The sequence below is a fragment of the Kribbella sp. NPDC043289 genome, assembly GCF_056436705.1.
Map to the genome: position 1 here is coordinate 509,892 of NZ_JBWKCB010000004.1, position 57,671 is coordinate 567,562.

52 protein-coding genes and 2 tRNA genes (2 of these 54 cut by a window edge) are annotated in these 57,671 nt (G+C 68.1%); 20 read left to right on the forward strand and 34 right to left on the reverse strand.

The genetic code is table 11. The features are described 5' to 3' along the window. Positions 1-15 carry the 3' portion of an SDR family oxidoreductase gene (locus AC0662_RS26800; protein WP_478304015.1) on the forward strand. Its footprint begins 837 nt before the window's first position, so only the last 15 of its 852 coding nucleotides appear in the window; the start codon falls outside the window, past its left edge; it ends in the stop codon at positions 13-15. Here AC0662_RS26800 and AC0662_RS26805 read toward each other — a convergent pair. The 5 genes from AC0662_RS26805 to AC0662_RS26825 are packed head-to-tail and all read right to left on the reverse strand — an operon-like array spanning position 12 to position 4,853. Continuing rightward, positions 12-755, reverse strand: coding sequence for a sugar isomerase domain-containing protein (locus tag AC0662_RS26805; protein WP_478304017.1), 744 nt, complete (start codon positions 753-755; stop codon positions 12-14). The two genes, AC0662_RS26800 and AC0662_RS26805, sit on opposite strands and share 4 nt — an antisense overlap. Beyond that, complete coding sequence (locus AC0662_RS26810; RefSeq protein ID WP_478304019.1) at positions 755-1,576, reverse strand: fumarylacetoacetate hydrolase family protein; 822 nt, start codon at positions 1,574-1,576, stop codon at positions 755-757. The genes AC0662_RS26805 and AC0662_RS26810 overlap by 1 nt, the downstream gene beginning before the upstream one ends. Further along, positions 1,573-3,087, reverse strand: a complete 1,515-nt coding sequence (locus AC0662_RS26815; RefSeq protein ID WP_478304021.1) for a hypothetical protein — start codon at positions 3,085-3,087, stop codon at positions 1,573-1,575. Before AC0662_RS26815 ends, AC0662_RS26810 begins: the two co-directional genes overlap by 4 nt. A gap of 36 nt (positions 3,088-3,123) precedes the next feature. Continuing rightward, positions 3,124-3,972: a carbohydrate ABC transporter permease gene (locus AC0662_RS26820; protein ID WP_478304023.1), complete on the reverse strand. Its 849-nt coding sequence runs from the start codon at positions 3,970-3,972 to the stop codon at positions 3,124-3,126. Next, complete coding sequence (locus AC0662_RS26825) at positions 3,972-4,853, reverse strand: carbohydrate ABC transporter permease (RefSeq protein ID WP_452202445.1); 882 nt, start codon at positions 4,851-4,853, stop codon at positions 3,972-3,974. Before AC0662_RS26825 ends, AC0662_RS26820 begins: the two co-directional genes overlap by 1 nt. Before the next feature lie 191 nt (positions 4,854-5,044). Between AC0662_RS26825 and AC0662_RS26830 the strand changes: the two genes are divergently transcribed. The 7 genes from AC0662_RS26830 to AC0662_RS26860 are packed head-to-tail and all read left to right on the forward strand — an operon-like array spanning position 5,045 to position 13,794. Further along, positions 5,045-6,349 (forward strand): ABC transporter substrate-binding protein, encoded by a 1,305-nt coding sequence (locus AC0662_RS26830; protein ID WP_478304026.1) that lies wholly within the window; start codon positions 5,045-5,047, stop codon positions 6,347-6,349. A gap of 2 nt (positions 6,350-6,351) precedes the next feature. Continuing rightward, a complete protein-coding gene (locus AC0662_RS26835; protein ID WP_478304028.1) occupies positions 6,352-7,407 on the forward strand; it encodes a Gfo/Idh/MocA family protein in 1,056 nt (351 codons plus the stop codon). Continuing rightward, positions 7,404-9,521, forward strand: coding sequence for a heparinase II/III family protein (locus AC0662_RS26840; RefSeq protein ID WP_478304030.1), 2,118 nt, complete (start codon positions 7,404-7,406; stop codon positions 9,519-9,521). Before AC0662_RS26835 ends, AC0662_RS26840 begins: the two co-directional genes overlap by 4 nt. Continuing rightward, positions 9,514-10,287 (forward strand): amidohydrolase family protein, encoded by a 774-nt coding sequence (locus AC0662_RS26845; RefSeq protein WP_478304032.1) that lies wholly within the window; start codon positions 9,514-9,516, stop codon positions 10,285-10,287. The genes AC0662_RS26840 and AC0662_RS26845 overlap by 8 nt, the downstream gene beginning before the upstream one ends. Then, positions 10,284-11,084, forward strand: a complete 801-nt coding sequence (locus tag AC0662_RS26850; RefSeq protein WP_478304034.1) for an amidohydrolase family protein — start codon at positions 10,284-10,286, stop codon at positions 11,082-11,084. Before AC0662_RS26845 ends, AC0662_RS26850 begins: the two co-directional genes overlap by 4 nt. Continuing rightward, positions 11,077-12,444 (forward strand): hypothetical protein, encoded by a 1,368-nt coding sequence (locus AC0662_RS26855; protein ID WP_452202433.1) that lies wholly within the window; start codon positions 11,077-11,079, stop codon positions 12,442-12,444. Before AC0662_RS26850 ends, AC0662_RS26855 begins: the two co-directional genes overlap by 8 nt. A 48-nt stretch (positions 12,445-12,492) precedes the next feature. Beyond that, positions 12,493-13,794, forward strand: a complete 1,302-nt coding sequence (locus tag AC0662_RS26860) for an aspartate aminotransferase family protein (RefSeq protein ID WP_478304037.1) — start codon at positions 12,493-12,495, stop codon at positions 13,792-13,794. Here the strand turns inward: AC0662_RS26860 and AC0662_RS26865 are convergent. From AC0662_RS26865 to AC0662_RS26890, 6 genes are all read right to left on the reverse strand, one after another. Then, entirely contained in the window at positions 13,757-15,361 is a 1,605-nt protein-coding gene (locus tag AC0662_RS26865; RefSeq protein ID WP_478304039.1) for an alpha/beta hydrolase, read from the reverse strand. The two genes, AC0662_RS26860 and AC0662_RS26865, sit on opposite strands and share 38 nt — an antisense overlap. Before the next feature lie 102 nt (positions 15,362-15,463). Continuing rightward, positions 15,464-16,762: an ATP-dependent Clp protease ATP-binding subunit ClpX gene (gene clpX / locus AC0662_RS26870; protein WP_452202427.1), complete on the reverse strand. Its 1,299-nt coding sequence runs from the start codon at positions 16,760-16,762 to the stop codon at positions 15,464-15,466. 209 nt (positions 16,763-16,971) lie between these two features. Further along, complete coding sequence (locus tag AC0662_RS26875; protein WP_478304041.1) at positions 16,972-17,583, reverse strand: ATP-dependent Clp protease proteolytic subunit; 612 nt, start codon at positions 17,581-17,583, stop codon at positions 16,972-16,974. 29 nt (positions 17,584-17,612) lie between these two features. Further along, a complete protein-coding gene (locus AC0662_RS26880) occupies positions 17,613-18,236 on the reverse strand; it encodes a ClpP family protease (RefSeq protein WP_452202423.1) in 624 nt (207 codons plus the stop codon). A gap of 360 nt (positions 18,237-18,596) precedes the next feature. Then, on the reverse strand, positions 18,597-19,991 hold the full coding sequence (tig, locus tag AC0662_RS26885; protein ID WP_478304044.1) for a trigger factor: 1,395 nt from the start codon (positions 19,989-19,991) through the stop codon (positions 18,597-18,599). A 76-nt stretch (positions 19,992-20,067) separates the two neighbouring features. Then, positions 20,068-20,140: transfer RNA gene (locus tag AC0662_RS26890), tRNA-Pro, on the reverse strand. A 107-nt stretch (positions 20,141-20,247) separates the two neighbouring features. Between AC0662_RS26890 and AC0662_RS26895 the strand changes: the two genes are divergently transcribed. Beyond that, positions 20,248-20,318 (forward strand) — tRNA-Gly (locus tag AC0662_RS26895). Positions 20,319-21,062: 744 nt separating this feature from the next. Next, positions 21,063-21,404 carry a cupin domain-containing protein gene (locus tag AC0662_RS26900; RefSeq protein WP_478304046.1) on the forward strand — a complete coding sequence of 114 codons (342 nt, stop codon included), beginning with the start codon at positions 21,063-21,065 and terminating at the stop codon, positions 21,402-21,404. A gap of 37 nt (positions 21,405-21,441) precedes the next feature. Here the strand turns inward: AC0662_RS26900 and AC0662_RS26905 are convergent, their stop codons facing one another. Next, on the reverse strand, positions 21,442-21,825 hold the full coding sequence (locus AC0662_RS26905; RefSeq protein WP_478304048.1) for a VOC family protein: 384 nt from the start codon (positions 21,823-21,825) through the stop codon (positions 21,442-21,444). A gap of 87 nt (positions 21,826-21,912) precedes the next feature. Between AC0662_RS26905 and AC0662_RS26910 the strand changes: the two genes are divergently transcribed. Further along, positions 21,913-22,665, forward strand: coding sequence for a phosphotransferase family protein (locus AC0662_RS26910; protein ID WP_478304050.1), 753 nt, complete (start codon positions 21,913-21,915; stop codon positions 22,663-22,665). 109 nt (positions 22,666-22,774) lie between these two features. Here the strand turns inward: AC0662_RS26910 and AC0662_RS26915 are convergent, their stop codons facing one another. Then, on the reverse strand, positions 22,775-24,637 hold the full coding sequence (locus AC0662_RS26915; RefSeq protein ID WP_478304052.1) for a hypothetical protein: 1,863 nt from the start codon (positions 24,635-24,637) through the stop codon (positions 22,775-22,777). Between the two features lie 141 nt (positions 24,638-24,778). Here AC0662_RS26915 and AC0662_RS26920 point away from each other — a divergent pair, with 141 nt between their 5' ends. From AC0662_RS26920 to AC0662_RS26940, 5 genes are all read left to right on the forward strand, one after another. Next, the gene (locus tag AC0662_RS26920; protein ID WP_478304054.1) at positions 24,779-25,840 is read left to right on the forward strand and encodes an ATP-binding protein; all 1,062 of its coding nucleotides are present in this window, start codon (positions 24,779-24,781) and stop codon (positions 25,838-25,840) included. Then, complete coding sequence (locus tag AC0662_RS26925) at positions 25,833-27,611, forward strand: vWA domain-containing protein (protein WP_478304057.1); 1,779 nt, start codon at positions 25,833-25,835, stop codon at positions 27,609-27,611. The genes AC0662_RS26920 and AC0662_RS26925 overlap by 8 nt, the downstream gene beginning before the upstream one ends. 64 nt (positions 27,612-27,675) lie before the next feature. Next, positions 27,676-28,893 (forward strand): MFS transporter, encoded by a 1,218-nt coding sequence (locus AC0662_RS26930; protein WP_478304059.1) that lies wholly within the window; start codon positions 27,676-27,678, stop codon positions 28,891-28,893. A 335-nt stretch (positions 28,894-29,228) separates the two neighbouring features. Next, positions 29,229-30,893 carry an ABC transporter ATP-binding protein gene (locus AC0662_RS26935; RefSeq protein ID WP_478304061.1) on the forward strand — a complete coding sequence of 555 codons (1,665 nt, stop codon included), beginning with the start codon at positions 29,229-29,231 and terminating at the stop codon, positions 30,891-30,893. Positions 30,894-31,008: 115 nt separating this feature from the next. Beyond that, positions 31,009-32,901: an ABC transporter ATP-binding protein gene (locus tag AC0662_RS26940; protein ID WP_478304063.1), complete on the forward strand. Its 1,893-nt coding sequence runs from the start codon at positions 31,009-31,011 to the stop codon at positions 32,899-32,901. Positions 32,902-32,954: 53 nt separating this feature from the next. Here AC0662_RS26940 and AC0662_RS26945 read toward each other — a convergent pair whose 3' ends face one another. Both AC0662_RS26945 and AC0662_RS26950 read right to left on the reverse strand, forming a co-directional pair. Further along, positions 32,955-33,872: an RNA polymerase sigma-70 factor gene (locus tag AC0662_RS26945; RefSeq protein ID WP_478304221.1), complete on the reverse strand. Its 918-nt coding sequence runs from the start codon at positions 33,870-33,872 to the stop codon at positions 32,955-32,957. After that, positions 33,872-34,813, reverse strand: a complete 942-nt coding sequence (locus AC0662_RS26950) for an NAD-dependent epimerase/dehydratase family protein (protein ID WP_478304065.1) — start codon at positions 34,811-34,813, stop codon at positions 33,872-33,874. The genes AC0662_RS26945 and AC0662_RS26950 overlap by 1 nt, the downstream gene beginning before the upstream one ends. An 87-nt stretch (positions 34,814-34,900) precedes the next feature. On the opposite strand from AC0662_RS26950, the gene AC0662_RS26955 reads away from it, so the two are divergent. Further along, positions 34,901-36,052 carry an AAA family ATPase gene (locus AC0662_RS26955; RefSeq protein WP_478304067.1) on the forward strand — a complete coding sequence of 384 codons (1,152 nt, stop codon included), beginning with the start codon at positions 34,901-34,903 and terminating at the stop codon, positions 36,050-36,052. On the opposite strand, the gene AC0662_RS26960 is transcribed toward AC0662_RS26955, so the two are convergent. From AC0662_RS26960 to AC0662_RS27005, 10 genes are all read right to left on the reverse strand, one after another. Continuing rightward, positions 36,049-36,900: a DMT family protein gene (locus AC0662_RS26960; RefSeq protein WP_478304069.1), complete on the reverse strand. Its 852-nt coding sequence runs from the start codon at positions 36,898-36,900 to the stop codon at positions 36,049-36,051. The two genes, AC0662_RS26955 and AC0662_RS26960, sit on opposite strands and share 4 nt — an antisense overlap. Then, positions 36,900-37,631 carry a CDP-alcohol phosphatidyltransferase family protein gene (locus tag AC0662_RS26965; RefSeq protein WP_478304070.1) on the reverse strand — a complete coding sequence of 244 codons (732 nt, stop codon included), beginning with the start codon at positions 37,629-37,631 and terminating at the stop codon, positions 36,900-36,902. Before AC0662_RS26965 ends, AC0662_RS26960 begins: the two co-directional genes overlap by 1 nt. Positions 37,632-37,820: 189 nt before the next feature. Beyond that, complete coding sequence (locus AC0662_RS26970; protein ID WP_478304072.1) at positions 37,821-38,261, reverse strand: nitroreductase family deazaflavin-dependent oxidoreductase; 441 nt, start codon at positions 38,259-38,261, stop codon at positions 37,821-37,823. 84 nt (positions 38,262-38,345) lie between these two features. Beyond that, entirely contained in the window at positions 38,346-38,780 is a 435-nt protein-coding gene (locus tag AC0662_RS26975) for an SRPBCC domain-containing protein (protein ID WP_478304074.1), read from the reverse strand. A gap of 47 nt (positions 38,781-38,827) precedes the next feature. Beyond that, positions 38,828-39,289, reverse strand: coding sequence for a hypothetical protein (locus AC0662_RS26980; RefSeq protein WP_478304076.1), 462 nt, complete (start codon positions 39,287-39,289; stop codon positions 38,828-38,830). Positions 39,290-39,361: 72 nt separating this feature from the next. Then, positions 39,362-40,456, reverse strand: coding sequence for a PP2C family protein-serine/threonine phosphatase (locus AC0662_RS26985; RefSeq protein WP_478304078.1), 1,095 nt, complete (start codon positions 40,454-40,456; stop codon positions 39,362-39,364). Positions 40,457-40,519: 63 nt separating this feature from the next. Beyond that, positions 40,520-41,347 (reverse strand): Fpg/Nei family DNA glycosylase, encoded by an 828-nt coding sequence (locus AC0662_RS26990; protein ID WP_478304080.1) that lies wholly within the window; start codon positions 41,345-41,347, stop codon positions 40,520-40,522. 195 nt (positions 41,348-41,542) lie between these two features. Next, positions 41,543-42,010, reverse strand: a complete 468-nt coding sequence (locus AC0662_RS26995; RefSeq protein WP_452202384.1) for a ribose-5-phosphate isomerase — start codon at positions 42,008-42,010, stop codon at positions 41,543-41,545. A gap of 10 nt (positions 42,011-42,020) precedes the next feature. Beyond that, entirely contained in the window at positions 42,021-43,061 is a 1,041-nt protein-coding gene (locus tag AC0662_RS27000; protein ID WP_478304083.1) for a hypothetical protein, read from the reverse strand. Positions 43,062-43,142: 81 nt separating this feature from the next. Further along, positions 43,143-43,757, reverse strand: coding sequence for a mycothiol-dependent nitroreductase Rv2466c family protein (locus tag AC0662_RS27005; protein WP_452202381.1), 615 nt, complete (start codon positions 43,755-43,757; stop codon positions 43,143-43,145). Between the two features lie 111 nt (positions 43,758-43,868). Here AC0662_RS27005 and pepN point away from each other — a divergent pair, with 111 nt between their 5' ends. Together pepN and AC0662_RS27015 are read left to right on the forward strand one after the other, a co-directional pair. Further along, on the forward strand, positions 43,869-46,439 hold the full coding sequence (gene pepN, locus AC0662_RS27010) for an aminopeptidase N (protein ID WP_478304085.1): 2,571 nt from the start codon (positions 43,869-43,871) through the stop codon (positions 46,437-46,439). Between the two features lie 91 nt (positions 46,440-46,530). Next, positions 46,531-47,061, forward strand: a complete 531-nt coding sequence (locus AC0662_RS27015; protein ID WP_452202377.1) for a hypothetical protein — start codon at positions 46,531-46,533, stop codon at positions 47,059-47,061. Here AC0662_RS27015 and AC0662_RS27020 read toward each other — a convergent pair. After that, positions 47,058-48,005 (reverse strand): aldo/keto reductase, encoded by a 948-nt coding sequence (locus AC0662_RS27020; protein ID WP_478304087.1) that lies wholly within the window; start codon positions 48,003-48,005, stop codon positions 47,058-47,060. The genes AC0662_RS27015 and AC0662_RS27020 overlap by 4 nt on opposite strands. Positions 48,006-48,293: 288 nt before the next feature. Between AC0662_RS27020 and AC0662_RS27025 the strand changes: the two genes are divergently transcribed. Further along, positions 48,294-49,079: a hypothetical protein gene (locus AC0662_RS27025; protein ID WP_478304089.1), complete on the forward strand. Its 786-nt coding sequence runs from the start codon at positions 48,294-48,296 to the stop codon at positions 49,077-49,079. On the opposite strand, the gene AC0662_RS27030 is transcribed toward AC0662_RS27025, so the two are convergent. The 8 genes from AC0662_RS27030 to AC0662_RS27065 all read right to left on the reverse strand — a co-directional run. Beyond that, on the reverse strand, positions 49,080-49,970 hold the full coding sequence (locus AC0662_RS27030) for a hypothetical protein (protein WP_478304091.1): 891 nt from the start codon (positions 49,968-49,970) through the stop codon (positions 49,080-49,082). 95 nt (positions 49,971-50,065) lie between these two features. Beyond that, entirely contained in the window at positions 50,066-51,145 is a 1,080-nt protein-coding gene (locus AC0662_RS27035; protein WP_478304093.1) for an alginate lyase family protein, read from the reverse strand. Then, complete coding sequence (locus AC0662_RS27040; RefSeq protein ID WP_478304095.1) at positions 51,142-52,770, reverse strand: extracellular solute-binding protein; 1,629 nt, start codon at positions 52,768-52,770, stop codon at positions 51,142-51,144. Before AC0662_RS27040 ends, AC0662_RS27035 begins: the two co-directional genes overlap by 4 nt. 36 nt (positions 52,771-52,806) lie before the next feature. Further along, complete coding sequence (locus AC0662_RS27045) at positions 52,807-53,757, reverse strand: carbohydrate ABC transporter permease (protein WP_478304097.1); 951 nt, start codon at positions 53,755-53,757, stop codon at positions 52,807-52,809. After that, complete coding sequence (locus tag AC0662_RS27050) at positions 53,754-54,740, reverse strand: ABC transporter permease (RefSeq protein WP_478304100.1); 987 nt, start codon at positions 54,738-54,740, stop codon at positions 53,754-53,756. Before AC0662_RS27050 ends, AC0662_RS27045 begins: the two co-directional genes overlap by 4 nt. Next, entirely contained in the window at positions 54,740-55,984 is a 1,245-nt protein-coding gene (locus AC0662_RS27055; RefSeq protein WP_478304102.1) for a polysaccharide pyruvyl transferase family protein, read from the reverse strand. The genes AC0662_RS27050 and AC0662_RS27055 overlap by 1 nt, the downstream gene beginning before the upstream one ends. 138 nt (positions 55,985-56,122) lie before the next feature. After that, positions 56,123-57,136, reverse strand: a complete 1,014-nt coding sequence (locus AC0662_RS27060) for a LacI family DNA-binding transcriptional regulator (protein ID WP_452202357.1) — start codon at positions 57,134-57,136, stop codon at positions 56,123-56,125. Between the two features lie 59 nt (positions 57,137-57,195). Then, positions 57,196-57,671, reverse strand: the 3' end of a protein-coding gene (locus AC0662_RS27065; RefSeq protein WP_478304104.1) for an alginate lyase family protein. It continues 2,980 nt past the right edge of the window; 476 of the gene's 3,456 nt are visible here — the last part of the coding sequence; its start codon lies beyond the right edge, outside the window; its stop codon occupies positions 57,196-57,198.

Consider the following 57,671-nt stretch of genomic DNA (forward strand, 5'->3'; position numbering starts at 1 on the left):
GCTCTGAAGGGCTAGAGCCAGCGGACCCGCTGCCGGAAACGGTCGAGGAACTGGGCGTTCGCCTCGTCCCCACCGGGTGCGTTGCCACTGCGCCATACCGGCGGGGCGATGTTCCGGGACAGCAGCTCCTCCAGCGTCCGCAGCACGATCGTGTTCAGCGCGAACGCGTTCGCGAACGTCGAGACCGCACCGGCCCGCTCCGGCAGCCCGTCGAACTCCAGCACCGCGTCACCGATCGGCACCTTCGTGTCGACGGCGACGTCGACGATCTCGTGCAGGTTCGCCCGCGACGGATGGCGGGCCGGATGATCCGCCGCGGTCTGGTCGGCGTGCTGCCGGGAGCTGACCCCGATCGTCCGTACGCCGCGTTCTCGCGCGGTCAACGCGGCGTCGATCAGCGCCGCGTTGATCCCGTAGGCGTTGACGAGCAGCAGTACGTCGCCCGCGCCCACGCCAGCGGTGTCGATCACGATCCGCCCGTACCCCGGCGTACGTTCGACCGCCATCGAGCGGAGTGCACCGTTGGACAGCAGCGTGCCCTCGTCGAGGATCGCGGAGACGTGCATCAGGCCGCCGGCGCGGAAGAAGATCTCCTGGGCCGCGAGGTTCGAGTGACCGCCTGGACCGTACACGTGGACCAGGCGGTCAGCGGCGATCTGGTCCACGAGCAGGCCCGCGGCGGCCGCGATCGAGTCCTGTTCCTCGGCCTCGATGCGCCCGAGCAGCTCCGTGATCGCGGACAGATAGGCGCTCATCAGGTCGCCGCGACGAGCCGGTTGCGCTGCTCGCCCAGGCCGTCCGCCCAGACCCGCAGTACGTCGCCTTCGCGCAGGAACCGCGGCGGCTTCTGACCCGCGCCGACGCCGGCCGGCGTACCGGTGCTGATCACGTCGCCCGGGTAGAGCGTCATGAACTGCGAGATGTAGTGCACCAGGTGGGCGACGCCGAAGATCATCTCGGCGGTCGAACTGTCCTGGAACGCCTCGCCGTTCACGTCCAGTCCGAGCTTGAGCGCCTGCGGGTCGGGCACCTCGTCCGCGGTCAGGACCCACGGGCCGAGTGGGCAGAACGTCGCGGAGTTCTTGCCCTTGTCCCATTGACCGCCGCGCTCGAGCTGGAAGTGCCGCTCAGACACATCGTTCACCAGCACATAGCCGGCGACATGCGCCAGTGCCTCGGACTCGTCGGCAAGGTACGCCGCGGTGCGCCCGATCACCACGCCGAGCTCGACCTCCCAGTCGGTCTTGTCGCCGCCGCGCGGGATCACCACGTCGTCGTGCGCACCGACGACGGTGTCCGGCGCCTTCATGAACAAGATCGGCTCGGCCGGCGCCTGCTGCCCGCCTTCGGCCGCGTGATCGGCGTAGTTCAGCCCGACGCACACGATCTTCCCGGGATCGAGCGGCGGCGCCAGGCGTACGTCGGCCAAGTCCAGCGACTCGTCCGCCGGCGTTCTCGTGCGCCACCTGTCTACGTCGAACGGCTCGGCCGCGCCCGACAGCGGCCGCACCCGGCCGTCGTCGTCCAGTACGGCGTCCCGCAGTCCGTCCGGCGTGTGGATCCGGAGCAGTCTCACTTGTTCCTCCATCCAGCGTTCTTGGCCCAGTTCAGATACGCGATACCCAATGCGTGCGACCCTTGCACGGGCACGAGTTGCACGGCGTCGTACACCCGCAGGGACTGCTGGTACACGAGCTCGTCCTGCTCGGCGTACGCACCCCATCGTGCGCACTGCACCGCGTTGGCCGGCACCGCATCACCCGTCCCGTCGACGCGGTACCAGACCTCGGTCGCGGATCGGATCAGCTTCTGCGTAAAGGTTTTCGTGAACCGCTGTACGTCGGTCGCCGGCCCACCGTCGATCCCCGCGTCGTACGCCGCGTGCACGAACTCGGTGCTGATCGCGGCGTGACTCAGGTCCTCGATCTGCTTCGACGCCGGGTACGACGGCGTGTACTCCGAGATCCCGGCGGTCTTCGGATACCCGGCGTACAACTCGCTGTACGGCGGCCAATAGGTCCACACGTACGCGTCGCCGACGGGTCGCAGCGCGGGCTCGTACGCCTTCAGCATCTGCAGCACCCGTGTCCGGTACTGCGGTTTGCCGGTGACCCGGAACAGTTCGATCAGCACCTGGCCGATCGCCTGACTCTGGTTGTACGGCTGGATCGTCCCGTCGAACGGGATCGGCGCACCCTTCGGCCACACGAAGTCCCCGGTCCCGTCCGGCCGCGAGACCCACTCGCCGTCATGGAACGCGACCGCCTCGGTCGCCGCGTCGAGCACCTCCCGCGCGAACTGCTGCCGCGGCCCCTGTCGCAGCTTCGCCGACTGCAGCACCATCCGCGCGTACCGCGCCATCGGGAACGCGACCATCCCGGTGTGCACCGCGAACACGTAGTACTGCGACTGGAAGGCGATCGTGCCAGCCTTCACGGATACTGCTGTCGGCGCATCGCGGAGATCGACCGCGGTCCAACGCAGTCCCGCGGTGTAGGCGTTGTTGACCGCGGTCACGACGTACGCCGGGGACGCCGGATCGAGGGTCACGTTGTGCAGCGTCACGACCGTGGTGGTGGCCGGGTTCCGGAGGACGAGGTCAAAGGTGCTGTCGACAACGTTCGAGACCTCGGCCGTCGACTCGCCCGCGCGGCTGCCTGCCCAGCGCAGTTGCACCGCTGGTTTCCCGGCGCTGTCCGGCAGGACGCCATGACCCGCGGTGTAGTTGCCCGCGGTGCGCCACACCTTGCCGGAACGGCCCTTGTAGTCGGTGACCTTGCGCGCGTGGTCGGTGGTCTTCATCAGGTGGTGGGCGCGGTCCTCGAACGTCTTGAGGTAGCGCTCGTCCTGATAGGCCTCGTACATCCGCAACAGGCTGAGCAGGAAGTAGGACTCGCCCCAGGCGTAGAGCCCGGCTTCGTTGTCCTGCGCGTTCGAGGCGAGGTATCCCGCCTGCGCGGCGTCGAAGGCGGTGGGTGAGTCGTAGACGAGTGGGTCGGCGGCGGCGGAGAGGGCTGGGAGACCGGTCCAGGCGGCGATTCCGCCGGCGGTGGTTCCGAGCAGGAGCGTGCGACGGCTGAGCTGCATCGATGCCTCACAAAGGTAGGGGCGGGTTGGCGCGGGTCAGCCTTTGACGGCGCCACCCATGCTGTTGAGGATGCGTTTCTGCAGGAACAGGAAGACGGCGATGACCGGCACCAGCGAGATCACCGTGCCGGCGGCGAGGCCGCGGACGTCGGTGCCGGAGACCCCGCTGAGGTAGGCGATCCCGAGCGCGATCGGGAACTTCGACTGGCTGGTCAGCACCACCAACGGCCAGATGAAGCTGTTCCAGACCGAGACGAACCCGAGGATCGCCAGGACGGCCAGGGTCGGGGCGACGATCGGGACGCAGATCCGCCAGAAGATCGCGAACTCGTTCGCGCCGTCCACCCGCGCGGCCTCGATGATCTCGTCGGGGATCTGCGAGAACGCCTGGCGGAGCAGGAAGATCCCGAGCGAGGACAGGATCGCGGGCAGGATCACCGCCGCGAACGTGTCGGTCAGGCCGAGCTGGCTCATCACCAGGAACCGCGGGATCAGCATCAGCTCACCCGGAAGGAACATGATCGACAGGAACAGCATGAAGAACACGCCGCGCCCGCGGAACGCGATCCGCGCCAGCGGGTACGCCGTCAGCGCGGACACCACGAGGTACACCGGGATCGTGATGCCGACGTAGATGACCGAGTTCACCAGGAACCGCGCGTACGGGATCGTGGTCCACGCCTCGCGGAACCAGTCGGCGACCGGCGGCCGCGGGATCAGGTCCGGTGGGAACCCGAACACGTCCTGGCTGGCCGGCTTGGTCGCCGCACTGAGCAGGATCAGGAACGGCCCGACGAACAGCGCCGCGACCGCGATCAGGAGGACGTAGAGCCCGACGCGGCGCAGGCGGATCCGGCTGGGTCGGCGGTACAACCTGCGAGCCATCAGACATCCCTCCGCCGGGTCACCAGGAGGTTGAAGCCGGCCAGGACGATCATGATCGCCCAGAGCAGCAGACCGACCGCGCTCGCGTACCCCATGTCGTAGTCCTCGAAGGCTTTCGACCAGATGTAGTAGCCGAGCGTGAGAGTGGAGTCGAGCGGCCCACCCCGGGTCAGCACGTAGACCGACTCGAACGCGCGCATCGCCTCGAGCATGCTGAGCACCAGCGTGACCGCGAACGTCGGCCGCAGCGACGGTACGACGACGTGCATCAGCCGCTGCCACGCGTTGGCACCGTCGATCGTCGCCGCTTCGATCTGGTCCGACGGCACGGCCTGCAGCCCGGCGAGGTAGATCATCATGAACAGGCCGGCGTTCTTCCACGCCTCCAGCAGCACCACCGTGGGCAGCGCCCAGTGCCGGTCGAGCAGGAAGTCCGTCGGGCCGGCGCCGAAGAGGCCGAGCAGCCAGTTCACGACGCCCTCGCGGTTGAACACGTACCGCCAGGCGACCGCCACCGCGACCATCGACGTGATCACCGGCAGGTAGTAGAGCATCCGGAACGCCTGGATCGCGCGCAGCTTCAGGTTCACCAGCATCGCCAGGAACAGCGGCGCGACCACGGTCAGCGGCAGGAACATCAGCACGAACAGCAGCGAGTTCCGCAACGCGATCCAGACCCGCGGGTCGTGCGCCAGCCGGACGAAGTTGTCCAGCCCGGAGAAGCGCACCGGATGGACGATGTCGTAGTCGGAGAACGCCAGCTGGATCGCGATCACCGCCGGCCACGCGAACATCGCGGCATAGAACAGCAGTCCGGGCAGCATGAACACGTACGGCGTGTACCAATGCTGGCCGACCACACGGCCACGAAGACCCGGCATACCTCGCTCCTCGTGTCTGAAACCCTGATTTCAGATACCAAGCTGACGGGAACCGTAGCGCACAACTTCCTGCGCTGGAAGCGGTAACTGCAGAAAATTTCAGGCTTCTTCCGTTGACTCGCGCCGTTCGATGGCGAACACTCTGATGTCTGTAAGCCAGGTTTAGGACATTCCGTTTCGAGGAGCCAACGATGGCCCGACCCCTGCACAGACTCCGACTCACCGTGGTCGCCACACTCGTTCTCGCCCTTGCCGGCTGTGTGTCCGGCAGCCCCGCGGGCGGGGGTGACACGCAGCAGAAGTCCACCGACGCCTACTCCGGCGACGTCGAGTGGTGGACGATCAACCTGCAGAAGAACTACGGGCCGGACATCCAGAAGTGGATCGACGCCTACCAGAAGGAACACCCGAAGGTTCACATCAACTGGGTCGACGTCCCGGGTGCGGACATCACTACCAAGCTGCTGGCAGCGATCGCCAGCGGGAAGGTGCCGGACGTCGTCAACTTCACGTCCGCGACGAGTGGGCTGTTCGCCGGGTCGATGGCGGACCTGAACTCGTTGTTCAGCGAGCAGGACGTCGCCGCCTACCTGCCCAACCTGGCCGAGCCGATGGTTGTCGACGGCAAGCGCATCGCGATCCCGTGGTACAACGGCGGGACGTCGCTGTCGTTCTACAACAAGGACCTGCTGACCAAGGCCGGCTTCGACCCCGCCAAGCCACCGAAGACGTACGACGAAGTGCTCGCGCTCGCGACGAAGTACCACGACGCCACCGGGAAGTCGGCGACGAACTTCATGTCGTACTCGAGCGTCGTGCAGGCCGACGGCGTCGCGCTGTTGTCGGAGGACGGCAAGAAGGCCGCGTTCAACACCCCGCAGACGCTCGCGCTGCTGGAGAAGTTCAAACCGCTGTTCAGCTCGGGCGCGATCGCTCCCGGCGCGCTCAGCGAGAACCCGCGGGACCTGCCGCAGTCGCTGGAGAACAAGCTGATCGCGTTCAACCCGGCCGCCGTGTCCAGTTCGCTGCTGAACGTGGAGAAGAACGCGCCCGCGGTGTACTCGTCGATCGTGGTCGGTCCGCCGGCACTCGGCGCCGACGGCAAGTTCTACATGCCCGGCCAGCAGGTGATGGGCATCCCGGCGAAGTCCGACAACCAGGCCGCCGCGGCCGCCTGGCTCAAGTACGTCGCCGCGCCCGAGCAGCAGCTCGCGCTCTGCAAGCTGGTCCCGATCTACCCGTCGTCGGTGAAGGCCCTCGAGGACCCGTTCTTCACCCAGATCACCGGCACGACGCCGGCCGACCAGGCCCGCAAGATCCTGGTCGACACCTTCAAGCAGAGCGTGGACGCGTCGATGGGTTCCGGGAACGACGAGCAGCTCAGGCAGCTGTTCGACGACCAGGTCCGGGCGTACATGTCCGGCACGAAGTCGGCGAAGCAGGCACTGGACGACGCCGAGAAGGCGTGGAACGAGACTCTGGCGAAGGGTAAGTAGACGTGACGGACGTGCTGCGGATCGGGATTGTCGGGGCCGGGATCATGGGGCGTGGCAACGCATTGTCGTTGTCCGGCCGGGCCGACGCCGAGATCACCGCGGTGACCAGCAGGTCGGCGGAGTCGGCCGGGCAACTGGCCGACGAGATCGCCGGCCGCGGGGTACCGCGCCCCACGGTCCATCCCGATCTGGCGGCGCTGCTGTCCGACGACACGGTGGACGCCGTCGTGCTCACAACCCCGGACGACGTGCACGGCGAGATGATGGTGCGCGCCGCCGAGGCCGGGAAGCACATCCTGGTGGAGAAGCCGATGACGACCTCGGTCGCCGAGGCGGACGCGGCGGTGCAGGCGATTCGCGAGCACGGCGTCGTCGCGATGTGCCTGTTCAACCACCGCTGGGTGCCGGCGTACGCGCAGGCCCACCAACTGCTCGCGGACCTCGGTGACGCCGCGGTCGCATACGCCCGCAAGGACGACACGATCTTCGTGCCGACCGAGATGCTGTCCTGGGCCGACCGCACGACCTGCGCCTGGTTCCTGTCCAGCCACGACATCGACCTGGTCTCCTGGCTGCTCCGCGACCAGGTACGCCGGGTCTACGCGACCGCCCGCTGGGGAAAGCTCCGGTCGCTCGGCATCGACACCCCGGACGCGATCCAGATCCAGGCGGAGTACTCGCGCGGCGCGGTGGCGACGTTCGAGTCGGCGTGGATCTACCCGAACACGTTCCCGACCACCGTCGACTCCTACGTCTCGGTCGTCGCCGAGAACGGTGTCGTCCAGCTGGATCGCCAGAAGGAGAGCGTCGTCCTGGCGAAACCGGACGGGTACAGCTACCCACGGAACATGCTCCAGCGGGTCATGCACGGCATCCCGTCCGGTGCGTACGCCGACGCGATCGCGCACTGGGTGGACTGCAGCCGGACCGGGCGGCAACCGCTGATCACGATCGAGAGCAGCCGCAACGTCACCGCCGTATTGGAGGCTGCGCACCAGTCGATCGAGACCCGGCAGCCGGTCGACGTCTCGATGCTCGTTGATCCAGGGGCGGCATGAGTACGGGGCCTGAGAAGCCGCGGCATATCGACGGGCGGATCAACCGGATCGGGACGGACGATCTCCTCAAGGCGTTCGGATCGCCGGCCACCGATCTCGCCGGGCTCCGGGCCTTTGTCGCCGGTGAGCTCCGGCGTCCCGCGTGGCCGTTGCCCGAGTGGGCCGACGCGATCCGGTCCACGCCGGCCGCGGACGCCGTACTGACCGCTGCTGCTCCCCTGCTCGATGGCGTCGAGGTCACTGGGTTGGGGCGCGGCCGCTCGCAGCTGTACGGGTTCCACTACCTCGGGTGGCTGGCGCCCGGGGTCCACGCCTGGCTGTTGACCGGTGACGAACGGTATCTGCAGGCCTTCGAACGGCACCTGGACGACTGGGTCGAGCACCGTGATTCGGTGACCGGCGAATGGCCCGGGCTCGACGCCATCTGGTACTCGCTCGGTACCTGGGCGCGCTGCCGGAGCCTGCTGCCGACGCTCGAGGTGCTGACCACGTCGCCGCTGTCCGACTGTGTCTGGGGGCGACTGGTCGCGACCCTGGTCGGCGGTGCACGCTGGGCATACGACGAGCATGACGTCTTCCGGCACGGGAACTGGCAGCTCGTGTGCGCGACCGAACTGCTGCATCTCAGCGCCGTACTGCCGTCACTCGTGGAGTCGGCGGCGTGGGCCGAGCGGGCACGGCAGCGGATCGAGGAGCACCTGGTGCTGGACATCTACCCCGATGGTGGGCACTACGAGCGGTCGCCCGGTTACCACCGGATGGTGCTGACCGCGCTGCAGACCGCGGCGCGAATCGATCCGGCGGTGGCAGGACATCCACGGTTCGCGGCCATGCACCACTGGATGGTCGAGCTGGTGTCGTCGGGCGGGTGGCTGCCGCACCTACAGGACAGCGGGGTCGAGTGGCCGGCCGCGTCGCTGGTGCGCGGGAGCTACCTGCTGGACGATCCGGCGCTTGCACGGTTCGCCGCGCAGTGGTTGTCGGCAGAGGAGTTCGCCGTCGAGGCGGCGTCCTTCCACTCGCGGGAGATCACCGGCGCACCGAGTCTCAAGTTGCCCGCAGCAACTGTTCTGCCGGAATCCGGGTACACGATCCTGCGGAGCGACGAACTGCGCGCGGTGATCAATCACGGGCCGCACGTCGAGCACGAACTGGAGTCGCACTCACACCGCGCCGTACTGGATCTCGTGCTGGACGGATGGCAGCAGCCGTTGCTGTGGGAGGCGGGCGGTCCGCCGAGCTACGACGACCCGGAGTACCTGACCTGGTTCCAGTCGGGGCGGGGTCACAACACGGTGCTCGTCGACGGTCGCGAGTTGTCGACCGATCGTGGCGTGACGGTTGATCCGCTGGTCGACACAGGCGTGGTCGCCGTGTTCTCCGGTCGGCATCACGGGAACGGCGTACCGCAGGCGCGCACGATTGCGATGGTGCGCGAGGAGCCGGCGTACGTCGTGGTGACGGACGAGGCATCGGGGCCGCACACGTTCCGGGCGTGCTGGCAGGCGGTGCATCCGTGGCGTGAGATCGGCCATTCGACGTACGACTCTTCGGCGGCTGACGGACCGGGACTGTTGCTGATCGAGGCCGGTGGGCCTGCGGATGTCGACCTCAGCGAAGGGGTGGCGCGACGGCCGTTCCCCGATCGCAAGGCCGCTGAGTACGGCCCGCTGTACACGCTGTCCTTCGGGCGGTCGAGCGGTGACTTCACCACCGTTCTGATCCCGCACGCCGGCGGCGAACCGACGCAGGTTTCGGCCGCGCGCGTCGATGGCGAACTGGTGATCACCATCGGCGAAACGGTCGACCGGATCGGTCGGTCCACATGGACGCGGACCGTCGACGGGAAGTTGTCGTGGGCAACGGGTTGGAAGGTGACCGAGCTGCCGGCGCTGCTCCGTGCCACCGACGCGGTCGACGCGCTCGCGACGATCTCCGACGGTGCGGTGCGGTTCGAGGTCACCTGCTCGGGGCGTTGCGGGCTCTGGGTTCGGGCGGCCGGCGAGATCCGTCTCGACGACATGGTGATCGACGCGGCGCTCGAGGACGGCTGGGCACACCTGACGCTCCCGTACGCCGGGTCCTGGACCGTTGACGGGGTTCGGCATGAGTGACGACGTGACCAGGGGCTGGTTCGACGCGCGGATCGTCACCGGCGCACACCCGGCCTCGCTGCTGCCGCCCACCGACCGCGACGCGATCGCCGCGCACCTCGACCGCTATGCGCTGTCGGGCGCGCTGGTGAGTGCGATGGCGTCCTGGTTGCACGACCCGATCGGCGGCAACGCGGAAGCCTCCGCCGTTGCGCACAGTCTCGCCGACCGTGGCGTCCTGGCCTGCTGGAGCGCGGTCCCCGCGACAGCCGGCGAGCTCGACTCGCTCACCGCGCTGGTCGATCGCGCCGTGGACGACGGCGTCGCCGCCTTCCGTATCCACCCCTTGTCCCACGGCTACTCCCCCGCCCTCCTTGACGAGTTGTACGGCGCCCTCGAGACCAACCACCTGCCGCTCTGCGTGGACGCCGCCGAGATCACCTGGCCCGAGCTGACCGCGGTCGCGACCCGCTTCCCGGAACTCCCGGTCGTCGTGTCGAACCTCGGCTACCGCAAGCTCCGCGAGCTCTGGGCCGCGCTGACCCGTCACGCGAACCTGCACGTCGACCTCGTCGACTTCGCCGCGCACCAAGGCGTCGAGTGGCTGGCCGCCCACGACCTCGCCGACCGGCTGCTGTTCGCGACCGGTCTCGGGGTTCGCGATCCCGGTGAGAGCGTCGTGCGGCTGGCGTGGTCCGGTGTCGACGACGCGACGGTCCGCCTGGTCGGGTCCGAGAATGCCGGTCGCCTGTTCCGCGTCCGGCGTACCGCTGGAGGTCGTTCGTGATCGGGCGGCGGCCGACGTACCGGATCGTCGACGTGCACGCGCACCTCGGCCCCTACTCGCTGTTCTACATCCCCGAGCCGGACGCGGTGACGATGGTCGCGGTGATGGACCGGACCGGGGCCGAGGTGACGGTGCTCGCGGCGAACCGGGCGATCCAGCAGGACGCGCACCTGGGCAACTCGCAGTCCCTCGCGGCCGTCGACGCGCATCCCGGCCGGATCGCGGCGTACGCGGTGATCAACCCGTGGCAGGACCCGGAGCGCGAGCTGGACCGGCTCGCGACGGACGAGCGCTTCGTCGGGATCAAGGTGCACCCGAGCCTGCACCGCTACCCGGTCACCGGCGCCCGGTACGCCGCCGTCTGGGAGTTCGCCGCGTCGACGGGTTGCCCGGTGCTGAGCCACTCCGAGCACCATTCGCCGTACGACTCGCCGGTGCTGTTCGAGACGGTCGCGGAGCGGTTCCCGGGTGCGCAGGTGATCCTGGGACATGCCGGGATCACCCCGGCGGGGGTCGACGAGGCGATCGCGGCCGCTAGCCGGTACGGGTCGCTGTGGCTGGAGGTGTGCGGCTCGCAGATGACCGGGCCGCTGATCCGGTCGATGGTCGACCAGGTGGGCAGTAATCGGGTGCTGTTCGGCTCGGACTTCCCGTTCATCGATCAGCGGATGTCGCTGGGGCGGGTGGTGTGCGCACCGCTGACCGAGAGCCAACGTCAAGATGTTCTCAGCGGGAACGCCCGCAAGCTGTTCCGGTGGCGGCCGCTACCGGGGGAACCAGAGGTTGGCGATGAGTGACGAAACGCAGCAACCGGAGCCGGTGTCCGGCGAGCGCTTGCCGTCGGTGACGGTGGGTCTGTTCGGGCCACGCCGGTTGGTGAAGACGATGGCGGAGGTCGGGCAGGAGGTCGCCGAGCGGTCGGTGCCCGGTGTCCGGTTCCTGAGCGGCGGGTACGACGACCAGGCCGACGCCGAGGAGCGGTACCTCCGGCTGCGGGACCGCATCGACTCGGCTGTGTTCCCCGGCCCGTGGGCGTTCGACCTGGCAACGACCGGCCACTGGCTCACCGTTCCGTCCACGCACCTCCCCCTGACCGGCGCTGCGCTGTACGCCGCCCTGCTGCGCGCCTCACTGACGATCGACGGCGTGGACCTCAGTCGAGTCAGCATCGACTCCCTGTCCCTCGCCGACGTGGCCGAGGCATACCGCGAGATCGGACTGCGAACCGCCGAGGTGTACGACGTGCCGTACGAGGGGCCCGAGTCCGTGGCCCGGTTCGCCGCGTTCCACCGGGAGAAGTTCCAGCGGCAGCACACTACGGTGGCGCTGACCACGATCCTGTCGGTGGAGCGTGAACTGCTCGCGGACGGCGTACCGGTACTCCGGATCGCACCGACCCGGTCGAGTGTGCGGGACGCGCTGGAGACCGCGGTTCTGCTTGGCCAGGGCACTCGGATGGGCGCGCATCAGTTGGCGATGATCGCCGTACAGGTCATTCCGACCAGTGGGTCGCGGGCGGAGTCGGGTGACTACTGGCAGCAGGAGCTGGCGTTGCTGACCCACCAGAAGCTGCTGTCCGAGGCACGCCAGGTCGGCGCGTCGGTGACTCGCCGGTCCGACACGTTGTTCCTGGTCACGACGACGTACGGCGCTCTGGTGCGGTTGACCGAGCAGTTCGCGGTGGCACCGTTCCTTGGTGCACTGACCGCGCAACTCGGCGTACCGGTCGCTGTTGGTGCCGGAACGGGGCAGACTGCCCGCGCAGCCGAGGCAAACGCGCTGATGGCTGTCGAAGACTCGGTTGCCGCTGGTGGGAAGGTCGCGGTGTACCTGGACGGCGGCGGCGACCGTTTGGACCTTGAACCAGGACCGGCGACGACGGACTCCACTCCCGTCGAGGGTGCGCCGCAGATCGACCAGCGGGCGCTGGAGATCGTCACGTCGATCGCGTCTGCCATGAGCTCGACTACCGGCCAGCAGGTGGTCGTCGACGTCGAGAGCGTCGCCGCGATCATGCAGGTCACCCAGCGGACCGGTCGGCGCATGTTGAAGGAGCTGGTGGAGGCAGGTCTCGCCTGGCCGTTGCCACCGGCCCGGTCGACCGCCGGCGGCCGTCCGCGCCAGCAGTTCCGCCTACTCACCGAGAAGCTCGACTGACCTGAAGCTCGCCGACCTGAAGCTCGACCGACCGCCCTGGAGGACATTGTGCAGACGAGGGTCCACGACCACGCCGACCGCCTGTACGCGCGAGCCAAGCAGGTGATCGCCGGTGGGGTCTCCAGCGACGCACGCCGCGCGGACCGGCCGTTGTTCGTCGACCACGCCCGCGGTGCGGAGCTGTGGGACGTCGACGGCAACAGGTACCTCGACTACGTGCTCGGCCAAGGCCCCAACCTGCTAGGTCACGCCGCACCACTCGTCGCTGACGCAGTGTCGGCCCAGGTACGTCGTGGCGTCGCGTACGCGGCCCAGCACGAGCTGGAGGCACAGGTGGCGGAATGCCTGTGCCGTATGGTCCCCGCTGCGGAGCTGGTGCGCTTCAACAGCGTCGGCTCGGAGGCGGTGCACGGCGCGATCAGACTGGCCCGGGGACACACCGGACGGCCAAAGATCGTGAAGTTCGAAGGCAACTACCACGGCTGGCTGGACCCGGTGCTGTACAGCGTGCACCCGGACCTCGCACTGGCTGGCGACGCCCGGCACCCGACCGCGGTCGGCGGTACGGCGGGCCAGCCGCGTCACGACGCCGACGACCTGATCGTGCTGCCCTACAACGATCTTCCTGCTGTCGCCTCGGTCATGGAGCAGTGCGGAGACGAGATCGCCGCCGTCATCCTCGAACCGTTGCTGTGCAACACCGGCTGCATCACGCCGCAGCCCAGCTACCTCGAAGGGCTGCGCGCACTGACGACGCAGTACGGGTCGTTGCTGATCTTCGACGAGATCATCACCGGCTTCCGGGTCGCCCCCGGTGGCGCCGGCGAGCTGCTCGGCGTCGTACCGGATCTGGCCGCGTTCGGGAAGGCGATGGCCGGCGGGATGCAGGTGTCCGCGCTGGTCGGATCCCGGGCGGTGATGGGGACGATCGCGGACGGGAAGGTGGCGCACGCGGGGACGTTCAACTCACACCCCGTCGGGATGGCCGCCGCGGACGCCGTACTGACGCATCTCGACGAGAACCGCGACGCGGTCTATCCGCCGCTGACCGCGGCAGGCCAACGGTTGATGGCCGGCCTGCGCGCGGCCGCTGCACGACACGGCGTACCGCTGCTGGTCGACGGCCCTGGTCCGGTGTTCCAGACCTACATCACCGACCAGGACGCGGTGACGGACTACCGGTCGTTCGCTGCCTGCGACCGGGCCGCGATGGCTCGGTTCCACGCCGCGTTGTTCGCTGCCGGGATCAGCATCGTCCCGCGTGGGTTGTGGTTCCTGTCCACCGAGCACACCGCAGACCAGGTCGACGAGACTATTGCGGCAGCAGATTCAGTGCTGTCTTCCCTGTAGGGAGGGGATCGAAGGGCTTGCGGTCCTGCGTGCAGGTGCTCCCGTCGGCCGGTGCCTTCAGTTCGGTCAGGTAGTCGGTGGTGATCCGGTCGGCGCAGGCGCTCTGACCGATCGTCGTGTGCCCCCAGCCCTCGACCGTCACCATCCGCGCGTCCGGGTACAGGTTCGCGTACGGGCGGGTGAACTCGTACGGCGTGGCCGGGTCGTGACGGGTGCCGAAGACCAGCACCGGCTCCTGCACCTTGTTCTTCCACGGGCCGCGGAACGCATCGGTGTCGCGGATCCCCAGGAACTCGCACTGGATGCCGACCCAGGTGCGGTATGCCCCGAAGTGCGGCGCCCGCTTGTCCGCGGCCGCGGCGTACGACGGGTAGGCGAGCGGGCGACCGGACTGCTTCGCCTCGACGCACGGCTGCAAAGCGCTGCCGATCGACGTGGTGTAGTCCTCCTTGCGGCGGTTCCACTCGATCACCGCTTGCGGCGCCTTGGACTTGGTCGCGGCCTTGGCCTTGTTCGTGCTCGCGAGTTGCGCCCACATGTCCGCGAGGGCGGGGTAACCGTGCGGGTCGTAGAGGTTCTGGAACGTGATCGCGACTGCGACGGCGTACGTCACCTTCACCGTGGAGCCATCCGGCAGCGGGACATCGACCGGATGCGTCTTCAGCCGCGCCAGCGTGTTCTCCACCACGGTCTTCGGGTCACCGAGCTTGTTCAGCACGCAGTCCGCGCCGGCCTTCTTGCACTCGGCAAGGAACTGCTCGTACGTGTCCGACGCGCCCTCGCCCTGCTTCAGCCGGACCCCGAGCGGGGCCTTGTCACCGTTCGAGCCGGAGTAGGCCTCAGGGCTCAGCGTGCCGTCCAGGACGAGGGCCCGGACCTTGTTCGGGAACAGCTTGGCGTACGTCGCCCCGAGGTACGTGCCGTAGGAGTAGCCGACGTACGAGAGCTTGTCGTCGCCGACCGCTTCGCGCAGCAGATCCATGTCCCGGGCGACGTTCGCGGTCGAGTAGTGCGCGAGCCGGTCCGGTGACGTGGTCCGGCAGTTCACGGCGACCTTGGCGGCGTCCACGATGAACTGGCGGTCCTCCTTCGCCGTCACCGGGAACGGCGGGACGTTCGCCATCGCCTTCGACTCGTCGGCGGCCGTCGGGTAGCACGTCGTCGGATCGGAGCGACTGACGCCCCGCGGGTCGAAGCCGAGGATGTCGAACTTCGCCCGGAGCTCCGGCGTGTAGATCGCCTGCGCGGCCGCCTGGACGAAGTCGACGCCGGAACCACCCGGACCACCGGGATTCGTGAACAGCGTCCCGACCTTGTGCGCCGGGTCGCCGGCCGGCAGCCGGGTCAGCGCGATCGTCGTGGTCGGCCCGCGCGGGTGGTCGTAGTCGGTCGGGACCTCGACGGTCGCGCACTGGAACGCCTTCAGCTTGGGATCGGCACCACAACTCCCCCACGCAATTTCCGGTACGGCGGTTCGCGCCTGGGCAACCGCAGTGGTCATCGGCGTGAGCAGCACCAGGGCCGCGCCGGCGACAGACAGTCTTCGAAGGATTCTTCTGGGCGTCATGTCACCGACCGTAGGCGGGTGACCGCTCCGGTCGCGTCCACCACGAGAAGGAGGCCGGGCACCCGCCTCGCGGCGGACCCGGCCTCCCTCTGTGGACTGCTGTCAGGCGCTCTTCTCGCGCCGGTCGCGCTTGGTGCGCTCGATCTGGTCGCGCGGGATCAGCGTGGGGTTCACGTTCTCCAGGACGACCTCGCCGGTGACGACGACCTTCGCGACGTCCTCACGGCTGGGCACCTCGTACATCACGTTCAGGAGGACTTCCTCCATGATCGCCCGCAGGCCGCGGGCGCCGGTGCCGCGGAGCAGCGCCTGGTCCGCGATCGCCTCGACCGCGTCGTCGGTGAACTCGAGCTCGACGTTGTCGATCTCGAACAGCCGCCGGTACTGCTTGACCAGCGCGTTCTTCGGCTCCGACAGGATCTTGATCAGTGCCTCGCGGTCCAGCGGGGACACCGTGGTGATCACCGGGAGCCGGCCGATGAACTCGGGGATCAGACCGAACTTGAGCAGGTCCTCCGGCATCACGTCGGCGTACCCGCCGAGCTCCTTCGGCTTCTCCGTCTCAGGAGCGGTGTTGAAGCCGATGGTCTTCTTGCCGACCCGCTGCTCGACCATGTGGTCCAGGCCCGCGAACGCGCCACCGACGATGAACAGCACGTTGGTGGTGTCGATCTGGATGAACTCCTGGTGCGGGTGCTTACGGCCACCCTGCGGCGGCACGCTGGCCGTCGTCCCTTCCAGGATCTTCAGCAGCGCCTGCTGGACACCCTCGCCGGAGACGTCGCGGGTGATCGACGGGTTCTCGCTCTTGCGGGCGATCTTGTCGACCTCGTCGATGTAGATGATCCCGGTCTCGGCCTTCTTGACGTCGTAGTCGGCCGCCTGGATCAGCTTCAGCAGGATGTTCTCGACGTCCTCACCGACATAGCCGGCCTCGGTGAGCGCGGTCGCGTCGGCGATCGCGAACGGGACGTTCAGCATCCGGGCGAGCGTCTGCGCGAGATACGTCTTGCCGCAGCCCGTCGGGCCGATCAGCAGGATGTTCGACTTGGCCAGCTCGACGGCCTCGTCCTTCGCGTGCCGGCCCGCGCTGGACGCGCCCTGGCCGTCACGCACTCGCTTGTAGTGGTTGTACACAGCCACCGCGAGAGCCTTCTTGGCCACGTCCTGACCCACGACGTACGCGTTGAGGAAGTCGTAGATCTCCCGGGGCTTCGGCAGCTCGGTGAGACCGACCTCGGAGCCTTCGTTCAGCTCCTCCTCGATGATCTCGTTGCAGAGATCGATGCATTCGTCGCAGATGTAGACGCCGGGACCGGCGATGAGCTTCTTGACCTGCTTCTGACTCTTTCCGCAGAACGAGCACTTGAGCAGATCGCCGCCGTCACCAATGCGTGCCACCGGGACAGATCCCTTCTATGCGCAATCGAACAGGGCCGGGAGGGCATGGGCCGCACGGACCGGGGATTCATGGGGAGCCATGGAGACCCCGAGCCGCGTTTTGACGGTACCCCGTCCGGGGCCGAAAAGCCGCGCTCGCCACCGGGTTGTGACTACGCCGGTGGCGAACGCGTCAGGCCCTTGACAGTTCCCGGGCCCGCGAACCGGAGTCAGACTCCGGCCGGGACCGGGGCCTTCAGGGACTCGAACACCTGATCGATCAGACCGTACTCGACGGCCTGCTCGGCGGTCAGGAACTTGTCCCGCTCGATGTCGCGGGAGACGTCCGCGATGTCCCTGCCGCTGGCGTCGGAGATCATCTTCTCCAGCAGCGAGCGCAGCCGGAGGATCTCGTTCGCCTGGATCTCGATGTCGCTGGACTGCCCGTAGGTGCCCTCGGTGGCCGGCTGGTGGATGATGATCCGGCTGTTCGGCAGCGCGAACCGCTTGCCCGGCGTACCGGCGGCGAGCAGCACGGCGGCGGCCGAGGCGGCCTGGCCGAGGCACACCGTGGACACGTCCGGCTTGATGTAGCGGATGGTGTCGTAGATCGCGGTCAGGGCCGTGAACGAGCCCCCCGGCGAGTTGATGTAGATGCTGATGTCGCGGTCGGTGTCCATCGACTGCAGGCACAGCAGCTGCGCCATCACGGCGTTCGCGATCTCGTCGGAGATCGGCGTACCGAGGAAGATGATGCGCTCCTCGAACAGCTTGGTGTACGGGTCGACACGACGCACGCCGTACGACGTGCGCTCCTCCCACTGCGGGATGAAGTAGTTCATGGTGCGTCCTTAACTGACGGAGTGGGAGATCAGGAGTTCGGGCTGCCCTGGCTGAGCTGGGCGGCGCTGCTGACCACGTGGTCGATGAAGCCGTACTCCTTGGCCTGGTCGGCAGTGAACCAGCGGTCCCGGTCGGCGTCGTTCTCGACCTGCTCGAGCGGCTGGCTGGTGTGCTCCGAGATCAGCCGGAACAGCAGCGCCTTCAGGTGCAGCGACTGCTCCGCCTGGATCTTGATGTCCGACGCCGTTCCGCCCATACCGCCGGAGGGCTGGTGCATCATGATCCGCGCGTGCGGCAGCGCGAACCGCTTGTTCTTCGCGCCGGCGCAGAGCAGGAACTGACCCATCGACGCGGCCAGGCCCATCCCGACGGTGGCGACGTCGTTGGAGATCCACTGCATGGTGTCGTAGATCGCCATGCCGGAGTCGACCGAGCCACCCGGCGAGTTGATGTACAGCCAGATGTCCGCATTCGGGTCCTGGGCGTTCAGGAGCAGCATCTGCGCGCAGATCGCGTTCGCGTTGTCGTCGCGAACCTCGGACCCCAGGAAGATGATCCGGTTCTTGCGCAACTCCCGGTAGATGTCGTCGTCTTGTCCGCCGGATCCGTTGCCGCCCGCGGCGGTGGGGCTGGCTGCAAATGTCTCGTTCACGAACCCGACATTACTGGTCGGCGGCGACAGACCTAAGGCTGGGCCGTAGGTGTTCGCTCACGGCGCACCGCTCGTCTGCTCTGAGCGAATTCGGCTGCTTCACCAGTCGCACAGGACCACGGATCCGGGCTCGTCGGCCGTTGCCTCGTCAGGTACTTCGCGAGGGTCCGGCGGGTCCGCGTCCCGTCGTACCTCAGGCTCCTGCGGCAGCGCGGCCACGAGCGTCCTCCCCCGTCGGAAATCGTTTCACCCGCCACGCTAGGCGATCGGACCGACAGTTTCCTTGCAACCGGCACGCAATATGCGAACGACCCGGAGCCCCTCACGGGGTTCCGGGTCGTTGCTGCGTTCTGCTGGGGCTCAGGCCTTGGCCGGCTCCGGCTCCTCGGCGGTCGCCTCGGCCTCGGCCTCGGCGGCCTCCGGGTCGGCGTACGTGCCGTCGGGCTGCAGGGTCTTCAGCTCGACCGTGTTGCCGGACGCGTCGGTGACCGTCGCGTTCTCCACCAGGTAGGCCAGCGCCTTGCCGCGGACGACCTCGGACACCAGGCTCGGGACCAGGTTGTTCTCCACCGCGTGCTGGGCGAACTGGTCCGGGCTGACGCCGGACCGCTGCGCGTGCCGGACGATGTGCTCGGTGAGCTCCTGGTCGTTGACGCTCAGCTCCTGCTGCTCGGCCACCAGGTCGAGCACGAACTGCGCCTTGATGGCGTCCTCGGAGCGCTTCTTCAGGTCCTCGTCGAACTCGTCCTGGGTCTGCTCCTCACCCTCGAGGAACTGCTCCATGGTCATCCCGGAGTACCCGAGCTGCTGCTCCAGGTTCTCCTTGCGGGCGGCCAGCTCGTCGGTCAGCAGGCCCTCGGGCACCGGCACGTCGACCAGCGTCAGGATCTTCTCCAGGACGGCGTCGCGCGCCTCGCCGGCCTGCTCGAGCCGCTTGCCACGCTCCAGCCGCTCCTGGACGTCGGCCTTCAGCTCGTCGGCGGTGTCGAACTCCGACGCGGTCTGCGCGAACTCGTCGTCGAACTCCGGGAGCTCCTGCTCCTTGACCGCGGTCACGGTCACCTCGACGTCGACGTCGTCGCCCTTCAGCGCGCCGCCGACCAGCTGGGTGACGAAGGTCTTCTTCTCGCCGGCGCTCAGGCCGATGACAGCCTCGTCCAGGCCGTCGAGCAGCTGACCGCTGCCGACCTGGTACGACAGGCCGGTCGCCTGGGCCTCCTCGACCTTCTCGCCGTCCTTGCTGGCGGACAGGTCGATGGTGATGAAGTCGTTGTCGCCGACCGCGCGCTCGACCGGGTTCAGCGAGCCGAACCGCTGACGCAGCGACTCGATCTGCTCGGTGACCTCGTCGTCGGAGATCGCGATGTCCTCGACCCCGGCCTCCAGGCCCTCCAGGTCCGGCAGGGTGATCTCCGGGCGGACCTCGACCTCGGCGGAGAACTGCAGGTTCTCCTTGTCGTTGAAGTCGGTCACGTCGACCTCGGGCCGGCCGATGGCCTTGACCTGGTTGTCGCTGACCGCCTGCGAGTAGAGCTTCGGAAGCGCGTCGTTGATCGCTTCCTCCAGCACCGGCCCGCGGCCGACCCGCTGGTCGATCACCTGCGGCGGCACCTTGCCCTTACGGAACCCGGGCACGGTGATCTGCGAGGCGATGCTCTGGTACGCCGCGTCGAGGCTCGGCTTGAGTTCCTCGAACGGCACCTCGACGATGAGCTTGACCTTGGTCGGGCTCAAGGACTCGACGGTGCTCTTCACGGTGGCGGTTCTCCTTGATTCGGTGACAAGTGCGGCACGCAACAGCCCGCGCCACAGCGGTGCTGCAGGGGGTTTGTCGGGGCGACAGGACTCGAACCTGCGGTCTCCTGCTCCCAAAGCAGGCGCGCTAGCCACTACGCTACGCCCCGCAGTGACCGCAGAAGTCTAGTCGACCCGAACCAGTGCTCGCGCCACCGGCCCCCGATAAACCCGTTTTGAGTCCACCCGGGTCCATGTGGAATCATGTCCGAGCACCGCGGGTGTAGCTCAATGGTAGAGCCCCAGTCTTCCAAACTGGCTACGCGAGTTCGATTCTCGTCACCCGCTCCCCCCGGAAAGGCCCCCAGCCACAGCTGGGGGCCTTTCCCGTCCCCGCCCCGAATCCGGCGCCGCCACCCAAAGCACTCGTCAATGTGACACAGGTCACTGAAGACGAAAACCTGCGAGTTTGGTGGTCCGGTCGTCTTGGGGCTGTCCTTCAGCTACTGATCCGACCCATCACCCTGCAAGCCCATCGGGGAACGGTGCCGTCTCTTGATCCCAGGCGTCCGGCAACTCGGAACGCCAGGTTCGGCTCCGTGAATGCGAGCCCTGGTTGACCGTTGCCTGTCGCCGCGTCACGTAGCCATACAGACACACCTGGCGTCTCGTGCCCTCGACCATGTGCCAACTGAGCCGCTTGCCAGGGTCGGCTGCATCAGGGAACTGATAGCGGTGACGCAAAGTTCGAGACCATGCCCGTCGCCGTCTACGAGTCGCACAGCTCCGCAGTCTAGGAGGTCGTGCCCTTCTGGACTGCGTAGCGATTAGCGAGCGATCTCGTCATCCAGGCCCGAGTCCGAGGGTCCGACGTACGTACCACTCCCGCGGCTTCCGAGGCACGAGGGTACCGCTCCCCGGAGGCGGCCGGTTGCCCGCGTGACAGAGCCGGGCTGGGGAGGATCTCCTGCCCGATATGGCAAGAAATCCTCCCCAACTACCGCGGTGGGAGACGGTCTACGTGGTTGCGAGTGCTTCGGGGAGGTGGAGAATCGCCTCAAACTCCACGCGACTGAACGGGAGGGCAGTGCGATGGATGAACAGCCGGTGCCGGAGACCCGGGGCATCTCGGTCGAATTGCTTGCCACGGTCGATCTCGGTCCTGAGATCCCCGCGTTGGAAGGCCATCAGCTCCGCATGCGCATGGTCACGATCGACCCCGGTGGAGTGTTCGGCCCGCTGCACGACCACGCGGGGCGCCCCGGCACCGTCTACGTCCTGCAAGGGACCATCACCGACCACCGCGACGGCACCACCACGGAGTACGGCCCCGGCCCCGGCTGGCCAGAAGACCGAAACACCCTGCACTGGCTGGAGAACAAAGGCGACGTCCCCGCCGTCGAAATCTCGGTCGACATCCTCAAACCCGAATAGCTCCGGTACGCCGTTGCGCGGCGGGCTCGGCCGTGGTTCAGGGGGTTGGTGTGGCTCGGTCGGCTTTGCTGCGGAGTACGCAGAATTCGTTGCCTTCGGGGTCGGTGAGGACGGCCCAGCCGGTGCCGTCGGGGTTGCGGTGGTCGTTGGCCAGGGTGGCGCCCAGGGCGAGGAGGCGGTCGACTTCCTGGTCGCGGGTCGTGTCGGGGCGTAGGCAGAGGTGGACGCGGTTCTTGATGGTCTTCGGTTCGGGGACCTGGTTGAAGTAGAGCAGCGGGCCCTCCTCGAGCATCACTACGGTCTCGTGGTCGCCCGGTTCGCAGTCCGGGTCCAGCGGACGGCCGGTCACCGCGCTCCAGAAGCGGGCCAGTTCGTAGGCGTTCGCGCAGTCGATCGCGACGTTCTGCAGTACCGAAACCATGCGCGTAGCTTTCCCGACTTCCGGTTCAGCCGCCACCAAGCGGTAATCCCGGTGACGCGGAGGGTCGTCCTCGCGAGAATGGCCCGCATGGACGAGGTCGAGGTCGTTGTCGCGCACAGCGAGCGTGCGACGTTGCGCGTCGGTGACGTGTTTCTGAAGGTCGATGCCGTTCAGTCGCGGCTGGACGTCGAGGTCGAGGCGATGGGCATGGTGCCGGTCCCGACGCCGGAGGTCCTGTGGCGAAAGCCGCCCGTACTCGCGATCGCCGCCGTTCCCGGCACGGCACTCGGCATCCTCGGCGAGCCGTCGACCGCCTCGCCGGCCGCATGGGCCGCAGCGGGCGCCGCCATCCGCCAACTGCACGACACGCCGCTGCCGCCCTGGCAGAGCGCGACCACCGACGAGCTCGCCGCGAATCTCGACCGCGAATGCGAGTGGCTCGTGACGAACGACGTTCTTCCCGCCGACCTGATCGCGTACAACCGCGAACTCGCCGAGGTCGCGCTCCGCCCCTGGACGCCGGTCTTCATCCACGGCGATCTGCAGATCACCCACGTCTTCGTCGACGGCGACAAGGTCACGGGCGTGATCGACTGGTCCGAGGCGAGCCAGGGCGACGCCATGTTCGACCTCGCCATCCTGACCCTCGGCCACGAGGAAAACCTCGCCGACGTCCTCGCGGGGTACGGCGCCGGCGCCGACGTCGACGTGATCCGCGCCTGGTGGTCCCTCCGAAGCCTCACCGCCGCCCGCTGGCTCACCGAACACGGCTTCGACCCCGACACCCCCGGCTGCGAATTCGACGTACTCCGCACCGCGTTCGCAACAGCCCGCTCCTAACTGACCGCCGGAGGGTCAGGCCTCCGGCGGTCAGCTGCACGGTCCAGGAGGTGGTCCACGGCTGACCCGGGCTGAGCTGCTCACGGATCAGCTCGCGGTCCCGCCGCGGTCAGGCGCGGAGGAAGGCGATGGCGTCGATTGTTGCCGGTGCGGTTGAGGTCGAGACGATCTTGAGAGCGCCTGTCCGGAAGACCGTGACGGGCAGGTACGTGACGACGCGGCTGGTCGTGGTTGCGGCCAGGGAGACCGTGCCGATCTTGATGTTGGCGTGGTAGATGTCGACCCGCCCCTGCCCCGGTCCGTGGATCGCCACCAACGCAATGCGTTGACCGGCCTCGGTTGCCTTGGTCAGGTAGGCGCCGTTGGCTTTCAGGATCGTGGTGGTGCCCTGGCAGGCCAGAGTGCTGGTGGTGCGGGTGACTGTGCCCGCTGAGGTGAGTGCGCGGTCGTCCTCGGGTGACGCCGAGCAAATGGGCGCCGACCAGGCGGAGAGGTTCCCCAGGTAGTCCCGGGCGCGCACCATGAAGCACTCGTCCCAGCCGAGACGTGGCGTCCACGTGATCGACGTGATGCGGGTGTTCTGCCACGTGGCGGGGTAGATCCACTTGCCGAGCGCAACACCAGGCGCGGCGGTCTTGTAGACGACGTCGTACGACGCGATGTCGGTGTCGTCCTTGTACGCCCAGCGGACCGTCGCGGACGTACCCAGCTCGACGCGGTCACCAATGCGCCACGTGACAAGCGCTGGAGCCGTGCCGTCGACCTCACTGCAGTACGACGTACTCCAAGCGCTGACGTTGCCCGCATAGTCACGCGCCCGCACCTGCCAGCACGTATCGGTCCCCACAGCCGCGGTGAGACTCGCACCGGTCGTCTTGAGTCCCTGCCACCCCGGTACCTCGTTCCAGGCGCCGTACGGCGTACTGCGGTTCGGACGCTGCTGAATACGCAGGTCGTAGCTGTCCACTCCCGTGGCCGGCGCGTTCGGGTCCTGAGGATCGTCGTACGCCCACTCGAAGGACAGACTGGTGTTGTCGCGGATGCGGTCACCGGCGGAGGCGCTCCGCAGTACGGGCGCGACTGTGTCGGAGTGCTCCTGCGGATCGTCGGTCAGCCACGACAGAGTGATGACGCGGGGCTTGCCGGCCGCGTCGGCGTACACGATCTTCGCCAGGCCGGAGCCGTCCGCACGGAAGCTCGGAGTGGTTGTGCGGATCGGTCCGTAGCGACGCTGTCCCAGAGCCGGGTCGTTGAGGTCCGTCACCAGCAGGTCGGAGCCGGACGCCTGGACCGCGAAACCGTTGCCCAGTTGGGAATCCGTCGCTACGGACAGGTTGCGCGGCGCCTGCGGACCGCTGACGTCGACTACCTGGTTGCACCCGCTCAGCACCGCCCAGCGGCCGTTCACGTCGTCAGAGTCGACAGTGCACGCGCCGGCGACCAAGACCGTCTTCACGACACCAGTGGTGAGGTTCTTGCCGTCCAGATGTCCCGGCTCGGTCACCTTCCACACCGTGTCGCCCGACATGGCGAACGGGGGCGCGAAGTCCGCGACCTTGGCCTTCGTGGCGACGTCGTACACCTCAGCGGTCGCAGCAGTCGCCGCGCGGTGTGAGACGAGCTTTCCGCCCTTCCCCAGCACGACCTCGTCCGCCGCTGGGAACGTGAGCCCGCCGACTTTCGCAGTACTACCGTCGAATGTCAGCAGTGCCGCGCCCTCCACCTGCAACGCCTTGCCACTACTACTGCCACCAGAAGGCGTCCACGTCGACCCGTTGTTACTGGTCTCGTAGACGACAGCCGGGTCCGACACCACCACGCGTGCACCGGACAGCCCGACAGCAGTCGCCGCGTGCCCCGGCACGAGAACACCCTCACCCAGATGCGTCGGTGGATCGGCCGCCATCGCGGGTGAAGCGGACAACGGCAGCAGTACGGCGGCGCAGACTGCGGCAGCCTTCAGACGAAACACGAGATACCCCCCAGGCACTGCGACGACATCGCGCCGCACCCTAGCCAGTAACGACCGGTAACGGAAGCCGTGTGGAAATCCGGGTGACACACCGTGACGGCCAGGGGATCCTGAAAGCCGGTCGACGAGCGAAAGGGACGGATGCAGGCGGGAATCACGGTATCGGCGGCAGAACTGCCCGAAGTACTCCTGCACGTCGCAGTGGTACGGCCGGTGTTCCTCTGGGGCGCACCCGGAATCGGCAAGAGCAGTCTGGTGCGCGCGTTCGCGGAGTCGCTCGGTCTGGAGTGTGTGACGCTCCTGGGCACGCAGCTCGCGCCCGAGGACCTCATCGGCGTACCGCAGATCGTGGACGGCCGCAGCCGTTTCGCTCCGCCGGTGGCGATCGCCCGCGACGAGCCGTACTGCCTGTTCCTGGACGAGCTGAACGCCTCGTCGGCCGAGGTACAGAAGGCGTTCTACTCGCTGATCCTGGACCGCCGCATCGGTGAGTACGAGCTGCCCGAGGGATCCGTGGTGATCGGCGCCGGCAACCGGGCCACGGACAACGCACTGGCGCGTCCGATGGCCAGCGCCCTGGTCAACCGGCTCGTGCACATCCACCTGCGCGCATCCGCGAGCGACTGGCTGCAGTGGGCCGGTACGGCGGGCATCCACCCGTGGGTACTGGAGTACCTGCGCAACCGCCCCGACCACCTGTGGACCGCCCCGCCGAAGACCGAGGAGCCGTTCTCGACCCCCCGCAGCTGGCACATGCTCTCCGACGCCCTGCACTCGTACGGCGACGACGTCACCGACGAGACGCTACGGGTCCTTGCCTTCGGCACCTTGTCCGCGCCGCACGCGTCCACGTTCCGCGCGTACGTGAAGACGGTCCGGCACGCCTTCGGCCTGGACGCCGTACTCAAGGGTGAGACCGGCTGGCCGTCCGCACCGGAGGACCGTGACCTGCTGTACTTCCTCGCCGAGACCTTCCGGGCGCGTCTGATCAAGGAGCTGGCCGCCGACAAGGCCTCCGCGAGTGCTGCGGCCCGCCAGCTCGCGCACCGCGGGAAGGCACTGCTGGTCGAGCTGGCGGAGATCTCGCTCGAGGTGGCGCAGCTCGTGATCGCCTCCGACGACGACGGCCGTCCGGTGCTGCCGACGTGGTTCCTGGTCGAGGTCAGCCGCGACCTGCCGCGCCTGGTGGCCGCCCGTGCCTAAGCGCAAGAAGCGGGACCCTGCGCTGGAGGCGATCCAGGCGGGCTGGACCGCTGTCTTGCAGCACCCCTTGTTCGCCCCGATGGCAGACCGGATGCACAGTCCGGAGCGCGACGACACCTGCCCAGCCGACGCCTGGGCGATCATCGACTCGAACGGCCGGATCCACACGCACCGGACCCGCCGCGCTACCCCGGAAGAGTGGACGTGGGTCTTCGCGCACCTGCTGATCCACCTCGGTCTCGGCCACGCCAACCGCGACCTCCCCGAACCTGACCAAGCCCTCAGCGCCGCGTACGACGTAGCGGTCAACCGCTACCTCAAATCCCTCAAACTGGGTACGCCGGTACTCGAACTGCCAGTGGAGTTCCCAGCGATGGACGAGGACACGCTGGCACGACTCTGGCGGCGGTCCGGTGTACCAGCGGATTTCGAGCACCTCGGAGTCGCCGGCCACGTCTCCGACGTACAGACGGCTCGGTGGAACGGGTGGGGTAAGCCGCCGGACTGGAGCGAGTTGTTCGCCGCCGGACTGTCCGCGGCCGCCGCGGCAGCGGTTGATGTCGCCGGTGGTGCCCGCTCGTCGCTGACGTCCGGCGGCGGTGGACGCGACGACTGGGACCTGGCGCTCGGCTGGTTCGTGTCGTCGTACCCATTGCTGGGAGCGATCGCGTCCAGCATGACGATCGTTGCCGAGGTGGAGCTGGCGCGGGCCTGGGACATCCACACCGCGGCCGTCAACGCGTCCGTCGGCGAGATCTACGTCAACCCGCTCTCCAGCCTGACGCTCAACGAGTGGCGGTTCGTGATGGCGCACGAGATGCTGCACGCCGCGCTGCGGCACGGCGAGCGCGTCGGCGGTCGCGACGCGTACCTGTGGAACGTTGCCGCAGACCTGGTGATCAACGGCTGGCTGCTGGAGATGGGTGTCGGCACCGTGCCGGACGGCGTACTGCACGACCCGGTGCTGAAGGGCATGTCCGTCGAAGAGGTGTACGACCGCATCACCACCGACCTGCGGCGCTACCGGAAGCTTGCGACGCTGCGTGGTGTCGGAATGGGCGACGTCCTCGGCCATCCGCTCCCCCACAGCGGTGAAGCGGCTCGCGCGGCCGGGCTGGACGACATCTACCGTCGGGCACTCACGACGGGCCTGGCGTACCACGACCCGACCCGTGGCACCCTGCCAGCCGGCCTGGTCGAGGAGATCCGGGCACTGGACCACCCTCCACTCAGCTGGGACGCACAGCTCGCCCGCTGGTTCGAGGAGCACGTCCCGGCCGTCGAGAAGACCCGCACCTACGCCCGAGCGTCCCGGCGCCAGTCCGGTACGCCGGACATCCCGCGCCCGGGTTGGGTCCGTCCGGTCGAGCTGACGCGACTCCCGACGTACGGCGTCGTACTCGACACCTCGGGGTCGATGAACCGGGAGCTGCTCGGCAAAGCGCTCGGTGCGATCGCGTCGTACTCCCGCGCCCGCGACGTACCGGCCGCCCGGGTCGTGTACTGCGACGCGGCCGCCTACGACGCCGGCTACGTACCGGTCGACGACATCGCGGGCCGGGTGCAGGTCCGCGGTCGCGGTGGCACCGTCCTGCAGCCCGGCGTGGACCTGCTCGAGCGCGCTGACGACTTCCCGGTCGACGGTCCGATCCTGCTGATCACCGACGGCCAGTGCGATGTCGTCCGGGTACGCCGGGAGCACGCGTGGCTGATCCCTCGCGGCGCCACACTCCCCTTCACCGCAAAGGGTTCTGTGTTTCGCGTGGAGTGAACTGCGTCTGCTCAGGGCGAACAGCCGTAGTCGAGTGACTCTGCTGAGTGACAGGTTCACAGCCATGGCGTGGATCGTGAGTGGCGAGTTCCGGAAGCTCTGGATCGGACAGCTGGTGTCGGCGTCCGGCAGTGCGGTCACCACTGTCGCGCTGCCGCTGGTGGCAGTGGTGAACCTGCAGGCGTCGGCAGTGCAGATGGGTGCGTTGTCGGCGCTGACGATCGCACCGCACCTGGTGTTCGGCCTGCTGGCCGGTGTCTGGGTCGACAGGTGGTCGCGGCGGCGCGTCCTCATCCGGACCGACGTAGGGCGGCTCCTGCTGCTCGGCTCAGTCCCCGTCGCAGCGGCCGCAGGGGTACTACGGATCGAGCAACTGTACGCCGTCGCCGTACTGACCGGAGTGCTCACTCTGCTGTCCGACACCGCGTCGCAGACGATGATCCCGCTGCTCGTGCCACGCGACGACTTGATGCGGGCCAACAGCGCGGCGCTGCTCAACGCCAACCTCGCCTCCACGCTCGGCCCGTCCGTCGCCGGCTTCCTCGTCCAGGTCCTCACCGCGCCGTTCGCGATCGTCATCGACGCCGCGTCGTACGTCGTGTCCGCGATCGCGTCGTACCTGATCCGCGAGCCCGCCCGCGCTCCCGCACCGGAGCGGTCCGAGGTGCGGCTCTCGGCGGGACTCCGCGTGCTCCTCGGCGATCGGGTCCTCCAGCCACTCGTCATCTCGGCAGGGATCGCCGCGATGACCGGCGCGATGCAGGCACCGCTGACCGTGCTGTACCTGATCCGCGAGCTGCACAAGTCAGCGGCGTTCGTCGGGCTGAGCCTGACGACCTTCGGCGCCGCGGCGGTGGGCGGCACGCTCGTCGCCGGCGCCTGGTGCCGTCGGGTCGGCATCGGACGCTCCTACCTGTCCGGTGTCCTGCTCGCGTCCGTCACCGGCGCCGCCTTCGCCACCGGATCCACTCCGGTGATCCTCCTGGGCCAGGTCTGCGCCGGCCTCGGTATGTCGCTGTTCGGCGTCCCGCAGCGCACCCTCCGCCAGGCGCTGGCGCCGACCCACCTGCTGGGTCAGGTCACCGCCTCCTGGCGCACGCTGGTGATCGGCGGTCAGACGGTCGGCGCCGCCGCCTCCGGTCTCGTCGCCACCGCCCTCGGGATCCGCCCCACCCTGCTGCTCGCCTCCGCCGGCATGCTCGCGGGCCTGCTGGTCGCCGCGCTGTCGCCGCTCCGCACGCTCCGTGACGTGCCCGATCGGGAACCGGCAGGCGATCGATGAGGTTGGACTGATTGCGAAACGCGATAGGTTCGCGCACCCTTCCCGCGTGGAGACGGGACCGGCTATTGCGTCCGGTGGTAATTCATCGGCGGGGAATGGAATTCGGGGGACAAGCGCTTACCTACTGAGTGATACTGGAAAGTGCGCCGTTTTCCGGTCGCCCAAACTCCCCCCTCGTACCGAAGTAGATGGGAAGTGCGCCCGTCCAGATGCCCTCAGAGCACCCTGTCCAAGCGCCGTCGATCGCTGCCCCTACCACCCGTGCCCCAGAGCGTAGCCGCAACCTCTGGCGGCTCCGTCCGTATTTGAAGCCACACCGCTGGCGACTCTCGGTGATGTTCGTGACCGCCATGCTCGGCGTCGGCGTCAGCCTCGCCGTCCCGCTGGTCACCAGGGCCATCATCGATGGTCCGGTCACCCGGCGCGAGCTGAGCATGCTGGTCCCGCTGGCCCTGCTGGCCCTCGGCCTGAGCCTCGCCGAAGTGATCCTGGTCTGGATGCGCCGCTGGGCGCAGTCCCGGACGGTGAGCGACCTCGAGGCGACCCTCCGGCACGACCTCTACGTCCGGCTGCAGTCGCTGCCGATGGAGTTCCACACCCGCTGGCAGAGTGGCCAGCTGCTCTCCCGGGTCACCACCGACCTGTCCATCATCCGCCGGTTCATGGGCTTCGGCCTGCTGTTCCTGGTGATGAACATCCTGCAGCTGATCGTGGTCACGATCCTGCTGCTCCAGCTCTACTGGCCGCTCGGTCTCGTGGTCCTGGTGGCCGCCGTACCGATCGTCCTGGTCTCGCTGAAGTTCGAGAAGAAGTACCTGCGGATCTCCCGCAAGGTCCAGGACCAGCAGGGCGACCTGGCCACCAGCATCGAGGAGTCCGCGCTCGGCTTCCGGGTGATCAAGGCCTTCGGCCGCCGGCCGTACGTCCAGCAGCAGTTCGACGACGAGGCGAGCAGGCTCTACGAGACCGAGGTGGAGAAGGTCCGGCTCGCGTCGAGGTTCTGGAGCTTCCTGGGCGTCATCCCGAACCTGACCCTGGTGATCGTGCTGCTGCTCGGCGCGCTCGCCGTCGGCCGGGAGGCGATCACGCTCGGCACCCTGGTCGCGTTCATCACGCTGATGCTGTCCCTGGTCTGGCCGGTCACCTCGCTCGGCGCCATCCTGGCGATGGCGCAGGAGGCGATGACCGCGGCGGACCGGATCAGCGAGATCCTGGACACCCACTCGGTGATCACGTCCGGCCCGGACGAGCTCACCGACTCCCGCGGCCACCTGCGGTTCGAGAACGTCGGTTTCCGGTTCTCCGACGACTCCACCGAGGTGCTGCACGACATCAACCTCGACCTGGCCCCGGGGACGACGCTCGCACTGGTCGGCGCCACCGGGTCCGGCAAGACCACCCTGACCGCACTGGTCCCCCGGCTGTACGACGTGACGGCCGGACGGATCACCATCGACGGGCACGACATCCGGGACCTGTCCCTGGTGTCGCTGCGGTCCGCGGTCGCCTCGGCGTTCGACGACCCGACGCTGTTCTCGATGAGCGTCCGGGAGAACCTGACGCTCGGCCGCCCGGACGCGACGGACGCGGAAGTCCAGCAGGCACTGCAGGTCGCCCAGGCGCAGTTCGCCAACGACCTGCCGTGGGGTCTGGAGACTCGCGTCGGTGAGCAGGGCATGTCCCTGTCGGGCGGTCAGCGACAGCGGCTCGCACTGGCGCGCGCGGTGCTCGCCAAGCCGGCCGTACTGGTGCTGGACGACACCCTGTCCGCTCTCGACGTCCACACCGAGGCGCTGGTCGAGGAAGCGCTGCAGAACGTGCTCTCCGACACCACCGGCATCGTGGTCGCGCACCGTGCGTCGACGGTGATGCTGGCCGACAAGGTCGCACTGCTGCAGAACGGCACGATCACGCACGTAGGGACCCACCAGGAGTTGCTCGCGACAGTACCGGCGTACCGGCACCTGCTCGCGGCCGAGGAAGAGGAGGTGCCGGCATGACGGTGTCATTGCCGCACCTCCGGCGCGGCGGGTCATCGGGCTTCGGCTCCCGGCCTTCCCTCGTCGCTCCAGTCGCTGCGCTCCCTGCGCTCCTCAGTCCAGTCCGGGAGGCCCGATGACTACGACCCAGCAGACACCTCCGGAGGCCTCGGATCCGGACAAGAAGCCGCAGGACACCGTTCAGCCGGAGGAAGGGCAGAGCTGGCGGGGTTTGTTCGAGGAGGACCCGGACCGGGAGATCTCGCGGGCGACGAGCGTCCGGCTGAAGGAGGACTCCCGCAAGCTGCTCGGCGAGCTGCTCCGGCCGTACCAGAAGCTGATCTGGCTGCTGGTCGTGATCGTGCTCGTCGAGAACGGCGCCCGGCTCGCCGTGCCGTACCTGGTCCACCTGGGCATCGACAACGGCATCCCGCCGATCCTCGCGGGTCAGGGCTCGCGGGAGCTGATCACGATCGTGATCGCCGTCCTGGCGTCCGCGTTGCTGCAGGCGTTCGCCCGCCAGTTGTTCCTGATGCGGTCCGGCCGGCTCGGCCAGACCATCCTGCTCAGCCTGCGGAAGCGGGTGTTCGACCACTTCCAGCGGCTCAGCCCGGCGTTCCACGACAAGTTCACCTCGGGCCGGGTGATCTCCCGGATGACCTCCGACGTCCAGGTGATCGACGAGATGCTGGCCAACGGGTTCGACGGGCTGGTCACCGCAGCCCTGACCCTCGTCGGTACGGCGATCCTGCTGCTCACGCTGGACCTCAAGCTCGGTCTGCTCGCGCTGCTGTCGTTCCCGGCGCTGATCATCCTGACGGCGTGGTTCCGGAAGCGGTCCGCGCTCGTGTACCGGCAGACCCGAGAGGCCGTCGTGCTCGTCATCGTGCACTTCGTCGAGTCGATGACCGGTATCCGCGCGGTTCAGGCGTTCCGCCGGGAGCCGCGCAACGAGGAGATCTTCCACGGCGTCAACGACCGCTACCGGCGGGCGAACCTGGAGTCGTTCCGGCTGAACGCGATCTTCATGCCGTCGATCAAGGGCGTCGGCAACATCACCATCGTCGCGATCCTCGCGTACGGCGGGTACCAGGCGTACCACGGTCACGTCACCGTCGGTGTGCTGACCGCGTTCCTGCTGTACCTGCGGCAGTTCTTCGAGCCGCTGCAGGACATCTCGCAGTTCTACAACACGTTCCTGTCCGCGAGCGCCGCGCTGGAGAAGCTGTCCGGCGTGCTCAACGAGACCCCGGACGTGCCGGAGCCGATCGAGAAGGCGAAGCCCGGCCCGGCCCGCGGTCACCTGGAGCTGCGGAACGTGCGGTTCGAGTACGTCGACGGCGTACCCGTGCTGCCCGGTCTGCAACTGGACGTGCCGGCTGGTCAAACGCTTGCCCTGGTCGGTACGACGGGAGCCGGTAAGACGACGATCGCCAAACTCGTCTCCCGGTTCTACGACCCGACCGGCGGGCACCTGCTGCTCGACGGCGTCGACCTGCGCGACCTGTCCGAGGACGACCTGCGCGAGCGGGTCGTGATGGTGACCCAGGAGAACTTCCTGTTCACCGGCACGGTGGCCGACAACATCCGGTTCGGGAAGCCGAGCGCCACGATGGAGGAGATCGTCGAGGCCGCGAAGGTGATCGGCGCGCACGAGTTCATCTCCGCGCTGCCGAACGGGTACGACACCCCGGTCGAGAAGCGCGGCTCGCGGCTGTCCGCGGGTCAGCGGCAGCTGGTCGCGTTCGCGCGGGCGTTCCTGGCGAACCCCGCCGTACTGATCCTGGACGAGGCGACGTCGAGTCTGGACATCCCGAGCGAGCGGCTGATCCAGCGGGCGCTGAAGACGATCCTGGCCGACCGGACGGCGATCGTGATCGCCCACCGGCTGTCCACCGTCGAGACCGCGGACCGCGTGCTGGTCCTCGAGTACGGCCAGATCATCGAGGACGGCTCGCCCAACCACCTGATCACGGTCGACGGGCACTACGCCGGGCTGCACCAGGCCTGGGAAGAATCACTGGCCTGAGTCATACCTAAGGTGCGGGCGCGTGGGGTCTCCCTGCGCGCCCGCACTGCTGTCTAGACGGTACGGCGTGCCTCGGTGGTCTCCCGGACGACGGACCAGGCGTCGGCGACCGGACCGACGTGCCGGAGCTTGTCCGGGTTCACCACCGCACGGATCGCCACGATCTGCCCGTCGGCGATGTCCAGCGTCCACGTGTTCACCACGCGCCCGTCCGCGTCGCGGAAGATCGCCCCCGGCTGTCCGTTCACCTCATGCGGCTCCACGACCCCACCGATCTGTGCGAACGGCTCCGCGAGCGCCGACAGCATGCCGGCCACGTTCCGCGCGCCGACGATCAGACCACGGCCCCACTGCGGCGCCTTCCCTCCCGCATCGCCCACCAGCTGTACGTCGGCGGCCAGGAACTGCATCAGATTGCCGACAGCACCTTCTCTGAAAGCGTCGAAGAACCGCACCGCGAGCTCGTCGCGCTCCCGCCGATCCGCCGCGAACCGCCGGCGCCCGTCGTCCATGTGCCGCCGCGCCCGCGTCGCCAGCTGACGGCACGCGGCCTCCGAACGTCCCAGCGCGGGGGCGACCTCAGCGAAGCCGAAACCGAACACTTCCCGCAGCACGAACGCCGCCCGCTCCAACGGGGACAGCCGTTCGAGCAGGAGCAGCGCCGCCATCGACACCGAGTCGGCGAGCTCGGCCGCGCGCTCCGGGTCCTCGTACGGGTCCGAGAGCAACGGCTCCGGGAACCACGGCCCGACGTACTCCTCCCGCCGGTGCCGCGCGGACCGCAGTACGTCGACCGAGATACGCGTCACCACTGCTGACAGGAAGGCCTTCGTCGACACGGGACGGGTCCCGGAAGCGTCGTACCGCAACCACGTCTCCTGTACGGCGTCCTCTGCCTCGCTGACGCTGCCGAGGATGCGGTAGGCGATCGAGAACAGCAGCGGCCGCAGCTCCTCGAACTCCTCGACCATCACGCCGCCAACTCAGCTTTGAAGCCCTGCCGCCACGACGGGTACCGGAGCTCCCAGCCGAGCTCCTTCTTCGCCTTGGCGTTCGAGAAGCCACGCCCCTCGGTCATCATCACCACCGCCTGGTCCCCCGCCAGCGGGCGCGCCAACCACACCGGGATCCGCATCGGCGGCTTCGCACCGGCACACTTCGCCAGGTACGGCAGCCAGTCGCTGGCGGGCGCCGGGTCGTCGTCGACGATGTTGAACACGCCGGTGACCTTCTGCTCGACCGCCAGCACAGTCGCACTCGCCGCGTCGTCCAGGTGCACCCAAGAACTGTAACCAGTCCCCTTGCCGACCAGTGGGTACTGGCGTTTGCGCACCAGCTCCACCTGGTCGTCGATGGCGCCGGGCCCGTAGAAGGCGCCGTACCGCATCACTGCACCACCGGTCTTGACCACGAGCTCCTCGATCCGGCTCAGGGCCTTCAGACCGACGTACGCCGCCGTTCCCTCGAGCAGGTCGAGCGGGTCCTCCTCGGTCTTCACCCAGCCGCCTTCGCGGATGCCGTTCCAGCTCGCGTAGCCCTGCGCGACGAAGTGCGGCACACCGACCGCCTCGGCGGCGGCGAGCAGGTGGTCGGTCCCCTCGGTGCGCAGCCGGTTCGTCTGAGCGAACCAGCGGTCGGGGTGCTTGATGTCGGGCTTGCCCGCGTGCGTCATCGAGATCGCGGTCATCTGGTGCACGATCACGTCCGGCTTCGCCAGCGCGACCGCCTCACCGACAGACGCGCCGTCGAGTCCGTCCATCACCACCGCGTCGGCGCCGGCCGCTTTGAGCAGGTTCAGCTTCCCCTTGCTCGTCGTGGTCGCCGTCACCTGGTGACCGCGAGCCACCAACTGCGGCACCAGCCTCCGACCCAGCACACCGCTACCACCAGCCACGAACACTCGCATGCTCATCTCGTTCCTTTCGTCGTCCCCGAGACGAGATATCGCGCGCACCTGTGACATCGCCGCATTGTCTGGGGGCGTCTGTAGCTTGGTCGTGTGTTGACGACGCTGGCGGTGGAGAACTATCGGTCCCTGCGGCGGATCGTCATGCCGCTCGGCGGGCTGAACGTGGTGACTGGGGCGAACGGGACCGGCAAGTCGAGTCTGTACCGTGCGCTCCGGTTGCTGGCCGACGCCTCGCGAAACGGTGCCATAGCGGCGCTGGCGCGCGAAGGCGGTCTGCAGTCGACGTTGTGGGCCGGGCCCGAGCACGTCCGGAAGGGCCGCCCGGCTCAGGGCACGCGGCGGACCGGTCCGGTGACGTTGCGGATGGGGTTCGCCGGTGACGACTACGGCTATCTGATGGACCTCGGGTTGCCGATCGCGCATGGGTCCGCCTTCGACCTCGACCCGGAGATCAAGCGGGAGGCTCTCTGGTCCGGCCCGTTCCTGCGGCCGGCCGCGACGCTGGTCGAGCGCAGCAACCGCGAGGTGCGGATCCGTTCCGCCAGTGGTGACTGGGAGCGCGCGGGACATCAGCTGCAGACCTTCGACAGCATGCTGAGCGAGTTCGCGGATCCCGAGCGCGCGCCGGAGCTGTTACTGGTGCGCGACCGGATGCGCGGCTGGCGTTTCTACGACCACTTCCGCACCGACGCCGACGCGCCCGCTCGCCGCGTCCAGATCGGCACCCGTACGGCGGTGCTCGCCCCGGACGGCGCCGACGTGGCCGCCGCACTCCAGACCGTCCGCGAACTGGGTCCCCGCGGCGCCCTCGACGAGGCGGTCGAGCTCGCCTTCCCCGGCAGCCGGGTGGAAGTCGTCAACACGTCCGGCCGCTTCGAGCTCGCCTTCCACCAGCGCGGTCTGCTCCGGCCGCTCTCAGGCGCGGAATTGTCCGACGGCACCCTCAGGTACCTCCTCTGGGTCGCCGCTCTGCTCACGCCACGCCCGCCAGACCTTCTGGTCCTCAACGAGCCCGAAACCAGCCTCCACCCGGAGCTCCTACCGGCACTGGCCAACCTGGTCGTCACGGCGGCGAAAGAGACCCAGGTGATCGTGGTGACCCACGCCCGCCCCTTCATCGCGTCGCTCGAGGCCCTCTCCCCCGACCTCCACACCCTCGAACTGGTGAAGGACCACGGCGCCACCACCATCACCGATCAGGGCCCCCTCGACGAGCCACCCTGGAAGTGGCCGACCCGCTAACGGCTGCTGGGTTCGTGCTTCACGCTTTCGAAGCGGACGAGGATCACGGAGCCGGCGGCGGAGAGCAGGAAGCCAATGATTGCGGCCGGCCACCAACCCGCGCGGACGGCATCGTCGAGGACGAAGACACCGACGGCGGCCGGCGTGATGGTCTGCAGGGCGATCATCGGCGTGGTTGCCAACGTCACCGAACCACGCTGCAGCGCCAGTGAGTAGAGGATGAACGCAAGCGCGCCACTGATCGGCAGCGTGTACAGCGTCGGGCTCCGGACCAGCTCGGCCAGCGACCCGTCCTGGAGCAACCGCGCCGAGATGGCAACCCCGGCGTACCCCAGGCCGGCAAGCATGCCGAGCAGGGCGGTCGAGACGCCGTGCTGGGATCGGCTCGCGAGCGCGCCCAGGGTTGCGATGACGACAAGGCCCGCGATGAGGCCGACGGTCAGGCCGTGATGTTGCGCGCTGTCGCCGGCGTTTCCGGCCGAGACCGCGAGTACGCCGAGTCCGACACAGACCGCGATGACCGCGGACCACTCGAGCACGCTGAGCTGGTCCGACATCAACCGCGTCGCGAGCAGCGCAGTCACGACCAGACTGACCGCGATCCCGGCCTGCGCGAGATACAGCGGTAGCAACCGCAACGCGACGAAGTGCAACCCGAAGCCCGCCAGGTTCAGCGCCAGCGCACCGAGGAACGCGGGCTGCTTCAGCAGTGCGGCGATGAACCCACCGAGGCGCCGCGGGTCCAGCTCCGACTCCGTCGGCACCTTCCGGGACCCGACCGCCTGCAGGATCGCGGCGACACCGAACAGCACCGCGGCGCCGAGCGCCGCGCCGAGACCGAGAACCACTAGGCGTCGACCTTGCGGCGTGGCGCCCAGAAGGTGAGGAACAGGCTGAGCCCGGCGTAGTACACCAGGTAGGCGAGCGAGATCACGACCACGATCGTGTTCGGGTTCGGCATCTGCGCGAGCAGTACGGCGTACGACGCCAGCCAGATCGCGGTGGTCAGCAGGTTCAGCGAGCGGAACGCCTTGGTGCGTGACGGGTACACGTACTTCACCGGGATGAAGACGAGCACCGAGAACAGCACCAGCAGGACGCCGGTGGTGAGCGGGCTGAGGCCGAGGATCACGATGTAGAACGCGACGACGTTCCAGTAGCTGGGGAAGCCGAGGAAGAAGTGGTCCTCGGTCTTCGCGTCGACCCGGCAGAACTGGTAGCTGGAGGCAAGCAACGGCAGCGCGCCGAGGACCGCGCCCCAGGTACCGGACGGCAGGTAGCCGCCGGTCCAGAGCAGCACGATCGGGGCGAACGCGTAGGTCAGGTAGTCGACGATGTTGTCGAGCATCGCGCCGTCGAACCACGGGATGGTCTCCTTGACCCGCAGCCGGCGCGCCAGCATCCCGTCGGTACCGTCGATCACCAGGGCGGCCAGTCCGAGCCAGAGGGCCCGGACGGCGTCACCGTCGATCGCAGCAATCACGATCAGCAACGCGAGCACCGTTCCGCTCGCGGTATAAGCATGCAGTGCAAGTCCGGCCAGACGCAGCCGCGTCGACCCGACGAACGGTTCCCGCACCGCGTCGTGTGTGGTCAGGACAACTCCCGGAACTCAAGCGACGCCAGGCGCCGGGCCGGATCACGGTGAACCCAGCCGTCGCCAGCGTCTCACAAGCCTGGTCCCGGGCCGGTCACCGCCCGTCATCCCACGCCGGATCTTTGCAATGACTTAGTGGCCCAGCCGGACAGACCGGCTGGGGCGCAGGGCCTACTTGACCGGGTCGAGCACGAACAGCGGGATCTTCCGGGTGGTCTTCGTCTGGTACTCGGCGTACGACGGGTAGGCGTCGACCGAGCGCTGCCACCACTCGTCGTACTCGGCGCCGTCGACCTCGCGGGCGACGTACTCCTTGGTGATCTCACCGTCCTGGACGGTGACCTTCGGGTCGGCCTTCAGGTTGTAGTACCAGACCGGGTTCTTCGGGGCGCCGCCGAGCGACGCGACCGCGGCGTACGCGCCGTCGTGCTCGACGCGCATCACCGGCACCTTGCGAATCTTCCCGGACTTGGCGCCACGCATCGTCATCAGCACGACCCGGAGGCCCTGGATGTCCACCGCGGCGGTGGTACCGGCCGCGGTGACCTTCTCCACCTGCTCGCGGACCCAGTCAGCAGTGCTCGGCACGTACTCGTCGTTGTTCGTTGTCATATCACCCATGATAATGGTGACACATCACCATCCACACCCACGGCGCGTCATTTCTCACCAACCGTAGGTGGTCCTCGATGGAAGTCAGAGGGTTGGGGCGAGGGCGGTCAGGGCGGTGAGGGCGTTTTCCCAGGCGTGGGTGGACTGGGTGGCGTGGTCGGACTGCTGCTCGGGGGTGAGGTCCAGGCGGTCGAAACCGGACTCGACGACGAGTAGGCGGGTGCCTTCAGCCTCGGGGGTCAGGGTGAACTCGACCACCGTGGAGTTGCCCGGTGCGGGGTCGACGCCCGGCTCGACGGCGTAGCGGTAGGCGAACCGGCGGCCCGGCTCCACCTTCTCTACGAAGCCGCGGAACTCACCGTGCTCGTCCCATCGCATCACCAGCCGCCCGCCGGGACGCAGGTCGATCTCCGCACCACCGAACGCGTACCACTGGGCGAACACATCCGGTTGCGTGACCGCTGACCAGACCACCTCCGGCCGAGCTTCGACGTACACCTCACGTTCCACGCTGTCCATGCGGTCATCCTGCCAACTCGACGGCTCTTGGAGCCAACCCGAGGTCGTCAGGGAGCGCAGGACTTCAGCTGCGTCGCGGTGGCGATGGTGCCCTCGATCCAGCGGCGGCGCAGGAAGTGCGCCTTCAGCAGCCGGTGGATACCGTCGAGCACCACCAGCCGGCCGCGGTACGCCACCAGGTTGATCGGGAAATCCAGGTCCGCGTCCATCACCCGCTGGTAGTGCGCGCGGAAGTTCATCGGCGTCTCCGCGACCTGGTGCGGCGTGACCTTGAAGCGCTCGCCCTCCAGCTGCCACAGCGGCAGGTCGAACATCCAGACCAGGTCGGCGATCTCGACCGGCTCGACCTTGAGATCGAGCTCCCACAACTTCGCCAGCTGCCAGCGGTACGGCGGGAACACCTCCCGCAACGCCTGCGGCATCATCGCGACCAGCTCGTCGAACGACACGTCCGGAGCCGCCCGATCCGCCACGGCGTCGAAGGTGTCGCCCAGCCCGTCGATCGTCACGACGGAGCACGCTACGCCATCAGCAGGGCGACCACCGCGTCGCGGACTGACGCACCTGCTCCGGCGAATACGTCAGACGTGCGCCATGCGGTGGATGATGACGATGGCCGAGTCGTCGCCCGGACCGCCGGCGGCGGCGACGAGTTCGGCGGCGCCGCCCCGGAAACCCTGTGCCACCAGGCGTTCCGCGTGGCCGGCGAGGCGGTCGGTACCGCGGCCGATGTCCCGCCGCGGCGTCTCCACCATGCCGTCGCTGTAGAGGAAGAGCGCGTCCCCGGGCTTCAACTGGCCACGGTTCGGGTCGAACTCGGCGGCCTCCATCAGCCCGAGCAGCGGCCCGTCCGCGTCGCGCGTCTGCCACCGCCCCGACCACGCGTCGAACTGGATCGCCGGCGGATGCCCGGCCGTCCGGACGTCGAACTCGCCGGTGTGCAGGTCCATCGCGACATGCACCACGGTCGCGAAGTCGTCGTCCCAGTCCTGACGCCGGATGTACCGGTTCGCCGACGGCAGGAACTCCTCCTCCGGTACGACGCCCAACAGCCCGCCGAACGCACCGGACAACAGCAGCGCCCGCGTCCCGGCATCGATGCCCTTCCCGGACACGTCGACCAGCGCCACCTCGAGTACGTCGTCATGCACCGTCGACACCACGAAGTCGCCGGAGAACGAAGAACCACCGGCGGACCGGATCGCCACCTCCACCCGCCAACCGGGCGGCAGTTTGGGCAACTCGCCCTGCGCGGTCAGCGTGTCCCGCAACTCCATCAGCATCGACTCGCTGCGCGTGCCGGCCACACCGAGTCGGCTGCGCACCTTCGCGCTCGCGATCATGATCCAGCCGACGATCGCGATCACCAGTACGAAGCCGATCCGGGGCAGTGTCGGTCCGCGGGACACCACGACGTACAGGCCGAGCGCCGTGGTGATCCCGGTCAGCGCGACGAGCTCGCCGAACCGCAGCAGGACGCCGCCGACCACCAGCGGGATGATCAGGAAGGACGCCGGCACCAATGTCATCCACGTATCGCTCGCGATGGCGATGACCACCTGCACCATGGCGAGTGCGACGAACGCGACCCGGTGCGACTTGCGGGCGCGCCGGCCCAGCGCCTCGACCCGGCGGCCGATGCGTCGTGCCAGCGCGACACCGCCGCTCTTTCTCATGGTGTGAAGAAGATAACGGCACCTCTCCATTGACGCATCAATTCGCAACACGACTGAGAGTCGTCAGCCCTTGCGAGTGAGGCCGGTTCGCTGGCATTTAGGACACCAGAACAGGTTCCGGCCGGCCAGGATCTTGGTCCGGATCACCGATTGGCACACATAGCAGCGCTGCCCCTGCCGCCGGTAGACGTAGACCTCACCGCCATGGTCGTCCTGGCGTGGGTCACGGCCCATCGCCTCCGGGGTGTGGTCGTCGGCGACGGTGTCGATCCGGCCGGTCTCCACGCCGTACTTCATCAGCTCGAGCAGGTCGTCCCACATGCCCTGCCACTCGCGCTTCTTCACCACGTTGCCGGGCGTCATCGGGTTCAGTTTGGCCCGGAACAACACCTCGGCTCTGTACACGTTTCCGACGCCACTCAAGACGTCTTGATTCATCAGCAGCTGCCCGATCGGCAGTTTGCTGCGGTGGATGCGCTTCCAGGCGAGCTCGGGGTCGGCGTCGTCCCGCAACGGGTCCGGGCCGAGCCGGCCGAGCAGTTTGTCGCGTTCCTCGCCGGTGATCACCTCGCACACGGTCGCCCCGCGCAGATCGGCGTACGCCGTCGCGTTCTGCAACCGCAGCCGGACCTGGCCGACCGGTTCGGGGACCGGGGCCGGCTTGATGTCCATCTTGCCGATCAGCCCGAGGTGGATGTGCAGGAAGCCCGCGCCCTCGACGTCGGCGAGGAAGTGCTTGCCGTGCGCCTCGGTCTGCCGCAGGAGGTGGCCGTCGAGCAGTGCGGCGCCCTCGGCGAACCGGCCCTGTGGGCTGGACGCCCGGACCGGCCGGCCGCCGAACGCGTCCCAGACGTCGTTCGCCAACCGGTGCAGGGTGTGACCTTCAGGCATGATTCCTCATATGGGGACGACAGGTGGTTCCAAGGGGCGGAGCGGGCCGCCCACTCCAGCGGTGGTCGGCGTCGGCCGCAGCATGCGGGCTCGCGACGTCTCCCGGCCGCACCGGCCCGCCGGCCGCCGACCGGTGCTACCGCCACCGGACGGCGACCAACAGGGCACTCAGAAGACTCAGGGCACTCAGGACAGTCAGGGCAGCGGCGGGAGCTCGCCGGTCGACTCGTAGCCGGTCAGCATCTCGATCCGCCGGGTGTGCCGCTCCTCACCGGAGTAGTCGGTCGCCAGGAACGTGTCGACGAAACCGGCTGCCTCCTCCTCGGTGTGCATCCGGGCGCCCACGCTGATCACGTTGGCGTTGTTGTGCTCGCGACCGAGCCGCGCGGTGTCGGTGCTCCAGGCCAGAACCGCCCGGACCCCCTTCACCTTGTTGGCGGCGATCTGCTCACCGTTGCCGGAGCCACCGATCACGATGCCCAGACTGCCCGGCTCGTCGACCACCGCCTGTCCGGTGCGAAGGCAGTACGGCGGGTAGTCGTCCACGGCGTCGTACACCGCGGGACCGTGGTCCACGACGTCGTGCCCGGCAGCAGTCAGGTGCTGCACGAGGTGGTTCTTGAGTTCGAAGCCGGCATGGTCGGAGCCGATGTGCACTCGCATGGCGAGCAATCTACTGACACACCGGGACGCCCGGGAGCTTGGGTGCACCCGATCCGACGTACACGTTGGTCACGTAGCCGCCGTACTTCGGCAGATAGGCCCACCAGTCACTGGACCGCGGCGGTACGTCGATCAGCTCGCCCTGCATCTGTCCGCTGACCAGAACCTCCACCCCGGACGGCAGGTGCCCCAGGATCCCACCGGACGTGTTGGGCGCTGTCCGCACCCGCACACCCTCCCCTGTGGTGATCACCCAGCTGCCGGCGCTCCGCACCGCACCCGGCACGGTCAGCGTCCGCGTCAACCGCGTCACGTCCGTGTACGCCTTCCCGTACTGCGTTCCGCTCGGGTGCAGCGTGAAAACGGCAACGATCGTCCGGTCGTCGACTCCGACGGTTCCAGTCGTATGCAGTGCGTCACTGACCAGGTCCAGCGCGGAGGACGGCTTCGCGCGATCGGACTGGTAGCCGCTGGACCCGTGGAACCCGGACCAGCCCTGCTTGAGGCTGAAGTCCGGGTCGAACACCGACGCGATGCCGAAGTACTGATCGAAGCCGTCCGTGCCGTAGCGGGTCGGCCGGTGCAGTAGATCCATCACGTACTCGCGGACCGGCCGCGGAGCCCGGTCCAGCACGTAACGGTAGATCCGCACCGTGTCGGCCGCGGTAATCGCGACGTACCCCCAGAAGCCTGGGTGCGTGACCGGCGGGCCCGCTGTGTGGGTCAGACCGAGCCGCTCGACCATGCGGTCCACGAGGGCCGCACCGCCGAGCTCTTCCCAGTAGTAGCTCGCCGCGTCGTCGTCACTGCTGCGCAGCATCACCTCGAGCCGCTCGCGGTCCGCGGCCGGTACGTCGTACTCCGGTCCGCGGTCCCACAAGAAGTCGAGCACCAGCAGCAGCTTCACCACCGACGCCGACCGGAACGCCCGATCCGCGTCGAGTTGCTGGACGAACTGCCCGGTCTGACGGTCGAAGACAGCCAGACCGGCTGTCAGCCCGTCCGGCACTACGAGGTCACCGACTGCTGGCAGCTCATCACGCAAGGTCATCTGGAACCTACTCACCACTGGACGGAATCCTGAGTGAGCAACTTTCACCGGCCGGAGGGCTCCAGGACAACCCCTGAATCGTCAGTCGAAGATCGGACCCCGGTCGCGGGTGCGCTTGATCTCAAAGAAACCCTCGGTCCCCGCGACCAGGCGGACGCCGTCCCACAGCTTGCCGGCCGCCTCACCCTTCGGGGCCGGCGTCACGACCGGGCCGAAGAACGCGGTGCCCTCGACCGAGATCACCGGCGTACCGACCTCCATGCCGACCTGGTCCATCCCGGCGTGGTGCGACTTCTTCAGCGCGTCGTCGTACCGGTCGGTGTCGGCCGCCTCGATCAGCGCCGCCGGCAGCCCGACCTCGGCGAGCGCCTCCTTGACGACGTCACCCTTGCCGTCGCCGATCCCCCGGCCGCCGACGTGGATCCGCTGGCCGAGCGCGGTGTAGAGCGGCAGCAGGACCTCGTTGCCGTGCGCCTGCTCGGCCGCGATCAGCACGCGGACCGGACCCCAGGCGTTGGTCAGGAAACTCTTGTACTTGTCGTTCAGCTCGTCACGGCCGTCGTTCAGGACGGCGAGGCTCATCACGTGCCAGGTCGTCTTCACATCCCGGACCTGCTCGACCTCGAGCATCCAGCGGGACGTCATCCAGGCCCAGGGGCAGGCCGGGTCGAACCAGAAATCTGCGGAGGCAGTCATATTCACCATCATACAAAGTTGAAGGAATGGTTATACCGACTCGGTATCCCTTACCCAATGTCGGGGGGAAACCCGCATCCAACGTGTGAGCCAGGTGCATAGGATGCCGACATGCCTGGAACCAACCTGACGCGCGACGAGGCGCGTTCCCGGGCGGGCGTGGTCAGTGACGTGAGTTACGCGATCGAGCTCGACCTGGCCAACGCCCCGACCGGAGCCCCGACGTACCCGTCGGTGACCACCATCACGTTCGCCGCCGAGGCCGGCGCGAGCACGTTCGCCGACCTGATCGCGGAGAAGGTCCGCGAGGTGACCCTGAACGGCGTCGCCCTCGACCCGGACACCGTGTACGACGGCGCCCGGATCCAGCTCGACGGGCTGGCGGAGCGTAACGAGCTGACCGTGGTGGCCGACTGCCTGTACTCGCGGACCGGTGAAGGGCTGCACCGCTCGGTCGACCCGGCCGACAAGGAGACGTACCTCTACACCCAGTTCGAGGTGCCGGACGCCCGGCGGGTGTTCACCACCTTCGAGCAGCCCGACCTGAAGGCCGTCTTCACCTTCACCGTGTCCGCACCGGCCCGCTGGGTCGTGATCTCGAACGCCCCGACGCCCGAGCCCACGCCGTACCAGGGTGAGAGCGGCGAGGAGCTGGCCCGCTGGGAGTTCCCGCCGACCGAGCGCATCTCGACGTACATCACCGCTGTGGTCGCCGGTCCGTACCACGTCGTCACCGACGTGTACGAGGGTCCGCACGGGACGTACCCGCTGTCGCTGCTGTGCCGTCCGTCGCTGAAGGGTGCGCTGGACGTCGACGACCTGTTCGAGGTCACCAAGCAGGGCTTCGCGCTGTTCGAGGAAGCGTTCGGTACGCCGTACCCGTTCCACAAGTACGACCAGGCCTTCGTGCCGGAGTACAACATGGGTGCGATGGAGAACGCGGGCTGCGTGACGCTCCGCGACGAGTACCTGTTCCGCAGCCGGACGACGCACGCGGAGATGGAAGCGCGCGCCAACACCGTGCTGCACGAGCTGGCGCACATGTGGTTCGGCGACCTGGTCACGATGACCTGGTGGGACGACCTGTGGCTGAACGAGTCGTTCGCCGAGTGGGCCAGCCACTGGGCGCAGGTGGTCGCGACGACGAAGTACTCCGACGCGTGGACGACGTTCTGCAACGCCCGGAAGAACTGGGCGTACCGGCAGGACCAGCTGCCGTCGACACACCCGATCGCGGCCGACATGATCGACTTCCATGCGGTCGAGGTGAACTTCGACGGCATCACCTACGCCAAGGGCGCCTCGACGCTGCGGCAGCTGGTCGCGTTCGTCGGTGAGGACACCTTCATCACCGCGCTGAAGGAGTACTTCCACGACCACGCGTTCGGGAACACCGAGCTCACCGACCTGCTGAAGCCGCTGGAGAAGGCGTCCGGGCGCGACCTGGACGACTGGACCGAGCGCTGGCTGCGGACCGCCGGGGTGAACACGCTGCGCGCCGACTTCGCGGTCGACGACCAGGGCGCGTTCACGTCGTTCGCGATCGAGCAGACCGCCACCGAGAAGTTCCCGGTACTGCGCCCGCACCGGCTCGCGGTCGGCCTGTACCGGCGTACCGACTCCGGCCTGGTCCGCACCGAGCGGTTCGAGGTGGACATCGACGGGCCGCGCACCGAGCTGCCTGAGCTGACCGGCGCGACCCAGCCGGACCTGGTGCTGCTGAACGACGACGACCTCACCTACGCGAAGATCCGGATGGACGAGCGGTCCCGGGCGACGCTGGTGGAGTCGATCGACCAGTTCACCGAGTCGCTGCCCAGGGCGCTCGCGTGGGGCTCCACGTGGGACATGACCCGCGACGCCGAGATGCCGGCCAGCCAGTACGTCGGCATCGTGCTGCGCGGCATCCGGGCCGAGACCGACCTGACCGGTGTCCGCTCGCTGCTCGCGCAGGCAAGCAACGCGATCAACCAGTACGCCGCTCCGCAGAACCGGGCCGCTCTGCGGGCACGGTTCGAGGAGGCGCTGGCCGGGCTGGTCGCCGAGGCGAAGGCGGGCAGCGACCACCAGCTGGCGTTCGTCCGGGCCTACAGCTCGGCGGTGTTCTCCACCGAGGGCGCTGACCGGATCGCCGGATGGCTCGACGGTCGCGACCTGCCGGAGGGCCTGGTCGTCGACACCGACCTGCGCTGGACGCTGATCGTGGCGCTGGCCCGCCTCGGCCGGATCGGTGCGGACGAGATCGACGACGAGCTGACCCGCGACACCACGATCACCGGGCAGGAGCGGGCCGCCCAGGCCCGTGCGGCCCGGCCGACCGTCGAGGCGAAGGAAGAGGCCTGGCGGATCGCGGTGGAGTCCGAGGACACCCCGAACGAGACCCAGTTCCGGACCATCCTCGGCTTCCAGCAGCCCGGTCAGGAAGACCTGCTGCGGCCGTACGTCGACAAGTACCTCAGCGCCGCCAAGGACGTGTACACGCGGCTCGGCTCGTCGATGGGCGAGAACGTGCTGGTGTACCTGTCCCCGCGGCACCTGGCCGACCAGGGCGCGCTGGACGCGCTCACCGGCTGGCTGGCCGCCGAGTCGTCGTCGGTCGACGCGCCGACGCTCCGGTACGTCACCGAGGCCCAGGCCGACCTGACCCGCGCGATCGCCGCGCAGGCGACGGACATCGTCTGACAAGCGCTCTGACAAGCGCTCCGGCACTGCCGGTCTCATCTGAGGCCGGCAGTGTCGCTTTTCGACCTCATCGTGCGGTAAGACTGGGTCGGTGCCCGCCTCTGATCCCGCCTTGGCCGGTGCGGCAGCTGTTGCGCTGACCGGACTCGCAGAGGCGTACCGACCCCGCCCCGTCACGCCGCTGATGCCGTGGCGGTACACCAACCGTCTGGTGAAGCCGTACGTCGTGACCGCGCGCGGCCGGCAGTGGGACGACCAGATGGTCGACATCGCCCGCGGTACGGCGACCCGTCAGCTCGAGTTCGACGACGCGATGGGCTCGGTCGGCCTCGGAGTCGTCGTACTGCACCTCGGCGAGGACGCCATCCACCTGGTGGTGCAGAGCTGGGCGCGAGACTTCCACTCCCGCCTGAGCATCTTCAGCGGCATGGACGTCGACGACCTCCGCCCGGCCCCGCTCGGCGCCGCTCCCTGCATCTGGGAACTAGAAATCCTCAGCCACGAGCGCGCGGCGTACGTCACCCACATCCTCACCGGCGACGTCGACATCGACACCTGGCTAGAAGACGCCCTCGACACCCGCCCCCAAGCAAACTACGACGGCATCCCGTCAGGCACTTAGTTGTGGCCGGCGGCGTCTAGGCGGTGGCGTTGGTCGGGGGTTAGGTGCAGGTCGGTGGCTGCGAGGGTTTCGTTGAGTTGGGCGACTGAGGACGCGCCTACCAGCGGGATGATTGGGATGTCGCCGCCCATCAGCCATGCCAGGACCACCTGGTTCGCGGTGGCGCCGGTCTCGCGTACTACGTCGTTCAGCGCGAGCTGGCGAGCTCTAGTACCGGCGTGGTCGTACGACTCGTCCAGGGGCTTGTCGGCTCGGACATAGCCGCCGCTGAGGAGTGGTGAGTACGCGACCAGCGTCATGCTCGACTCAGCACGTAGATAGCTGAGCAACTGTCCGTCGGCCACCCCGATGGCACCGTCGCGCGAGCGGAGCCCACCCTGGTCGGTTCTGGCCCGGAAGTACGTGTGGTGGTGTTGCAGCACCTCACACCCCGGCAACCCTGCCGCAGCGGCCAGCGTCCGGAAGCGCTCGATCTGCCAGCTCCAGTAGTTGCTCAGCCCGACCAGACCGACAGTCCCCTCCGCGACATGCGACCCGAACGCCTCGACCTGCTCCTCCAGCGGTACGGCGGGATCCGGGACGTGGGCGTAGTACACGTCAACGTGGTCGCGGCCGAGATTCTCCAGGCTGCGAGCCAAGGACTCCTTGATGACCTGCGTCGACAGGCCCTCCAGGTCCTCGCTCAGCTGCTTCGCGGGGCGCGGCGGCCGGCCGCCTACCTTGGTCGCGATCGTGAGCTCGTCCCCCAGGCCGCGGCTCCGCAGCCAGCGGCCGAGCAGTCGCTCGCTCTCGCCGCCCTGGGTGCCGTTCACCCAGAACGCGTAGTTGTTCGCCGTGTCCACGAACGTCCCGCCGGCCTCGACGTACCGGTCCAGGATCGCGAACGACGTCGACTCGTCGGTCGCCGTCCCCATCAGCATCGCCCCGAGGGCGATCTGGCTCACCCGACGCTGCCGCGCGGGGTCACTGCCTATCGTCAGATAACGCATGCCGGCAGCCAATCAACTCGAGCGCTGTCTAGGTCAAGACATTGCGGATCCGCAGTCGTCCAACCTCGTTCTGTAAGAGTCAAACGATTGTTCGTCGGCGCATCGTGAGGGACTGTGTGCGGTGCGCGATTCCCTTGCAGGGAAAGAGATTCTTGCCACCTGAGAGATGCTCACTTACCGAGCGGTTCGGTCTAAGCTGCAGCGACCTGACCATCAGGGGTGATCTGGGGAGGGGTCCTTGCCGTGACACCTGTCGATCACCGGAAGCCGCCCGCCCGGGCTGCCCGGAGACAACAGAAGACCAGCGCCAGACGCAGCGCCGCCAAGCCACGGCGGGCACAGCGTTCGCACAGCGCCATCGGCGCGGCGGTGGTCGCCGGGGCCGCACTGGTCGCGGTGTTCGCGTTCATCCTGACGCGTGGGACGTCCGCGCAGTCGCCGGACGACGGACTGGGGATGGGTTCGGGGACGGACAGCGGCGCGGCCGCACCGGCCGCACCGGCCGCACCGGCCGCACCGGCCGCACCGGCCGCACCGACCGCACCGACCGCACCGACCGCGAGTGCGAGCGGCAGCGCGACCAAGGCGGACCGCAGCCCGCCGTCCTCCGCGACGGCGCCCAAGACCGCCCCGAAGGCAGCGCCCAAGACCGTGCCGACGACTGGCACGACCACGCCGCCTCAGGTCAACACTGGGCTGACCTCACCGGTGTTCAAGCGCGGTCAGTGGATCGCAGTGCTGGACAAGTACCCGACCGACGTCGGTCTCGACGCGGCCGAGGCAGCCAAGGCCAGCGCGACGGCCATCACCCGCGCCGGGATCCCGGCGAAGGCGATGCTCGTCAACGGTCAGTACCCCGGCCTGCGGAACAGCTCGCTGTCACCGGTCACCGACACCTGGGTCGTGTACCTCGGCCCCGGCACGTCCTCGGAGCAGATGCTCAACCTGTGCCTGGACCCGCGCACCCAACGCGCGCACCCAAGCCCAGCTTGCCCAACCTACGAGCCAGCCGCCGGCCCAGCCAACTGATCAGCCGCGGTTGTAGGGCTGCACCGCCGCCTTGCTGCCGCCGATCCTCACGTTCCGGAAGTCGGAACGGAACGTCGCGCCCGGCTGGTAGTCCTTGTACATGCCGAACTTGATCCTGAACTCGTTCTTGAAGGAGTCGTCCTTGCAGGTGGAACGCGTCGCGTAGCCGAAGTACTCATCCTGCTCGAAGACCTTCTCCTCAACGGTGGTCGCTCCCACTCGCTTGTGGTACACCGCGATACTCCCCTTCGGAGCGCCGTCGTGGTAGGGCTCCACCCGGTACTTGATGACGAAGGAATGCCACTCGTCGGTCCCGACGCTCCTGGTCGCCAGCGCCGTGTTGTAGTCCTTGCCCGGCTCCTCGCCACGGCGCACGAACTGGACATTGTGCCCGTTGCCGGCACCGGACTGGATGCGCACGCCGCCGATCGGGTTCGCTCTGCACTGCCACAGCTGCAGCACGTACGCCCCGCTGCCCGTCACGTCGTCGACGCCCGCGGGGATGCGAACGTCGAACCCGACCCACACGTCGGTGTGGAACGGCAGGTCCCACCCCGTCGCCAGCTCCGAGCGGTCCCGGAGGGTGTTTCCAGCAGCGTCCTTCCAGGTGTTCTTGGCGGCGTCCTCAACGATGGCGCCTTCGTACCTGAAGTCCTTGTCCGTGCGGAACGTCAACGCCCGCGCGTCCGAGGTCCCGGTGATCTGGGGTGCCTGCGCCGCTCCCTGACACTTGCCAGGAAACCAGCCGGTGCCCTCCCGGAGGTTGCCGCCGGCACCCAACGTCGGACTGCAGGCACTGGCGTTCTCGATCGTCCAGCTCGCACCCGCGATACCCGCCGAGTAGCTGGGCACCGCGGTATCTGCCGCGCTGGCGGTTCGTGAGTTCGTCACTGCGGCGAAACCCACCGAGGCGCTCAGGGCCAACGCCACGGCGAGAGCCATCGTCTTTCGAGCAAGTCGACTGGGGGCGGAGATTTGCATCTGTGTCATCCCTTGCTTGTAGGGGAAATGCTTCGTTCCATGGCTGCGGTTGACGGGATCTCGGGGGCGGGCAGGTCTTGCCTTCGCAGGGTTTCTGCGAACGCTTTGAGGCTCGGGGTCCGGTAGACGGCGGCGGCTTCGTCGGCGAGCCAGAGAGCGGTTCGGTCGAGGTCTGAGGGCTGCCGGGGCCAGATCCACCGACGGTCGTCGTTGGCGTTTCCGGCCCAGAAGTGGAACGCGTCGCGGAGACTGCCGAAGCCGGGTTCGGCGGGCGCGTTCCAGAGGTCGCGGCCTTCAGCAGCCGCGACTCGACAGCAGACGGCGAAGGCTCGTAGACAGTAGATGGTGTAGAGCAACGAGTCGGGACGAGCCAGTTCTCTCGGGAGCCCGCCGCCGACGGCGATGTGGCGCAGCCGGATGTCGAACCGATCGAGGATCTTGGTGAGCGCGCTCCGATCATCCACGAACTGCAGATAGCGCAGTACCTGCGCGTCCCACCAGACTCCGTGGTTGTTGGGCATCAGTTCTTCCTGGCGGCCGAGCTCGCTCGACCGCATCCAGTGGGTCAGCTCCGCGAACCAGTCCTGCAGGAGCGGGAGACGCTCGGTGAATCGTCCGGCCTTCACCAGCAGGTCGACGTGATCCACGAGGTCGGTCAGGAGCGTCGCCTCGATCTGCCCGATCGCCGCACCGTCGTGGCTACCGGGCAGCGCGGCAGCGTGAGCGAAGTTGGGGCGCATCGCGGTCGCCGGGTCCAGGAACCAGCGTTCGAGACGTTCGACCGCGGCGTCGGCGTAGCGTGCCTCGCCGGTACGGACGTGGGCTTGCACCAGGGTGTTGACGGCCGCGACCGTCTGCCGGAACCGCCGTTTGTCGTAGCGATCGCTCCACGCGTCCGGGTTCCGCCGGCCGTCGACCCTGATGTACGGCAGACCGTCGGCTGTCTCCGGATTCGGCCAGGAGTAGTTGCCGACCGAGTAGTAGTCGTGGGCGTCTCCGGTCCACTCCGACGGCTCCCGGTCGATGATGGAATACGGCCGACCGGCCAGGAACTCGTCGGCCCGGGCCACCAGTTGACGGCTCACTTGGGTCCCGCCTCCGAGAAGGCCTGTTGATACTCGGCCCGGATCTTGTCGCCTCCGCCGTTGCGCCACTTGGTCACGGCTGCCTTCCAGCTCGATACGGGTGCGCGTCCGGCCAAGATGCCGTTCCGCGCATCGGTCAGGTCCTTGCCCAGCTGCAGCCCCTTGGCCGCATCGGTCTCGGAGTACAGGCCCTGGGTCGGATCAGGGGCGAGAATCGGCAGAGCGGCTTCCTGGTAGTCGAAGCGGGCCTGGGCGACATCGCGCCGGCCCGGATCGTAGATGGCCAGGGTCGGTCCGCTGACGTACCCGAACGGCACCAGGCGCAGATTCTGACCGCGCGAGTTCATGATCGGGTCGCTGCCCTCGAACTTGAACGTCTGGCCCTCGATGCCGAAGTTGCGCAGCAGGTACTCGGAAGATCCGAACGGCGCGGCGAGCCAATCGAGTACCCGGAGCACCTCGCGGACCCGGTCCGGCTCGGCCTTGGTGACAGCGGTGAATGCCTGAGCCGCACTCCCCCGAGGATGGACGGGCTTGCTCGCCGCGTCGTAGCCGAACATCGGAAGAGACCCGAGCTTGAAGCCCGGTACCTCGGCTCCCCACATCTCGTACTTGCTCCAGCCGGCGTACCCGCCGAACACGATCGGCGTGGTGCCGTTGGTGAACCAGTCGTTGCGTTGGTTGTTGGACGCGACCAGGCCGTCCGGATGGAAGACGCCGGCGTCGGCGAGCTCGCGGGTGTCGGCCAGCGCCTTCTCGTACGCCTCGAGTTCGATGTTGGAGCGGAACTTCCCGCCGTCCTCGATCCAGCTGCCGGGGATGCCCAGGGAGGCCGCGATCATGGTCAGGGTGCTGCCCGGATCGCCGCAGGCCCAGCGGGACTTGCGCTCGTTGGTCAGGCCTTTCAGCAGGGCCTTGAACTCTCCGATGTCCTTGGGCTGCGCGGGCAGTCCGGTACCGGCGACGAGGTCGGCGCGGATCCAGGCGACCGACGGGATCGGTACCCGGGCGATCGGTACTCCCCACAGGGCGTTGCCGTACACGGTCTTGCGCCACGAGTCGGTGGACAGACCCGCCAGGTTCGGGTAGTCCTTGACGGCATCGCCCGACAAGTACTCGGTCAAGTCGGTGAACTTTGCCTTCAGCAACGCCGGCAACTGCTGCACCGAACCGTAGATCGACACCAGGTCGGGCAGATCCCCGCCGGCCACGGTCGTCGCGAACCGCTGAGCGTAGTCAGCCGCCGGCGCGTAGGTGATATCGAGCTTTCCACCAAGTCGCTTGTCGACCTCCTGCCACAGCGGATTGTCGGACTTGCCGGGCGCCACCGGGTCGAAGGTGTAGGTGAGTGCGGAGATCTGGCCACCCGACAACGGGGGCTTACTGACCGCCGCGACGGGATTCTGCGGGTACTCGAAGTACCCGCTCATCCCGAGCGGGCTTGCGCTCTTCAGCGCGGGTTCGGCGTTCCCGGCCTGGGCGAACGTCGGGAGAACGTCCGCTCCGATTCGGCCGGAGGTTCCCGTCGTCGTCTTGGCGGAGCAGCCGAGAGCTGATCCGGCGGCACCGGCGACGGCTGCCGCGGACAGCCCTTTGAGCAACGTACGGCGCGAAAACGCATCCATGGTTACGGTCCCTCCTCATGGCGGGCGTCCGGTCGATCAGCCTTTGACGGCGCCGATCAGGAGTCCCTTGCTGAAGTGCTTCTGGATGAACGGGTAGATGATCAGGATCGGGATGACGGACATGACGAGAATCGCCATCTGGATCGATGCCTGGGGCGGCAGCGACTCGGTCGACGCCGAGAGCTCGTCCGTACCGAGCGGCGTCTGGTTCACGACGAACGTCCGCAGGACAAGCTGCAGCGGCCATTTCTCGGGCGACGGCAGGTAGAGCAGGGCGGAGAAGAACGCATTCCAGTAGGCGACGGCGTAGAACAAGCCGACCACCGCCACGACGGCCTTCGACAGCGGCAGGACGATGAAGGTGAGGATCCGGAGTTCGCCGGCCCCGTCGATCTTCGCCGACTCGGTCAGCTCACCGGGCAGCTCGAGGAAGAAGGACCGCATCACGATCACGTTGAAGGCGTTGACCACCACCGGCAGGATCAACGCCGCCAGGTTGTCGATCAGGCCGAGCTGCTTGACGATCAGGTACATCGGGATCATGCTCGGATTGAACAAGAGGGTGAACAGTGTCATCAGCAGGATGGGCTTGTGCAACAGCGATCCCGGCCGCGACAGGGCGTACGCGAGCATGATGGTGCAGGCCAGCGACAGGACAGTGCCCACAGCGGTGACCACGACCGACACGGTGAGGGCCCGCGTCACCACTCCTCCCGACAGAACGGCCCGGTACGCCGCGAGCGACGGCTCGCTGGTGAAGAGGACAAGTCCACCGCGCGCGCTGATGTCGCGTTGCGGCGCCAGACTCGTCATCACGACGGCGACGAACGGGACGATCACCGCGAGGCAGGCGACGGTCAGCAGTCCACCGCGCGCCGCGGTCGCCCAGCGCGGCTGCCGCCCCATCCAGGCAGGCCGCTCGTCCGACGCCGTTTGACGGTTGCGCCGAGCCCGGCGTTCAGCGGTGGTCTCCAGCAGTCCGGTCATTTCGAGTACACCCCCCGCTCCCCCATGGCATGGGCGAGCCGGTTCGCCCCGAGTACCAGAACCACGCCGACGACGCCCTTCACCAAGCCGACCGCGGCCGAGACACCCCAGTTCCCGCCGATGATCCCGTTGTTGTAGACGTAGGTGTCGAGCACTTCGGAAGCCTGCGCGCCGACCGGCCCCTGCTGCAGGAGGATCTGCTCGAAACCGACCGTGAGCGAATCACCCAGCCGCAGGATCAGCAGCAGTACGATCACCGGCCGGATCGCGGGCAGCGTGACGTGCCACAGCTGCCGAAGCGGGCCGGCCCGGTCGATCGCCGCCGCCTCGTACAGGTTCAGGTCGACCTTGGACAGCGCGGCCAGGAAGATGATGGTCGACCATCCGGTGTCCTTCCAGATCACCTGCGACGTGATCAGCAGCTTGAACAGCTCCGGTACGCCGATGATGTGGAAGGTTCCCAGGTCCGCGGAGCGCAGCCACTCGTTCAGCATTCCGCCGTTCCCGAACATCTGCTGGAACAACGCCACGACGATGACCCAGGACAGGAAGTGCGGCAGGTAGAGGATCGACTGCGTCAGCCTCTTGGCTCGTTCGTTCAGCATCGAGTTGAGGACCAGAGCCAGCGCGATCGGCACCGGGAACACGAACAGCACCTGGACCATCGTGATGATCAAGGTGTTCACGAGCGCGTTCAGGAACTCCGGGTCGCCGTCGAAGATCACCGAAAAGTTGCTCAGGCCAACGAAATCCGATCCGCTGATGCCGAGGAACGGCTGGTAGTCCTGGAAGGCGATCACGTTGCCGAGCAGCGGCAGGTAGTGGAACACCACCAGGACGATCACTCCCGGCACCGCGAGCACGAGCAGCACCCGGTCCCGGTGCCACCGGGCCGCGAGCTGCCCGCGGAGGCGAGTCTCGCGGGCGGCAGGCGCACCAGGATCGGCGCCGACCCCAGGCCGCACCTTGATCCCCGACGACATCAGCGGATCCTGCTGCCGACCGCTGCGATGGCGGCCTCGACCATCCCCCGCACGCGCTCCTGCGCGCCGTCCCGCGTCTCGTGGGCGCGTTCGGCCGCGGCCAACCGGTCGTCGACGATCTTCTGCAGGAGTTGCCCGGCCGCAGCGTCGGCCCCAGGTCCCAGCTCGATCAGCGGCAGGCCGAGATCGTTGTACATCTGGCCCTTGATCGTGTCGGTCGGCTGCCGCAGGTAGATCGACGGAATGCCTTCCGCCAAGGCGATCAGAGGTGAGTGGCACTCCATGCTCACGACCGCGCCGGCCCGCCGGTACACCGCGGCAGCCTCGGTCAGGTCCCAGAACCGCGGCAGGATGTGGACCAGGTCGGCCACGTCGGCAGGGAAGGTCCCCGCGAACTCGGCCTCGGCGACTTCCATCGCGTAGCTCATCTCCGGCACGACGAGCGCCGGCTCGCCCGTGGCTCGCACCCAGCCGATCACGGTCTGCCGCAGAACGTCCAGGTCGGACTTCAGATAGCCCGCGTTGTAGGCCGTCCGGCGAACGTCCTCGGCCGCGGGTGGGTAGTTCCGGATCTGGTGGTACGGCGTGAAACGCAGCCGCGGTACGACGCACAGGAAGCGTCCGGGCTTCAACCCGTACTCCGCGAGAACCGCCTCGCCGTCGCTGTCGTCGACCACGTCGAACATCACGGTGGCGTCCGGACCGAACGCGATCGTGGGCGCTCCGAGGCCCTGGCCGGCCAGGAACCGCTCGGTCAGCGAGTCCCGGCAGTAGACGAACCCGGCCGTGTCGAGCACCTCGCGCTCGAGCTCGGTGAGCAGGTCACCATCGATCGCGCTGACCATGCTCGCCGCCCGCGCCAGCGTCGATCCGTACGGCCGGAGCGGATCGACTGTCACCCCGAAAATGCCATGCGGCTTTCCGGTCCGTCGATGCCATTCGGCGACCTCCACCTTGGCAACGAGCGATGGCCCCGACCCGTGGACCAAAAGGTCGCCTTCGGCAAACAACCGGTCCAGCTCCGGGCTGAGCGGCTCGCCGGGCACGACCCGGTCCTCGACGATCTCGACGTCCGGGAAGTAGCGGCGGAGCATCTGCCGTACGGTCTCGTCGATGCTGCGGGCCCACAGCGTCAGCTTCACTTCCGGCGCGTAGCGCTGAAAGGCTCGGAGCGCGCCCGGCGTATGGGCGACGTCGCCGATGTTGACGGTCTGCCAGCCGGAGACGAGAACGACGTGAACCATAGGAATTCCCTGTCCAGCCCAGTCCGGATGCGGTGGGCTTACGGTCGATTCGGGGCTACGGCGAGCATCATGCCCGTGATTCATCGGTTAATCAAGATCATGCGAGGGCTGCGACGAGACCTCTCGGCAGGTGGGCGCTCAGCCGGCGTACGGCGCGGTGGATCCTCGATCGATCAATTTCGGCGCCGGCCGCGTCACCAGTGCCGACTGGACGCGGCGGCCGTCGATCATCCGGCGCAGGGTCGTGTAGGCGCGCATTCCGGCTTGCTGCACAGGCATCCGGACCGTGGTCGGTGCCGGCCGCATGGCGTCGGCGATGGGCAGATCCTGGTACACGACGATCGACAGATCGGCGGGAACCCGCAGGCCGAGATCGATGACCGCCGCGATCGCTCCCGGTGCCGCGACGATGTTGTCGATGATCAGCGCGGACGGCGGCCGGGCCGAGCCCAGGAGCTCGCGCGTCGCGGCCGCCAGGTCCGCCGGCTCGTAGCCGACCTGCTTGACCAGCGACCGGTCGAAGCGCACACCCGCGGCCCGCAACGCCGAGCGGTAGCCGTCGAGCCGGGCGCTACTGGCGATCGGGACGACGGGGCCGCCGACCAGTGCGATGCGGCGGTGCCCGAGACCCAGCAGGTGCGTCGTGGCCAGACCGATCCCGGCCGCGTCGTCGATCCACACCGACACGGAGTCGTCGGGTCGCGGGTTCTGCAGGATCACGTACGGGATCGACCGTTTGGTGAGTTCCTCCGCAGTCTCGGTCCCCCATTGGGTGGACCGCAACAACACCCCGTCGACCATGCCCGTGCCCACGATCCGGCTCATCAGGTGGCTGCCCGGTTCGATCCACAGTGCGTCGGCCAGCAACAGCACGTCGCCGTGTTCCTCGGCGGCCGCATGCATGCCACGAATCGCCAGCTCGAAGACCGGGTTCGCGATCTTCGGCACCACCGCCGCGATCACTCCCGACCTGGACAGTCGCAGTGACTGCGCGGCGTGGTTGACGCGATAGCCCGTGTCCCGGATCGCCTGCTCGACGCGCAGCCGGGTCGCCTCGCTCATCCGGACGTTGCCGCGGGCCCCGGAGATCGCCGCGGAGACCACGGCCGTGGACACCCCGGCCCGCTTCGCAACGTCCTTGATCGTGGTCATGCCGCCAGCGTAACCGCACCCGCCTTTGCCACCGATCGACTCGGTTCTTCACTGTGGACCTAAGCGCCGGGAACACTTGGACGGACGCGCTGTCGCTCGCAGGAACGTGCGACGGTGACGTTCTCGAACGTGCTCTCCGTTGATGCGTAGAGCCCGACGCCGCCGTTCCGGACCACGGTGTCGCGGCCCTCCAGGATCTGAACGCCGTTCAACGTGACGGTGATGCGGTCACCGTGGGTCGCTGCACCAAGTTCGACGGGACCTGTCAGCGGGTTGCTGAGGGATACCGTGCCCACCGTGACCGGACCCGACGCATGGGCCTCGCGGACGATACTCGCGTACTGCGTTCTGTTACTCGTCTTGCCGAGGTGGATCCGGTACCCATAGGAATCCGAGGTGTCTCGCAGCGAGATGCCCGCGGTACCGACGGATCCGTTGATCGTGACCGTGGCCTTCGCGGCATAGTCGCACGTCTCGGAGAAGCGTGACGGCAGCGTCGAGTCGGCCAATACGTGCGCCCTGCCATCGGTAGGCG

Coding starts and splice junctions, on each gene's coding strand:
- AC0662_RS27060 (WP_452202357.1), bottom strand. CDS start 57,136: ATGACCACGATCAAGGACGTTGCGAAGCGGGCCGGGGTGTCCACGGCC.
- AC0662_RS26865 (WP_478304039.1), bottom strand. CDS start 15,361: ATGACGCCCAGAAGAATCCTTCGAAGACTGTCTGTCGCCGGCGCGGCC.
- AC0662_RS27005 (WP_452202381.1), bottom strand. CDS start 43,757: ATGACTGCCTCCGCAGATTTCTGGTTCGACCCGGCCTGCCCCTGGGCC.
- AC0662_RS27055 (WP_478304102.1), bottom strand. CDS start 55,984: ATGGTTCACGTCGTTCTCGTCTCCGGCTGGCAGACCGTCAACATCGGC.
- AC0662_RS26935 (WP_478304061.1), top strand. CDS start 29,229: ATGTTCGTGACCGCCATGCTCGGCGTCGGCGTCAGCCTCGCCGTCCCG.
- AC0662_RS26825 (WP_452202445.1), bottom strand. CDS start 4,853: ATGCCGGGTCTTCGTGGCCGTGTGGTCGGCCAGCATTGGTACACGCCG.
- AC0662_RS26845 (WP_478304032.1), top strand. CDS start 9,514: ATGAGTGACGACGTGACCAGGGGCTGGTTCGACGCGCGGATCGTCACC.
- AC0662_RS26970 (WP_478304072.1), bottom strand. CDS start 38,261: ATGACAACGAACAACGACGAGTACGTGCCGAGCACTGCTGACTGGGTC.
- AC0662_RS26975 (WP_478304074.1), bottom strand. CDS start 38,780: ATGGACAGCGTGGAACGTGAGGTGTACGTCGAAGCTCGGCCGGAGGTG.
- AC0662_RS26815 (WP_478304021.1), bottom strand. CDS start 3,087: ATGCAGCTCAGCCGTCGCACGCTCCTGCTCGGAACCACCGCCGGCGGA.
- AC0662_RS27040 (WP_478304095.1), bottom strand. CDS start 52,770: ATGGATGCGTTTTCGCGCCGTACGTTGCTCAAAGGGCTGTCCGCGGCA.
- AC0662_RS26990 (WP_478304080.1), bottom strand. CDS start 41,347: ATGCCTGAAGGTCACACCCTGCACCGGTTGGCGAACGACGTCTGGGAC.
- AC0662_RS26805 (WP_478304017.1), bottom strand. CDS start 755: ATGAGCGCCTATCTGTCCGCGATCACGGAGCTGCTCGGGCGCATCGAG.
- AC0662_RS26945 (WP_478304221.1), bottom strand. CDS start 33,872: ATGGTCGAGGAGTTCGAGGAGCTGCGGCCGCTGCTGTTCTCGATCGCC.
- AC0662_RS27045 (WP_478304097.1), bottom strand. CDS start 53,757: ATGACCGGACTGCTGGAGACCACCGCTGAACGCCGGGCTCGGCGCAAC.
- AC0662_RS26930 (WP_478304059.1), top strand. CDS start 27,676: ATGGCGTGGATCGTGAGTGGCGAGTTCCGGAAGCTCTGGATCGGACAG.
- AC0662_RS26820 (WP_478304023.1), bottom strand. CDS start 3,972: ATGGCTCGCAGGTTGTACCGCCGACCCAGCCGGATCCGCCTGCGCCGC.
- AC0662_RS26950 (WP_478304065.1), bottom strand. CDS start 34,813: ATGAGCATGCGAGTGTTCGTGGCTGGTGGTAGCGGTGTGCTGGGTCGG.
- AC0662_RS26900 (WP_478304046.1), top strand. CDS start 21,063: ATGGATGAACAGCCGGTGCCGGAGACCCGGGGCATCTCGGTCGAATTG.
- AC0662_RS26855 (WP_452202433.1), top strand. CDS start 11,077: ATGAGTGACGAAACGCAGCAACCGGAGCCGGTGTCCGGCGAGCGCTTG.
- AC0662_RS27000 (WP_478304083.1), bottom strand. CDS start 43,061: ATGACCTTGCGTGATGAGCTGCCAGCAGTCGGTGACCTCGTAGTGCCG.
- AC0662_RS26920 (WP_478304054.1), top strand. CDS start 24,779: ATGCAGGCGGGAATCACGGTATCGGCGGCAGAACTGCCCGAAGTACTC.
- AC0662_RS26940 (WP_478304063.1), top strand. CDS start 31,009: ATGACTACGACCCAGCAGACACCTCCGGAGGCCTCGGATCCGGACAAG.
- AC0662_RS26875 (WP_478304041.1), bottom strand. CDS start 17,583: ATGAACTACTTCATCCCGCAGTGGGAGGAGCGCACGTCGTACGGCGTG.
- AC0662_RS26830 (WP_478304026.1), top strand. CDS start 5,045: ATGGCCCGACCCCTGCACAGACTCCGACTCACCGTGGTCGCCACACTC.
- AC0662_RS26985 (WP_478304078.1), bottom strand. CDS start 40,456: ATGAGAAAGAGCGGCGGTGTCGCGCTGGCACGACGCATCGGCCGCCGG.
- AC0662_RS27050 (WP_478304100.1), bottom strand. CDS start 54,740: ATGTCGTCGGGGATCAAGGTGCGGCCTGGGGTCGGCGCCGATCCTGGT.
- AC0662_RS26995 (WP_452202384.1), bottom strand. CDS start 42,010: ATGCGAGTGCACATCGGCTCCGACCATGCCGGCTTCGAACTCAAGAAC.
- AC0662_RS26840 (WP_478304030.1), top strand. CDS start 7,404: ATGAGTACGGGGCCTGAGAAGCCGCGGCATATCGACGGGCGGATCAAC.
- AC0662_RS26905 (WP_478304048.1), bottom strand. CDS start 21,825: ATGGTTTCGGTACTGCAGAACGTCGCGATCGACTGCGCGAACGCCTAC.
- pepN (WP_478304085.1), top strand. CDS start 43,869: ATGCCTGGAACCAACCTGACGCGCGACGAGGCGCGTTCCCGGGCGGGC.
- AC0662_RS26910 (WP_478304050.1), top strand. CDS start 21,913: ATGGACGAGGTCGAGGTCGTTGTCGCGCACAGCGAGCGTGCGACGTTG.